Raw genomic sequence first — 40,563 nt, 5'->3', positions numbered from 1 at the left:
TTTGTCATTTGTCATTTGTCATTTGTCATTTGTCATTTGTCATTTGTCATTTGTATACAAAGGACGAGGGACAAATGACCACTGACAATCAACTGATTATCGACTAATCGCCCTTCTTTTAAGCTCAGGGTATTTGCGGGTTAGAAATTGCTAAAAAAGCTACTTTAGCTGCGGCTTGTTCTGCGGTTTTGATTGAGCGTCCTTTACCTTGTCCAAGCATCTTTCCGTGCAGCCACACTTCAGCCAGGAAACGTTCTTGATTGCGATGCGGTTGAGTGATTTCCACAACCCGATACTCTGGTAAAACTTTAAATTGCGCCTGAGTCCATTCTTGGAGAGCAGCTTTGTAATTAAGTCTGGCAGGATCGAGGCGAATCTCTGTGGCTAGTTGGTGGAAGTGAGGATCTAGCCAAGAGCGAATCAATTCCAGATTTTGAGTACTTAAGTAAAGCGCACCCAAAACTGCTTCAAAAGCATCTGCCAGTCGTGACTCTAGACCAACTTTATCGGCGGTAGCACTACCAGCGACTAGTAAGTATAACTCCAAACCATAAACTCTGGCCAATTGGGCGAGAATGCGATCGCTTACCAATACCGAACGAATTGCTGCAAAATCCCCTACTGGACAATCGGGATAATTTTCCCATAACACAACAGCCGACACCAGCCGCACCACTGCATCGCCAACAAACTCTAGCTGTTCATAATTTGCCGAATCAGAGACAGTGGGATGAGTTAGCGCTAAATCCAACAGTTCCCACTTTATAGGTGCTTCTAGCGACAAACCAAATTTTTGGACTAAACTTTCAAGTTGCCGTTGACGGCGTGGATAGGCAAGGGGCATTACATGATAAGGGGAAGGGGGCAGGGGGCAGGGGGCGGAGGGGCAGAGGAGGCAGGGGAGGCAGGGGAGGCAGGGGAAGGTAACTAGCTATCTATACTTATATATCTAAATCTCTTGGACTATTACTCTAACAACTTTTTGCTACTTCTCTCTATCTAGCTTCTCTTGGATAGCTTGACGGCAAAATTCAGGAGGATCGTCTTTAGCTTTTACCTCTTCCTTCATTTCTTTGGTGACACGCAAATGTAGATATTCAGTTAATGGTCGTTCTCTATCTGTGGTGAATGGCTTTAAGTTATCTGGATTACCTTTATTTTTAGACATTGTATAGAAATACAAATAAACTTATTCTCCACGTGTATATCAGTGGATAATCTTAAATCGATGGGCATCTTAGCCTGAGAAACTTGTTGCCCACCGATTCCCACTTTTACAAGAGGTAACTCTATTTTATGTTTACGCGCACAGAATTAGAAGTTAAAAGCTTGAGAGCGTTACGCGATTTATGTCTGATACAGTACGGCATCCAAGCAATAGGAAACCCTGCTGATAAAGCATCATACATTAATGCACTCCTAACTTTCCCTGTTATAGCCTGCAAGCAAGTATCGGAGAATAAAGGATTGAAGTCTCCTATGCTTTCTCAAGTAGAAACGCTAGAAGCGACACTAGAAGCTATGGGAACACCGACACCAGAGCAGTCAGCATTGCTCAAGGTGACGATGGAGGGAAGGAAGTTAGAGTACCCTGCACGTTACAGTCAAGAGAAACTGTTTGGACTCTATCGGGTTAAATGGCATTTGGATACAGCATTAGAGATATTGGGAATGCTTTAAATGCTTTAGATGATAAATTAGCGATGTCTACGACGAGCTTCTCTACGAGACGCTACGCGTAGCAAGATCCCAAAGGGTACGCTTACGCACAAAACCCGTACAAAAAATAATAGAGTACAAACCGTGAAAGGTTCATACTCCATTAAAGGGGAGAGAGCAGGACATAAGCCGGGTTCTGTTCTCTTGCGAGGGCAGTTATCTATCTGGGACGTTTGTTACCAAACGCCTCAAGCGGCTCTCATTGAGCGGAACTGGTAAAAGACCAACCGTAGTTCCTATCGCCTTGCTCCCAACCGGGGTTTACCGAGCCAGCACCTCTCGATACTGCTGGTGCGCTCTTACCGCACCTTTGCACCCTTACCAAATTTAGTTAGGAGTTATGAGTTAAGAGTTAAGAGTTAATAATTAATAATTCCTAACTCCTAACTCCTAACTTCTAATTCCTAACTTTTTTGGCGGTATCTTTCTGTGGCACTATCCTCACGATCGCTCGCACTGGACGTTATCCAGCAAGTTTGGTCTTTCGGGAGTCCGGACTTTCCTCAAACCAGTAACTATGACCGATCTGCAACCGCCTGCGCCTACTCTCTCCTTAAATCCAGTGTACCCGGTTAACACAAGGGGTTGACAGGTTATTACTTTTTTTTATTCCAGGGTAGAGCGTAAGTCCAAGGTAGTTTCCTGACTGTGAAAGGACAATTGATAATGCTAATGGGAGGAAAATCACGACCTGGAGCTAGACCTAGACGCACTTCAGATATCCTCAACACTAATTGCAGAGAAAAATCCAACTCTTTTTTTCTGTTAATAAAATCGTTGTACAACTTTTTTTGCCCTTTTTGTAGCCCATTGATATCAATTAATGGTTTTTTTGCTAAATAGGTTCCAGCTACTTGATCGCGCTGGAAAACATCTTCTGCTGTCACTGTTTCAGAAAGTGTTTTCTTGGGAGCAATCAGGCTAGGACTTTGGGGTACTGCTAAGTCGCGGGTTAAGTCTGGTGATTTCCGAATTACGCGGCGCGATTGCTTACTATGTTCAACAACTAAAGAACTATTGTCCCAGTCAACGTATACGGCAACATTATCTGATTTATTTTCAATGCTAATTCCTAAATCTTTCAAATCGTCAATTGGGTATGAAGATTTGAGTTTAAAGGAAATTCCAATTTTATCGTCGAGATTTTGTTCTTTGAGTTGTTCGTCAACAGTTCCTTTTTTAAACTCAAATTTAACTTGGTCATCGATGGATTCAATCATGCGATTGAAAACATAAGAGACACCGATAATATAAATCGTCAAAACTACTAAATTCTGGTCGCTACTCCTCATAACTCAAAAATCTTAACTCCCGGTGCTAATGAATATATATTTGACTCATCGCTAATCTACAATTTTTAATTGCGCTTGATTTCTACAGAATTTTGCAGCCACCCTCTTCGCCAAAAAAAGAATAGCAAACTAAATGCGATCGCTAACATCAATGCCCAGCAAAGTGGATAGCCCCAATACCAATTCAATTCAGGCATATTATATGGTGATTTCTCTGTATTGAAATTCATACCATATATTCCGGCCACAAAAGTCAGGGGAATAAAGATCGTTGAAACTATCGTTAGCACCTTCATGATTTCATTCATTTTATTACTTACTGCCGAAAGGTACACATCCATTAATCCAGATGATAGTTCTCGATAAGTTTCTACCATATCCATCACTTGCACTGTATGGTCATAACAATCTCGCAGGTAGATTCGTACTTCTTCAGAAATCAAATCGGGAGCATCTCGAATTAAGGAATTAATTGCATCTCGTTGGGGCCAGATAGCACGACGTAGTTGCAGTAATTCTCGTCTAATTTGATAAATATTTTGCAGTGTTTGGGGAGTAGGTTTAACTATTACTTCCTCCTCTAACTCTTCGATTCGCTCGCCATAAAGCTCTAGCACTGGGAAAAAGCCATCAATAATTGCATCTAATAAAGCATAAGCTAAATAATCTGCTCCCTGTTTACGGATGATACCTTTGTTTTTTTCAATTCGCGATCGCACCGCTTCAAAGCAATCATGTTCTGGTTCCTCTTGTACTGTCAGTAGATAATTTTTTCCTAATATCAAACTCACTTGTTCGCTATAAAAACCACATGTTCTTTCCTTTGGCACTACCATCCGGGCAATGAAAAGTAATTGATCTTCATAATCCTCTGTTTTGGGACGCTCCGGTACATTAACTACATCTTCTAAAACTAGAGGATGTAACTTAAAAACTTTACCCAATCGTTGTAATATGTCTTGACTACCTAAACCTTGTACATCTACCCAAGAAACCGATTCCGATTCCAGATAAGAGACACACTCCTCTGGAGTTTCTATTTGTTCGCGAATGAAATTGGTTTGGTTATAGTCAATCAAAAAAATTATTGGTGGTGGAGCATCTGCATCAATAAAAATGGTTCCAGGTATAGTCCCTGGTTGGTGATGGAACTCGTCTTCATATAGCTTGGTGAGTATTTTAGGAAGGCGACGTAATTTTCGTGCCATGCAATATTACCTAATAGTCATTTGTCATTGGTCATTGGTCATTTGTCATTTTTCATTAGTAAATAACAAAGGACATAAAAATAACTTACATAACTCAGACGTTATTTTGCAAAAATTAATATAAAGAGGTCATCACCCAGATTTTATCTGACGAATTACGAATTGGTATAACATATTGCCTTTGAATCAGCAATGCTACAAAAAACAGTTTGCCTTGGCAAGACAAACTGTTTAAAAAATATTTATCTGGGTCAGCAGAAATTAGAACATACCCATGCCGCCCATGCCACCCATACCGCCCATACCGCCCATACCGCCCATACCGCCCATATCAGGGGCAGGAGCAGCGGATTTCTTCTCTGGCTTTTCAACAACGATCGCTTCGGTGGTTAAGACCAAACCAGCAATGGAACCAGCGTTTTGCAAGGCTGAACGCACAACTTTGGCAGGGTCGATAATACCAGCAGCAATCAAGTCTTCAAATTCGCCAGTAGCGGCGTTGTAACCAATGTTGAAGTCGCTATCCCGGACTTTCGAGACAATTACAGAACCTTCAGCACCAGCGTTGTCTGCTATTTGGCGCAAGGGGGCTTCTAGCGCTCGTTCGACAATATCAGCCCCAATTCTTTCTTCGTCATTTTCTAGGGTGTTTTTAATCGCTTGTACTGCCTTAGCTAAGTGAATTAAGGTTGTTCCACCACCAGGAACAATACCTTCTTCCACAGCAGCTTTAGTAGCGTTGAGCGCATCCTCAATCCGCAGCTTACGGTCTTTGAGTTCGGTTTCGGTTGCCGCACCCACTTTAATCACTGCCACGCCGCCAGCGAGCTTGGCGATGCGTTCTTGCAGTTTTTCGCGATCGTACTCAGAATCAGTTTCTTCTAACTGTCTGCGAATTTGACCAATCCGCTTTTGTACCTCTGGCTTGGTGACACTACCAGCAACAATTGTGGTGTTTTCTTTGTCAATGGTGATTTTGCGGGCAGTTCCCAACGCTTCTAAAGCAGCCGTATCCAAGCTTAAACCGATTTCTTCAGAAATCAACTGTCCATCGGTGAGAATCGCAATATCTTCTAACAAAGCTTTGCGGCGATCGCCAAACCCAGGCGCTTTAATTCCAGCTACAGCTAGTACACCGCGCGCTTTGTTCACCACCAAAGTTGCCAAAGCATCACCTTCGACATCTTCAGCGATAATTAGCAAAGGCTGACCAGAACGGGCAACTTTTTCTAAAATTGGCACTAAATCTTGGATGCTGCTGATTTTTTTATCTGTCACCAAGATTCGGGCGTTTTCAAATTCGACGATTTGCCGTTCGTTGTTGGTGACGAAGTAGGGAGAAATATAACCCCTGTCAATCTGCATCCCCTCAACTACTTCTAGTTCAGTTGTCAGGGATTTAGATTCTTCAACGGTAATTACACCATCTTTGGTGACTTTTTCCATTGCTTGAGCTAACATTTGACCAACTTCTTCATCGTTACCAGCAGAAACAGTGGCAACTTGAGCGATCGCACTTCCTTCTACTGGCTTGGCTATTTTGGCAATTTCTTCTACCAATGCCTCAATAGTTTTGTCGATCCCGCGTCTCAAGCTCACAGGGTTACTACCTGCCGCAACGTTCTTCAAACCTTCTCTAATTAAGGCTTGTGCTAAAACTGTGGCGGTGGTTGTCCCATCTCCAGCGACATCTTTAGTTTTTGAGGCCACTTCCTGGATGAGTCTTGCACCAGTATTTTCCAAAGGATCTTCTAATTCAATTTCCTTGGCAACAGTGATACCATCGTTGACAATTTGAGGTGCGCCAAATTTTTTCTCTAAAAGGACATTGCGACCTTTGGGCCCCAAGGTGATTTTTACGGCATCGGCAAGGGCGTTAACACCCCTTTCTAGAGATCGCCGCGATTCCTCGTCAAATGCAATAATTTTCGCCATGTTTGATTTCTCCAGCGCTTCCATTAGACAATTTAGCACTCACAGCGCCAGAGTGCTAATCTCTCAAGCGGCTCAAGTTACAAATGGAAATAAAAAAATTGATTAATATACAGGTGATGCTCATATTAGATACTGGCAGTAATGCTTGAATTGGGAGATGAATCTAGACAACTCCCTTAAGTCCCTTGGTATTGCCGACCCTAGCGGCACCGGCTGGTTGGCAGTAGTATTTACGTTCCTCTTGGCTTGGCTTGTAACTTGGCGTTTAATTCCGACAGTACGCAAATTCGCCTTGCGGGTAGGTTGGGCTGACCAACCCAACGCACGGCGACTCAACCGAGAACCTTTACCCAATGCCGGGGGGCTGGCTATCTACGCGGGCGTGATTGCCGCGCTGGTATTAGCTAGCCTTTTACGACCGATCGAACTCCAAAACGTATTGGCTCAGGTGCTCACTATTCTGTTGGGGGGTTCGATATTAGTCCTGGTGGGCTTTATTGACGATCAGTTTGGCTTACCGCCCTCTGTGCGATTGTGGGCGCAAATTGTCACGGCACTTTTGCTGGTAGCTAATGGTATCAGTGTCAAAGTCCTGTTTGGCACTCCCATCGATTCACTTCTGTCCATGTTGCTAACAGTACTATGGGTAGTAGGGATTACCAACGCCATCAATTTGATGGATGGTATGGATGGCTTGGCAGGAGGAATTAGCTTTATCACCGCCATGAGTTTGTTGGGCGTTGCAGCTCAATTTAACAATCGTGCTGCGGCAATCTTAGTCCTCGCAGCTTTGGGAGGTGCTGCACTAGGATTTTTGCGCCATAATTTCCATCCATCACGAATTATTATGGGTGATGCCGGAGCATACTTTTTTGGTTATGTGTTGGCAGCAACTAGTATTTTAGGGAAACTGCAACAAAACACAATTTATGCGCTAATTCCCACGGTTTTATTTCTATTATTACCGGTGCTAGATACCACTCAAGTATTTGTGCGGCGGCTACTAGCAGGAAATAACCCTCTGAGTACTCCTGGCAAAGACCACCTGCACCACCGCTTACTTGCTTGGGGACTCTCCCAGCGCCATGCTGCGTTTACCCTTTGGTCAATTACCTTAGTTTTCAACTTGCTAGCGATGAGAATACAAGGTATGAGTTTGGCTGTGATGCTGACAACCGCCAGTAGTATTATCCTACTTTTGGGCTTTACAGTCTGGCAAAGGATACGCCAACAGCCTTAGTTGCTTGTAGGGTCGGCATTGCAGTGCTAGCCCTACTATGTTTATTCAATTCACCAAAAATTCAAGCTTGAGTTAAATTGTCTTGCAGCCAAACAACTAAATCTCCTTCTGTGGAAAAATCCAACAGTGCCTCGGCTAGATTTTCAAGCTGTTCGATAGATAACTGGCTGATGCGCTCTGACAATTGCGGATTCAAATTACCAATGCGTCGTCGTAACTGGCGCATGACTAGCTCTAGAGTTGTTTCCTGCTTGAGTTCCTCATAAAGTCTAGTCGTTTTGATATCAAAATCACCGAGTCCAAACATTTTTACCAACTCCTGACGACTGATACGCGGTAGTTTGTAAACTACAATTGTTTCTATTAAATCTATCACTTTTTTTTGAAGTGCTTTATCGCTCAGTTCCGAACGTGTCTTTGTAATCAAACTTTTGACTAATATGGGAGTTTGTTTTTTATTTACAACTACTAATTTGATAATACCAACTCCTAAGGAATATTCAGTTACTTCTCCAAGCTCGTTTAAATATAGCCTCGTTACAAGTTGGCTTTCGAGTAAGACTCGATACGGTTGGACTTGTGTTGGTTCAAGGCTGCGGCGAGGGAATATAACTACCGATCGCCAATCTGAAGTAGGTGCGTAAAGTCGTAAATACAGAAATATTTCTGAAAATAAACGAGCATAAAATTCATTATCTTTTTGAAATTGAACCTCTACAAAATAAATCGGCTGATGATTAGTGTCAGCAACAGGAAGAAAGACCCCATCAATGCGAAATGCTGTTTGCTTTAATTCTACTGAAGCGAAATTATATGCATTTGCTTCTGATGGTTGCAGATTAATTAATTCAAAAAAAGCACTGGGAAAAGTTTGAAATAAACGATAAAAAATAGAGTCTGTTTTCATAACTAATCTGTCAAATTTTATTTAATAAGTTCGTAGTTGGCGCTAAAGCGCCAACTACGAAAAATCGCTACCCTTCAACTATTTAGGCCATTACCATACCGCCATCGACGTTAAAGACTTGTCCAGTGATGTAGGCGGCGGCGGGATCGGCGGCGAGGAAGCGCACCATTCCTGCGACTTCTTCGGGTTGACCGAAGCGACCGAGTGGAATGTATTTCAGAATATCTTCGGGGTTGTTGAGATCGCTGGTCATGTCGGTGGTGATGAATCCAGGAGCGACGGCGTTAACGGTAATGCCACGAGTAGCGAGTTCTTTGGCAACGCTTTTGGTGAAACCGATTACACCTGCTTTGGCGGCGCTGTAGTTTGACTGACCTGGGTTGCCCATTTGCCCAGCCACAGAGGTAATGTTGATAATCCGCCCCGATCGCTGCTTCAGCATAATTTTACTGGCGGCGCGTGTACATAAGAAAACACCAGTGAGATTTAGGTCTATCACAGCTTGCCAATCTTCTGGCTTCAAACGCAAAAGCAGTGTGTCGCGGGTAATTCCTGCATTGTTGACCAAAATATCCACACGCTTAAACTTTTCTATGACGGTGTTAACGAGTGTATCTACTTGATCGCTTTTAGAAACGTCAGCTTGGATAGCGATCGCTTGACCTCCCGCATCAGTAATTTCTGTAACAACTGCCTCAGCAGCTGCACTAGAACTGGCATAATTGACAACTGCGATCGCTCCTTGTGAAGCTAATTCAATTGCGATCGCTCGGCCAATTCCTCTTGATGCACCTGTGACAATTGCGACTTTATCTTGTAATAGCGTCATTTAATGTTCCTCAATCTTAGAAATACCGCGCTAATTATCTTATGGCGATTTCGGGAACATCTGAATATTGTCTGGATAATATCTAACTCTTGCGGGGTGATAATCTTGCTGTCATGCTGCAAGTTAGATAGCTAATAGATAAAGTTATACAGGACTCATATTTGATTTCTGAAAAAACTCAGTACACCTTTATTTCTATCTTCCCAGTCCCCAGTCCCCGATCTTTACGAGTAATCAGGAATCAAATAGGATTGCTATACGTCGTATTTAGCTAGATATAGCTATGCTGAATCAGACGCGCTAAAACAAGATCCTCACCTTCATAAAAGTTATCGAGAAGCTGCGATTTGCAATTCTCACAAATCAAATAAGATTCCTATATAACTCGAATAACAATAATTAACGTTTTACTCTGATTAAATATCTATAGTTACTTCTCTGTAAATAGATGAATAACTATAACTAATATATTTGCCTGACTAGATAGACTAGAAAGTGTTGCATCTACAGCCTTCGTAGACATCACTCTTGTGAAAGGCTCTATAATGATTTGGTCGATCGTGATAGGTTGAAACACATATTTAATACAGATGCACAACCTAACATAATATACGGATTTTATTATAATTATTTAATATTTTTGGCTGGTTAATCATCCTCATATTAACTAATCTAATCTTTTACTAACAAAAACCCATGAATCTATACCGATTTTATTTTATAAGAACTACTATTGAAACAAACAATTGAAAATCGGTGTGTGTCACATGGCAACGAAAAAGCAATTTAACAGTTTTGAAGATATGCTGTCTGCTTCTGATGTACCTGTATTAGTAGATTTTTATGCTGACTGGTGCGGCCCCTGTCAGATGATGGTGCCAATTTTAGAGCAAGTCAATGCCCAACTTAAGGATCGCTTAAGGATTGTCAAAATCGACACGGAAAAATACACAGATTTGGCTACTGAGTATAAAATTGCTTCTCTTCCAACCCTAGTACTGTTTAAGCAGGGTCAGCCTGTGGAGCGGATAGAGGGAGTGATGCAAGCACCGCAATTGGTGCAATATCTACAAACAAAGATTTAAGCTTACACTTAGAATTTTGATTTTAGTTCTTAGAGGCGCGAAATATCGCGTCTCTTTCAATAGATAGATAATAATCTGCGCCCATATTAATCAAATCACTGTTTGGTTGAACTTCTAAAAGCCATAAGACTCCTATTTGATTGCGTGAAAAACCTCTGTATAACTAAGGCTGATTCCCTACTTCCTGCCTCTGGCGCTTACGCTGTACTTTGAGGATCGCGTAAGTAGGTTTAAAAATAAAATCGGATTGCGATAAAACCTTAAGTAAATATTAAGCATATTTACTTATATGTCTAGAGAAAGTAGTTTAGAAATTGAGAAGACTATATTGTATAGATATAACAAAGTATATTGACAAGTAAGACCATATATGAGTGGGAAGCAACAAAGACCTGACAAAGCCTATATTTGGGCGAATATTGATTTTGATAAGGTTAAAAATAGAATAGATGGGGTGACTTGCCAGATTGAGCGGGTTATACAAAAGCACCACCTTTCAAATCAAACTGCTAAATCAGGTAAAAGAAATAATTAGGTTATCTGTGGGGCGATATCGACGATGAGTTACACCTACACAGTTTATTTTTAATGTAGCCTGTACTTCGCCCATTCGGTAAGCTACTTCGACTGCGCTCAGTACAAGTCAGTCACCAACGTAGACATCAGATTAGTTTTGCACAACAAATTTTGGGCAATGGGACTATATTTTTGTCAAAAACCAAACAATATTATTCAATAAACATCCACCGAATTTCTACGTATTTATTAGTCATTATTTTATCTTCAACACTTTTTTTAAAGATGTGACTAATGGATAGCCAAAGCATCGGGGTGAGGTTCTTTATTGTTGATTTATGCTGCAAGAGGTCTACTGTGAATTTTGTTATCCAATCTCAAAATCCCCCAATTTCTTAGGGGATTTTGACTACTTAATCTCAATCTCTTAAAATGTAAAAGTAGTCCGAAGTACGCCTACAGTCGTAGTCTCATTATTGCTGTTACCTTCTGGGTTAAATAGAACAAACGCACCAGGGGTAATGCTGATATTATCGCTAACTTGAAGGCGGTAATAGGCTTCCAAATGGTAAGGAGTCGCCCGATTCTCGCCTGTGGGGGTAAGTTGAGCAGAACCACCAGTATCGCTACGGAAAAGCGGCTGACCAAAAAGAATCCCGGCTGTGTTTCCTGACTTGAATAAATCTTTAAAGTGAATTCCCGCCATCCAACTTGTAAAGGTGGTGGAAGCATCCACGCTATTTGAAGCAGCATCAACAAATATTGCTGCACCGTAGCCAGATAAGGCTATCTTGGGAGACAATCGCCATGTTACCGTACCGCCAACAGAGTTGAGTGTGAGCGGTGTTCCAACTGCAACTCCTGATAAAGCACCGATATCACTACTAACTAATCCTGTAGCCAAAATATTGATTTCGTGATAACTGTGGGCATAGTTTAAACCAATATCAAAAGCAGGACTTGGCTTGAAGGTTAACTGTGTGGCAATAATACTACTACCACTAAATAAACCTGCTCCCAAAGGTGTAGTAGAAACTCCTGGTACTGCTTCAGCCGCAGATTTTTCCGGTAAATTGGCATTTACACTGCCGTATAAAGCTCTTAAATCAAAATTTGGCGAAATGTTAAAAATAAATCCCGCTGCCGATGCTAAACCAGTACCCGAAGTTCCACCAGAAACCCGTAGTACAGGATTCAAGTTGCCAAAACGAGATATTGACTCTTGTCCTTCACCATAAAAAGGCGTAATTGTTGGGAAAGCATCTGATGTCTCTGCCGCAGTTCCCGCAAACAAGGTTAATTTATTAGCGACGGGAAAGACATACAGCAATTTGTAAACCTGAACGCTGTTTGCGCCAACGCCCGACAAAGTATTGACATTTAACCCCGGAAATTGCGGCTCAAAACTGGTACGAGCGCTACTTGCACTTAAAAGTGGCGAAGCTAATCCTAAACCTTGTTGCAGGCTACCCTCTCCAGTGGCTCCACCCAAAAAGTTATAAGCTTGCAATCCAGTAATTAATGAATCTTTACCAGTAAAGCTAGTGGTGAGATTTAACCGTACTCTATTGACTAGGATGATGTTCGGGTCACTATCATTAGGAGCGCCACCGCTAGCACCAACACCAGCAATAATTACCTCACCATTGAGTTTGGTCGTAGTAGAAAACTGATTTGCTTCTAGTTCTGCTGTGCGAGCTTCTACAGCATCTACTCGACCCCGCAATGTTGCCAATTCCGCCGCAAATTGTTCTTGTAGTTTCTGCAATGTGGCTAAATCTTCTTTTTTGACCAAATCACCAGTTGCAGTCGCAATCAGTTCATTTATTCGCTCTAAACAAGCATTTAAGCCAGCAGCAAATTCATAGCGAGTCATCGCCCGATTACCGCGATAGGTTTGATTGGGATAACCTGCGATACAACCATAGCGCTCGACTAAAGATTGGAGTGCCTGAAAAGCCCAATCATTCGGCTGTACATCAGACAATTGCGATACGGATGTTACTTGTGCAAGTTTGTATGAGGTTGGAGATGAACTTGCAGGTTGTGGTGTGATTGGCTGCCATAAGTTAACAGCAGAATCTATTCCTAAATCTTGAATTTTTTGCTGTTCATTGACTGAGGGTAAGTTTTTTTGGCTCTCATTAGCTATCAGCAATTTACTGGAGATATTATTTGCTAAATCGCTTTGATGAGAATAATTATTTTCATAGCTGCCGTCATTTTGATTAACAGCTACGTTTTTATCTGCAATTTTTAAACTAGGAAGGGCTTGCACAGGTGATAACCCGACAATTAAACATAAAAATCCCATCCCACTAGCAAAAGCTAGTAGATATTTTGCCATCATGACTCCCAACACCTATAAAATAGTGGAAAAATTCATTGCGATTTTAAAATGGATTGATAAGTAAATTTAAAGTAGATTTAGCAAGAGAGTCTTGTCAACTTTAAATTTTGGATATCAGGATTTTTTCTGAATTAACTTATCAAAACGTCAGCTTATATCGCAGGTATTAAATTCTAGTAAATACTATTTTCGGAAAGAATTAACAAAACATCATATTGATAGTTTCTATAATTACGATAGCAATCCCAAATGATTTTTGAACAACGCATTGCGTAAAATGCTTGATTCATAAGCCTTCTAAATTTTCTCTGTTCAAATATAAAAAATAATTGCTATATTGACAAAAGAATAATTTCCATAAGTCTGATTTGGTGATATATGAATATAGGTATTGAGCCGAGGATTTCGGCTCAATACCTAATAAAGAATAATTGACTCAAAAAAATCAAGAGGCTGCGATCGCTGCTAAATTTGGGTGTAGGCTAAGATTCGGCAAGAAAACAGCATATTGTAGTTCACGATTTCTCTGATTGAGATATTTCAAGTATTCAATCCCACCAATAGGCAACAACCACCGCATCACAATCTTGGTGAACATCCTCACCCCATAACGCCCCTTCCAATCTAGTTCTCAGTCGGCGCTTCAGGCGGAAACCATAATCTTCATTCGTGCCATCACTTACCTCTACTGAATCAGCTCGCCATTTTTTGCCCAAGTCTAAAAGCTCAGACACTTTTGTATCTTGGTTCTCTGTCAGAATGTACAGTGTATCGGCAGGATAGGCAATGAAATGGATGATGCTGGTTTCAGGCATGGGACGATAGTTTGCCATTGCAAGTAGGGTATCGACCATACCACCAAAGCTTAAACCGTTTTCATCTGGTGCAAAGATTGGTTTTGTGAATAGAAAGCTTGACCATAAATTTCTGTGGTTGGAAAGGTCAGTAATCACTTCTTTGCCATCAAACTCATTGAACCGACGCTGCCAAACCAAGCCAGCGAAGAGTTCTTGGGGAGAATAGGATTCCGCAATCGATTGGATTTTGCCTAAATCAAGCATCACATTTACGGTAAGTAATATTTTTAACAAAACATTTGTAACTACCCTTGCAGTTTATTTACCCAGTGCCTGCTATTCTTATAGTTACTTCGGTCTGTCATAGCAGATAGATTATCCTCGATAATGTTTTATTTGTAAGCGCTCATATACCATCGTGGTAATGTGGGTGCTTTTACTTTATCAACAAAGGCAAAAGGCAGAAGGAATATTGCCCTCTGCCTCCTGCCTCGTTCACGTGATGTCTGGTGTTTGGTACACTAAGCTGATAATGAAGCTTTGACTTGACCAAAACGGCGATCGCGATTTTGATAGCTCAACAAAGCTTGATGAAATGCTTCTCGATTAAAATCTGGCCAAAGAATATCGGTGAAATACATCTCTGTATAAGCCATTTGCCATAAGAGAAAATTACTCAATCGCATCTCACCACTGGTACGAATCAGTAAATCGGGTTCTGGAGTGTCTGCTGTGTAGAGATGTTGTTCTACAAGACTTTCATTCACTTCTTGGGCGCTAAGTTCGCCCTGTTGCACGAGTTGAGCTACTTGACGACAAACTCTGGTAATTTCGTTGCGGCTACCGTAATTGACTGCAATAGTAAAGTGGATTGCTTGATTGTTCAATGTCTCTGTCATTGAACGTTCCATTTCCATTTGTAGAGACTTGGGTAAAGCCGATAAATCTCCAATAAACGAGATACGTACTCCTTCTTGATGCATCTGAGCCAACTCGCGGCGTAGTAATCGCTCAAACAAATGCATTAGAAAATCCACTTCTTCAACAGGACGCTGCCAATTTTCTGTGGAGAAAGCGTAGGCTGTTAACGCTTTGATTCCCCAATCTTTGCAGCAACGCAATAGTTCTTTGAGCGTTCTTGCTCCTTGGCGATGTCCAGCAATGCGCGGTAATCCTCGACTGGTTGCCCATCGGCCGTTACCATCCATGATGACGGCGATATGTTGGGGGATTTTTTGGGGATTTAAATCTATGGGTAATTTTGATTTGTCATTTGTCATTTGTCACTTGTCCTTTGTCTTTTGTCATTTGTCTTTTGTTTTTACTAATGAGTAGTTTCAAATAAATTTTGTAAGTACTCTGGTGTGAGGGTGTTGTTCCAACTCCACAAGCGATGCATTGTGTAGGTGAAGGTAAATAGGAGAGTTATTTTGTTGGTTAATGACCAAGCATTCCAGTTGAGTGTACCCATCATCCGGCGAAGAGTACGCATGAGGTTGTTACGCTGATAGTTTGGCGATCGCGTTTTAATCAGGGTGCGTCCAATTCGCATCAACCCAGTATCAGGGAAAGCCCAGACTCCAAACCCCCAGAATTTGGTCATGTGGTTGATTTCATCCTGCGCTAGTTCCTCTAGAACATCTTGGAGTGCGCCTGTGGTATGAGCCATCAACCAAATATAAAGACAAGTTGCACCGTATTCTGTGGCAATGCGGTGTAAACCGTGGCGATATAAGTCTTCGTGAGGATCATCTGTAGGGAGATAGCTTCTAACAGTACGAAGTTTTGGGGTAATTTTCTCGCCTGTTAATTGGGTGTAGACTTTGATTAATGCGGGTGTGTGCTGACGTTCTTCCTTTTCCCACAAACCAAGTTCTAGCAATTCGCCATCTTTACCGACAGTTCCACCAACAAACCGAGCCATCTGAGGATGCAATTTTTCCAAATACTGCCGACTGGTTTGGGTATAACCGCGAATGGGTGCTTCTGTATCCATCGCACCGATCAATATAGATAAAAATACCTCTGCGTCTAAGCCGATAATTTGATTGCGGTTAATTGTCTGCCAGTCGATGTGTTTCCAGGGACGCGGTTGGGGATTGGCAAACTGTATCGGTAAATCTTGCAGACGCTCGTGTAGTTTTTCGACTGCAATATATTTGTCTATGAGGGAACGAATGCGCTGCTGTGTTCGCAAGTAATGAGGACTGAGATAGCTTTGACCTGCTAAATCTTCTGCAATTGGGCTGAGGGTATTAAGCATATTTTTATACTTAAATTTTTATCTCTATGCCCAATAGCCTAAGCGATCGCACTATCGTTTGTCAGTCGGCTGAAGTCGGCAATTTTATGCGATCGGGTTGCAAAAGTCGGAGGAAAAGTTGGTTAGGGAACTCCAAGAAATAAATTATCCAATCTTGTGAGGTAGTCCTCACAAGCGCATTTTTGGGTTGGCAGACTACTAGGCACTTCTCAAAGCCACAATCGGGTCGAGTTTAGCAGCGCGACGTGCAGGAACAACGCCAAAGAATAAACCAATACCTCCAGAGACACCAACAGCCATAGTAATGGCTACAGGAGAAAGACTCGCTTCTAAAGGAGTCAAGGCTCCCACTAATAGGATGCCACTGACACCAACCGCAGTCCCAACTAAGCCCCCAGCCGCAGAAACAATCACTGCCTCAATGATGAACTGTAGCAAAATATCTTGCTCAGTTGCCCCGATCGCTTTTCGCAATCCGATTTCTTGGGTGCGTTCGGTGACGGAGACGAGCATAATATTCATAATGCCAATGCCGCCAACAAACAAGGATATGCCGGCGATCGCAGCTAGCATAATTGTCAATGCACCTGTAATTTGACCGACAGTTTGCAAAGCATCTTTCTGGGTGCGAAGAGTAAAGTCATCTTCACCATTAATTTTGTGTCTTAGACGCAGCAAATTAGTAATTTGAAATTCTGCTGCATCCACACTATCGGAATCACGAGCGGCAGCAACGAGATAATCTAAGGCGATACCATAAGGAGAATTTTTGCCCACAAGTCGGTTTGCTGATGTGGTGATTGGTATTAAGGCAGCATCATCATAATCTGCTCCCACGCTGGAACCTTTTGCTGTTAACGTCCCAATTACTTGAAAGCTGGTATTTCCAACTCGCAATTGCTGTCCTACAGCGTTACTATTACCGAATAGTTTTTCTGCCAAATCTCCACCCAGCACAACGACTTGGTTACTTCGCTTGATGTCTATCTCAGAGAAAAACCTGCCTTTAGCAGTTTCAAAATCCCGCACTGATAAAAAGGAGGGAGTTGTGCCAATGATGTTGACATCGGTATTTCTGTTGCGGTATGTAATTACCTGTCTTCTGTTTAACTCTGGTGCAACTCCTACTACTGTTGGTACTTGAGAAGCGATCGCATCCGCATCTTGCAACACCAGAGTTTTTGGCACTTCAAAGGAGATTCGCTGAGTTTCTCGATTACCTGGCAGTACAAATAGCACATTTGGCCCTAGTGACTCCAGCTGTTTATTCACATACTTCTGCCCACCTTCGCCAATGCCAATCATCGCAATCACCGAGGCATTGCCAATAACTATACCCAGCATGGTGAGGGCACTACGCAGCTTATTCGATAGCAGAGTTTTCCCCGCCATATTCATGCTTTCAAGGAAATTCATATCTTATATAATTACGAATTACGAATTACGAATTACGAATTACGAATTATTCTGTTCTTTTGCCTTCTCAATTTTGTAATCTTTGGGTGGGTTAACAAAAATGCGATCGCCTGCTTTAACTCCCTCTAAAATCTGAGTTTGGTCTTGAATTTGTGCCCCGACTGTAACTTCGCGGAACTGGGGTTTATTTTTTGCATCGGGTACGAGTACGCCAGTTTTCCCCTTTTCGGTGACAATTGACACCGTTGGTAATACCAAGGCATTATTAACGCGATCGCCTAAAAAAGTCAGATCCACATTTAAGCCAGAACGCAGTTTATCTATGCCAGTATCGATAGCAACCCGCACCTGAAAGGATGTCACACCTTGTTCCACCACTGCTTCGGGAGCAATCAGACGTACATGACCTTTAAAAACTTGGTCGGGATAGGCATCAGCGACAATTTCCACCTGCTGTCCCTGTTTGATTCTGCCAAGATCGGCTTCGGGAACTTGAGCTAATATTTCTAAACCGCGTGCTACAGCAACAATTGAACTGGAAGTTGCCGATGCACTAGTAGATGCCGAAGTTGTGGGTGTAACAAATGCACCTGGTTCGGCATACTTTTGGGTAACAATTCCCGACAAAGGAGCGCGAATAATAGTATCTTCCAACTGCACTTGTACACCCTTTAACTGAGCCTCAGCAGATGCTACAGCGGCTTGACGCTGGACAATTTCTTCAGAACGGGTTCCATCTTCTAACAGTACCAATGCTGCCCGTGCTTCGTTAACAGCGGCTTGGCGTTGGTCGATTTCTTCAGTGCGAGTGCCAGTTTGGACTAACGAGAATCGTTTTTTAGCTTCTTCTAAATTGGCTCTAGCACTTTTGTCATCGCTGATGGCTTGATCGAGTAATTGTTTATTCTCTGCTCCCTGTTCGTATAGGTATTGATAACGCTTTACCTGTTCGCTGGTGTAATTCACCCTTGCTTGAGCCGCATCTACTTGGGATTGAGATTGAGCAATCTCTTGGGGACGATTACCAGCCTTAGCCGCAGCTAATTGGGCTTGAGCTTGTGCTAATCGGGCCCTTGCTTGAGCGATTTCTTGAGGACGACTACCAGCAAGGGCTTGGGCTAGCTGTGCTTGGCTTTGGGCTAAGTTAGCACGGTACTGGCTCCTTTGAGCCTCAATACCGGCACTATCCATGCGGGCGAGAATTTGCCCTTGTTGAATGCGATCGCCTTGTTCCACGTATAATTGCGACAGCACTCCCGGATTCTTCGGACTAATATTTACGCTCTGAACTGGCACGACTTTGCCACTAGCTGTAATCCGCAACGTCACGTTTTGGGCTGCAACTGGCACAGTTAGTTGAGCAATATCTTCTTTGTTTGTCCCTTGGTTTACCAAGGTGTAAGTTGTTATAGTACCCACAACCAAAGCACTCCCCGCTATCAGCCCAATCAGCCAGCGCGATGGATGCTTAACTTTGCCAATAACTGGAATTTCTATGTGCGTAGCCATATTATAGAAGCCTGTAAATCTTGCTGTATAAGAATATTTTTTAGTTAGAGGACAAGTGGAGAGTACGGAGTTGTTAAAGCTTTAGAATTAAATTTTTATGAGTTAACTAACAACTAGACGCATAATTAGCTTCACAGTTGCTTAATCTTACTTCATACTAGGCATTCGTATTTCTGTATGTCTTCACCTGAAAGGGTGACTTTAGCCACAGCATATTAGTGCAATTCTGAACTATTCGTGAGAAACAAGATTCCCGACTTTTTTGAGAAGGTGGAAATCTACGGCTGGCAATTCTCACAAATCAGATAGGATTGCTATAGTGCGATCGCGCTTTAATTGCTTTGTATCCTTTGCTTTTTCCCTACTCCCCATTCCCTACCGCAAAGCAGTTTGTAATTATTGCTGAAATTGGGTTAATAACCAAGCACCAACTTGGCTTTGATTTCTTTGACGAGTTCGCCCTAATGCATCGTTTAATAAAGAAATTGCTAATCCTGGTAATACCTGAGATTCTGTAATCCGCCTACTACCTTGGTTTTCAATAGCAAAAGCCATAACTTGGGCATTCTGGACATTTAAAATCCAGTATTCTTTCACTCCTAAATCTTCATATAAAAGTCGTTTTTCACCTCGATCGTCAGCAAGTGAGGTATTAGCCACTTCAATAACTAAATCTGGTGGTGAATATATATCTAAATTGATGATAGAAGTGCCGTAGGGAATGACATCGGCATTTTCACCAATATACTAAGACACATCAGGTTGAGCTTCCTTAAAGCCTGTTTTCCGATATGTACAATTATCCTTGGCATTTAGAGCAATGCCTTTAATGCTCGCAAATAAGTTAACAGCAAAGAGAATAATTGCATGGTCGCTGGCATGGTCATTCCCGATTGCGTAGATTTCAATCCTCATCTGTCCGTTGTGGTAGTAGCCCTTGGCTTTTTCGTAGGCAGGATTTTCAATTATTTGGATATATTCATCCCAAGTTGCTGTTATCCAGGTATCAGTTGCTAATTGGGTCTATAATTCGCTCATAATATTGCGAAAGAGGAACTTTAACAACGATCGTACAAGTTTCATTTTCCACCACTAAGCTGACAGCAAAGCTTTAACTGCATCATTGCTAACAATTTTTGTAGGGTGTGTTACGCCAGAGGCTAAAGCACCGATGGCCTACTTTAACAAAACCAGTCTTTAAGGCGGATGAACGAGTATCTGAGGTGGATGAACGGAGTTCTGAGGTGGATGAACGGAGTTCTGAGGCGGATGAACGAGTATCTGAGGTGGATGAACGGAGTTCTGAGGTGGATGAACGGAGTTCCGAGGTGGATGAACGGAGTTCCGAGGTGGATGAACGGAGTTCCGAGGTGGATTAACGGAGTTCTGAGGTGGATGAACGGAGTTCTGAGGTGGATGAACGGAGTTCTGAGGTGGATTAACGGAGTTCCGAGGTGGATTAACGGAGTTCTGAGGTGGATTAACGGAGTTCTGAGGTGGATGAATAAGTATATTTGTAATTTGTCTGGGCACAGCTTCTCATTCGCTCAAACCCATGTGCTTATATTGTAGGCTGTGTCTAACCTACAGTTGTAACTTGAGCAAGGGTTTTAGCTTTGCAGTCTAGAAATTTATTTCTGGACGGTTAAACAACGCAGATACTTAGCTCGACTTTATCCAAAATTAAGAACTTGCTTATCTTGATACGGCAAAAACCCTAGCTTTTTGGCAAAAACTTTTTCCATGTCACTGATTATCGGTTAAATCTAAAAAGTAAAACTACCGTCCCACAAAGGTTTCAGTGTCAGGTTTTGGGTTTCGTAAAAATGGATAAAGTCGAGCTTAGAGGATGTTTGAAAAGTTTTCTTCTCGGTAACAAAACGTTCTAGATCCCCCTAAATCCCCCGATAAATTGGGGGACTTTGATTCCGGTTCCCCCCTTAAAAAGCTACGGTGTACACACAAGTTATCGAATTACTACCAGTTCTCGAATTACCCCACCCTAACCCTCCCCTTGTAAAGGGGAGGGAACCGGATTTTTCTTGTTTCCCCCCTTTACAAGGGGGGACTAAGGGGGGTAATTCGACTTGTGTATACACGGTAGCCTTAAAAAGGGGGGCTAGGGGGGATCGGTTAGTGCCTAAAATCACAGCCAACCACTTTTCAAACAACCTCTTAAACTTACCTACTAGTTTGCAACTAGTAGCTCGGTGCAAAAATTTTCCGTCGCTTTTTCCTGTACTTGATTCACAATCATAGAAACAAACTCGTCAAGGTCGAATGGCTTAAGTAAATATTCTTCAAACTCTACATCTGGAATTTGATCGCAAGTACCTGTGGTAGATGTTGAAGTCACAATGATTGGGATATGCTTACCATTGTCTAGCTCTATAGCATCCAATCTATTTAGCAATGTATAAATACTTTCACCTAAAAACCTAATTTCACTGACAATAATGTTGGGTGTGAACCAACTCAGGGTTTCTAAAGCCTCTTCTATGGAACCAGCGGTAATCACATTTGCGCTGAGGTCTTCGAGTAAAAAAGCATACAAATCCCTACTATCGCGATCGTTGTCTACAACGAGTACTTGTACACCTTTGAGTATCCCAACTGCCAAGCAAAAGTCATTGATTAAATTCATAATAAGACCTGCGATTAGGGCTTTAAGGGCAAAGCTATTTGAAAAAACCGTAGTCTTAAGGGAACGAGACAACCGGATAGGTTAAAGAAAAAGTAGCAGAGAACCATTAAACGGTTAAAATTACTAGGTTCTATTCTTATACTATGAGCAGATATATTTGATTTACTAAATGAATTGATTAACTACGACATAAAACGTAGAAAAACTTTTCAAATAAGGGCACGGTATGTTCCCTCCGAAAATCTGTGGTTCAATTAACTGAAAATAGCCATAAAGGATTAATCAACAAAACTATTCCCATTCGCTATCCTCAACTTCCTTCTAAGTAGGACTTACGCAGAAGAGATCCCCCAACCCCCTTAAAAAGGGGGCTTTTAAGATTCCCTCCTTTTTAAGGGGAGCTAGGGGGGATCAAGCTTTCAAGTTTTCAGTGCGTAAGTCCTGCTAAGGTAATAATAAGGTGGCTTCAATTTCCTGCTTGGTAGCAGCCGTTACTTCACAATTGCTATGCACTCTTTGAGACGCTGCGCGAACGTAGGAGAGGGGCTGAGGGAGAGGTCAAAATAGCACTCGTCGAACTCACGTTATATTAGCCCTGCAATTAATTACAAGGCTAATATAGTAGAAGTTGTTAGTTATTTCACTTTTTTAAAACCACATTGAAAGAATTTAAATAGCCATTAATAGTTTTAGCTAATGTCTTCTGCTGTTTTTTGGTAGTGATTGCCATTACTTGATATAGTCTTCCTTCGGCAACATACATTCTACTTATAGTAATTTTCCCTCCAGAATTGATGTACTGAATTTCTTTGCCGGGATGATTATTGTAACTGCGAATGTTTCGTTGACTAATTAAATTACTTTTCGTAGTCTTTAAAGCCATATCCCGTGCATTATTAAGTACAGCTTGAGGATCGGCCATTTCACCGTAACTATAAGGAAAATCATTGTAAGCAACTATGTATGCTACTTGCTGTTTTGGTGGTTGAGCAATAAATATTTCTAAGGTAATTTCCCCCATGTAAGTTTTTTGGGATTCGGTATTTCTATTGGGGTTTCCCGGCATCAAAATTGTAAAACGTCCATCTGGAGCAGTGTATAACTTCCATTGTGGCTGCACGGGTTGAGAAACCTTTGGTTTGACAACAGCTACCGGAGATTTGGGTTGACGCGCTTCCACAAGAACAGAGCCACCACAAACAATGGTGGCGGCTATTAGTGGCAACAGACTTTTAACTGTCATATTTTTTGCCCTTTGAGATAGCGATCTCACTGATGATGCCAGCTGTTATAACCTAGCAGCACATAAAGCAGCACCAATTAGGCCGACTTGCGAGTTGAGGATAATATACACCGGGATCTCTTCGAGGAGGCGGCGCATCCTGCCTTTTTGGGTGAAATTTAATAAGAAACCGCTGTTTTGAATTAAAGGCAGAATTTTGGGCGCAATTCCACCAGCGATGTATAAGCCACCGTAAGGTAGAAGTTTCAGGGCGAGATTACCGGCTTCTGCACCGTAAGCTTCTACAAATAATTGCAAAGTTTGTTCCGAGAGGCGATCGCGTTTTTCTAGTGCAGCTGTACCAATGACAGCACCAGGATCGACACTTTTCTCTTCTTGTCCGGCTTCTTGTTCCCAAGTTCTAACGATTTGGGCAATATCTGGTGATTCTGTGGCAAATTTGCGATCGCGCAGAAATTGGTAAATTGCCACAATTCCCATTCCAGAAACCACGCGTTCCACAGAAACGCGCTGGATATCATGTTTACCTAGCAGGTATTTCAACAGTTGAAACTCGATCTCGTTCCGAGGAGCAAAGTCAGCGTGTCCACCTTCTGAAGAAAAAACTTGATAGTGGTTCCCCTGCTTAATTAAAAATCCTTGCCCTAAGCCAGTACCAGCACCAATAATTCCAATGGGGGTTTCGGGTTGAGGTTTGCCAACTTGTAATGTCAGCAAGTCTTCTTTTTGTAAACCTGAAATGCCATAGCCAACGGCGGCGAAGTCATTAATCAAAGAAATATGCGGGATACCCAATTCTTCTTGTAGACGTTCGGTATCCAGGAACCAAGCTAAATTGGTCAGTTTAGCAGTATTTTTGACAATGGGGCCGGCGATCGCAAAACAAGCCTTTTCTGGTGTAGGTGTATTAGCTTTGACCAAAAACTCCTGCACTATCGGTACTAAATCGGGAAAATCGGCACTGTGGTAACTTTCCTGATAAATAGTATGTAAAGCTGGTGAGTCTGATTTTTCAACCAATTGCAGAATAGTTTTCGTACCGCCGATGTCTCCTGCTAGTAATAAAGTCATAGAACTTATTCGGGGATTAATTACTTTATTTGTGGGATATACCCAACCTACCAGAAGCTATGAACACAAATATCTATCAGAGGTTTAGGCAAATCGAATCACTTCTTCTATGTGGGTTAAATGGGAAGTATCTCCCTTTAGTTCCAATAACCATTCTGGATCTTCGCGTACCACTTTTACCAACGAACATAAAGAAGCTTTAACTTCTGTTTTGGCAATTTCCCCCACTAGCCCCATTGCTCCCCCCAACACAGATGCCCCATGTGCGACTAGCAAGATATCCTCTGGAAAAAACTCAGTAGCTAAACATCTGGCAGTTTGCCCAGAACGTTCTCGCACTTTTTCATGAGTTTCAGGATATTTGGCGGCGATGCGCGAAGTATAGCTGGTGTCAATTCTGGGGAATAATTTTGCTAATGCTGGAGTTGAGAGTCTTTCGGGTTCTTCTGTCATCCAAACTGGATTTAGCCATTCACTCAAGCCTGTTTCGAGTTTAATCGGCAAGTCGAGCATTTCTGCAACTGCATTTGCCGTTTGTACGGTTCGCAGAAAAGGAGAAGCGAAAATATGGCCAATATTTTCTTTTTTCAATCGTTTAGCTAACTGCTGTGCCTGCACCATACCATCATTAGACAAGGGTGGATCGTAGCGTCGTTCAGCGGTAAGAAACCAATCGGGGTTTACGAAGTCGAGGCGGTTAGCGTGTCTTGCTATCCAGACTATTTGACTCATGGGTTTAATTATTCCGATGAATAGAATTCGCCGCTAAACAAATATATAGATATCTGCAAGGACGGCTGCAAATATTAATATAGGACAAAAATCGTAATAATATTTAATAATACTAATGATTAGGAAAACTTATCAGTATCAACTAGTTAAGATTATGTCATGAACTCAAATGTAAATATCAGATTGGGACGGTTCAAACCAAACTCCACACTCAATAACTGATAGTAGATGGCTGACGGTAATTGTTTTGAGTGTGCCGTAACGTTTGCGATAGTAACACTCAAAAAGTAAAGAAAATAAATGTGGTTCTTCATGGAAGTATCGGTAAAAAACAAACCCCTGCCAATCTATACCAAACTGTTCAGTGATTTTAGAAAATAGTTCATCAACATCATCACCATCTATTTTGAGGTCTTCCCGAAGCCATATATTAAGAGTAATATCTTTTGTTTGTACACCTAGTTCATTAGAAATAATTGCTGCAAGTTGGTTAAATCTATCTGTAAATGACATAAGCTTTTTAGGTGACAAACTCTAGTAGCAAGAATCCTATCAACAAGGAAATTATTACCAGGTAAATACTGGTCAAGTATCTATGAACTGGTAGCAAGATAGGGTTATTGTAGCCATCCAATTTTTGCAATAATCAGATTTAGTCGCAGATATTTTAACTTGTGAAATTAGGCCAGCGCTACTAACTGTTTATTTTCATCCAAGCTTTAGATGACTTAATTTTAGTCTTGCAAATGTTGGGTTTTGTTCCTCAACCCAACCTACTATTACGGCAAACTTAATTTATTGGATTGAGTAATTCTGTTAATGATTGGACTTTAGTTTCCGTAAGTTTTTGAAACCCAATATTTTAAACTTGCGGTGCAAGTAGGACGAGTTATTGGTTCTCTGTGGGTACTGATTGCCAAGCAAGGCGATGTTTCCAATGCGATGTAAAATTAAGTTGAACTGCTTGCTTAAAGTCCTCCAAAGCTGCTGAAAACGCTTTCTCTTTTTGCTCGCCTTGGTTGTTCAACTGTTTAGGGCATTGTGGATTCCATACATATTTTTGACAAGTTTGGTGGGCAATTTCTACATCACTGCCATTTTCAGGATTTTGAAAGACAGGATGATAATGTAACCTGTTGCAACAAACTTGCAACCACTCTTGCCACCCACAGCGCCACAAGCGCACTGTTGCATCAAGACTACCACTGACAATCAGTTTACCATCAGGGCTAAAAGCTACGGAATTTACCCAATACTCATGCCCGCGCCAAGGTTCACCAATAGGATTGCCGTTCATATCCCACAAGCGCACTGTAGTATCATTGCTGGCACTGATCATAAACTTGCCATCTGGGCTAAAGGCGACAGAATTGACCCAATTCTCATATTTGCGCTGCGATCGCCCGATGACCCGATCTTGTAGTATTCGATCTAGCTCCCACAAACGCACAGTGCGATCGCCACCACTGATAATCAGCTTGCCATCGGGACTAAAGGCTAGGGAATTAACCTGTCCTTCATGTCCGCGCCAAGGTTGAGTCATGGAGTTGCCATTAATATTCCACAAACGTATTGTGCGATCGCAGCTACCACTAATAATAAACTTGCCATCAGGGCTAAACGCTACAGAATTTACATGTCCTTCATGCCCGTGCCAAGGTTGACCGATGGGATTACCTTGGATGTCCCACAACCGCACTGTCGAATCACTGCTACCACTGACAATAAAGTTGCGATCGGGGCTAAAGGCGACGCAAATAATTTTCGCCTCATGTTTGTGCCAGGGTTGAGTGATGGTGTTACCTTGTAAATCCCACAAACACACCGTTCCGTCAAAACCAACACTGACAATAGAATCGCCATTTGGGCTAAAGGCGACGGAAATAACTCCTTCCTTGTGTCCGCGCCAAGGTTGAGTAATGGCGTTACCTTGTAAATCCCACAAACACACTGTTCCGTCAAAACCAACACTGACAATAGAATCGCCATTTGGGTTAAAGGTGACGGAAATAACTCCTTCCTCATGTCCCTGCCAGGGTTCAATAATGAGATTACCTTGTAGATCCCATAAACACAAAATTCCGTCAATACTGCCACTAACAATAAATTTGCTATCAGGACTAAAGGCTAGACAATTAACCTCTTGCTCGTGTCCCAAGAAAAATTCGGCAGTGGGATTGCTAATGATATTCCATAAGCATACAGTAGAATCACTACTGCCACTGGCAATAAACTTGCCATCAGGACTAAAAGCTACGCAATTCACCTCTTGCTCGTGTCCGCGCAAGTTATTTGCCTCTGTGGGTGTGTTCATTGCTTCCTTTAAGCTTCCCAAAACAGAAGCTAGAAGCTGGTTTGGGTATTTCTCTAGATTCTCACCCATTGTTTGAATTGCCAGCACCAAACCCTCTAGCGGTTGGACGGGAAGTAAATTCAAAACCCTGGCGGATTGCTCGCGCAGTTTTAATTCAGTCAGTGCAAGGTTTAACTTTTGAATCTCTTGTTCCTGGCGATCGTGCCATCCAACATTAGCATTAATAAATCGATTAGCTTGTTCGCTGAAATAACCAAAGGTTTGCTCTTTTAGTTCTTGATAAGTCTTTATCTTCAGAACCCCGTTTGCAATATCTTCTCTTTCCCACAATACATTCAGGGTGTATGCCAGAAGTGGTAAATAATCATTTTGTTGGTGAAAATCATGAATAATTTGCTCAACTAGTCCTTGTTCAAAGGTAACGCCAATTCTAGCAGCAGGTTCAGCGATCGCTAACTTTAATTCGCGATCGCTCATTCTAGTGAGTATACGACTATAGCGATCGTGAATATTTGCAAGTTGGGGATACTCACTAAATTTATCCAAAAAATCAGACCGCATTGTTAAAATAATTTTGACAGAGCTATCCTGCTGCTGAAACAATTGAAAGAGACTAGCAACAAATTTATCCCGTTCTGGCTTTTGAGTTTTCGTAAAAAGTTCTTCAAATTGGTCAATAAAAATCAGAACGCACTGATAATCTTGTTTGAGTAATGTAACAATCTTAATTAGAGTATTTTCTCTTATTTCTCTAGCAATATCCGCTAGTGGCGATTTTTTTCCATAGGTAAAAGCAAGACACTGATAAAGAGATTTAAAAGGATTCTCATCTGGGTGAAAATTTATATTAATTAATGAATTGTTATTATTTCCTAAATAAGGAATTAAACCTGCCCGAATCAATGAGGATTTGCCACTGTCTGACGCTCCTAAAAGCAAGAGTACATTATCTTTTTTTAAGCGATCGCCCAGATTAGCAATCCACTTTTCCCGACCAAAAAATTTGTCTTTATCTTTAATTTCAAAAGTTTTTAGTCCTAAGTAGGGAGAGTCTATTTGAAATGGACGACAATGAATGTCCTCAAAATTACTGTCAGAAAAAAAGTCGTATTCAGAAATACCTTGGAAATTACACCCAATATTTATATCGCTTTCAGAACTGTTAACCATTTATATCTCCTTACCTTTGGACACCTCTGGCTAAATCTTTACCTCAGTTATAGTTCCTTTGCTAATCTTTGTAAGTAACTCAACAAAATTAATTACACATTCTCTTGTAAAGCTTTCCCTGTCACCGCCCTATAGAATCAAAAGTCGAATTACCCCCCTTAATCCCCCCTTGTAAAGGGGGGAAAAATCTAGTTCCCTCCCCTTTACAAGGGGAGGGTTAGGGTGGGGTAAAACCCGGATTTGTCAATTATTTCCAACTTGTGTGTACACGGTAGCCTATAGGATAGAAGTTTTGTAAATCCCATCCGTGAAAGATTAAGGTTTTAAATAGATTTATTCAGCAAAATTACTTAAGTAACTTTCAAAAATATGTAGTAACTTTATCCTAAAACGCCATAAATGGCAAACGAGATGGAACTTTTTGATAACCTACACCTTGCTATGTTTAGCGGCAAAGGTGGAGTCGGAAAAACAACAATCTCCTGCACCTTTGCATATCGTTGGGCGCAGAAATTTGCCAATGAGCAAATTCTTTTAATCTCAACCGATCCGGCTCACTCTCTTGGAGATGTCTTACAAGTTAGCGTTGATGACATTCCTCGTCCCATAGCGGAACTACCAAATCTACGAGTAAGGGCGTTGGATGCAAAGCGTCTGCTACAAGAGTTTAAAGAACGTTATGGTCAGGTGTTAGAACTGTTAGTGGAACGGGGTAGTTTTGTTGAAGGAGAAGACTTGTCTCCAGTTTGGGATTTAAATTGGCCTGGACTGGACGAGTTGATGGGCTTGTTAGAGATCCAACGCCTTTTCAACGAACAGCAGGTAGATCGAGTAGTAGTAGATATGGCTCCTAGCGGTCATACTCTCAACTTGTTTGGATTGATGGATTTTTTAGACACTTTCCTCCACTCTCTGGAACTGTTTCAAGAAAAGCATCGGTTTATTAGTAAGACTTTTGCTGGAAGTTACACACCCGATCGCGCTGACGACTTTTTGCACACCCTGAAAGCTGAACTTTCCCAAGGTCGCCGTCTGCTTCAAGATCCTAAGCATACAGCTTGTTTGTTAGTTGCGATCGCCGAACCAATGAGTTGGTTGGAGTCAAAACGATTCCTAGAAGCCTTACAAACCATGCAGGTTCCTTGCGGAGGGTTGTTTGTTAACCAAGTTCTTGCCAGTGCAACTGACCCAGATCGTTACCAAGAACAACAACCCCTAATCGGCCAGTATACGGATCTTGCTAACGGAAAGCCGATTTTTATTGTGCCACAGCAAGATAAAGAGCCTTTAGGGATTCTAGCCCTCAGCCATCTGATCAACCAAATCCATGTTCCTCAGCTTGAACCGCTATCTCCTATCGATCTACTCCCAGTTCAATGGCCGGAAACAATTCCTCCTAGCTTTGGAGATTTTCTCACCAAAGGTCGTCGCCTGTTACTAATTGGCGGTAAGGGTGGAGTAGGCAAAACCACAGTAGCAGCTGCCATTGGTTGGGCTATGGCTCAACAACATCCCGATCGCAAAATCCGCATGGTTTCCATCGATCCTGCTCACTCCTTGGGTGATGCCTTTGGTTTGAGTTTAGGACACGAACCATATCAAATAACTGCCAATCTTCGAGGTCAGGAAGTGGATAGCGATCGCATTCTCGATCGATTCAGAGCCGACTACCTGTGGGAACTGGCCGAAATGATGAGTGGCGAAACCCAAACAAGCGAAACTATTGAAATGGCTTATGCTCCTGTTGCTTGGCGCAAAATTGTCGGTCAAGCTTTACCAGGGATTGATGAAATGCTTTCCCTGTTAACAGTAATGGAATTGCTAGAGCAACAAGAAGAAGACTTGATTATTTTAGACACTGCTCCTACAGGTCATCTTCTGCGTTTTCTAGAAATGCCAAATGCACTAGCAGACTGGCTAGCTTGGATTTTCAAACTCTGGATCAAGTATCAGAATGTCCTTGGTCGTACAGAATTTATGGGGCGTTTACGAACTTTGCGACAGCGCGTAGTCAAAGCCCAAAAAGTGCTAAAAGACCCACAACAAGCAGAGTTCATTGGGATTACACTTAACCAGACTAGTGTACTTGCCGAACAACAACGCCTATTCAAATCTATGCAAGAAATAGGTGTGAGCCAGAATTACCTTGTTCTCAACCGCTTTACTTCTACAGCAACCATTAATTGCGATTTTCCAGGTTTGACAATGGTTCGCTTACCAATGCTTCCTCGCTCAGTTCAACCTTTAGAACGCATCCAAGCAGCAGCCGGCTGTTTATTTTAACAGCTAATTAGACTAAATACTTTCATACCCAAAGAGAAATTTATTATGCACCGCACTCCAAAACGTGGACAAATTCAAGCCAAACTTAGCTCAATGCCACCTCAACGTTCTCAAGCAACAGTTTACTTAAATGCTTACAAAATAATGCTTGAAAAAGAGCGTTTAGAGCAGGAACTAAAGAAACTCGAAGCACGCCAATCTCAGATTCAGCAGCGTCTTGCTATTTTAAATGGTCAAATAATTGCTGAAGAGGACATTACCCATCAGCAAGTAAATACTGATTTGGAGGACAATACACCAAAATTCAACACCCTAACATTGGAATATTAATACAAGAATCACAGAAACTGATCTCTTGCACCTAACACTCACCAAATAAACAGTTGAACTAGGGAAGGCCGTAATATAATTTTCTAAAACTCGTTAGCAGATGTGTTAATGTGGGCATTCTCAAATTATAAGTCAGCGTTAGGCTACTGACTTATTACACACAAATTATCTATTGTTATGAATTACAAAATCCAAGACAACTGTATTATTAGCACAATAAACCAAATCTTTGACAAAGAAGGCCTAGAATACTATTTAAAAGTGTATCATTTTTACGACGAACAGCAGGAATATCAATCAATCCAACTTCACTTAAGCAGATGCAAACGGAAAATTAGAATAGGTCATGCCTACTGCACTTTCAATTCTCAAGAAGATATGGTTTTGTCAGACATCATTATTAGTAATGAATCAAAGTTTTTAAGTTTAAGTGATAAGTTATTCCAGCTAACACATTGGAATGAGCCAACTGACTATCGTAGGAAAGGTTTAGGAACTTATCTATTAAAGTATATTGTTGATTTAGCAAAAAGCAAAAAGGTTAAAAAAATTCATGGTTGTCTAACTTTTAAGGATATTGATGCTAATCCTAATTTAATTCATTGGTATCAAAAACATGGTTTTAAACTAGAATCCCCAATTCCTGAAGAAATTGAACATTATAAATATCAAGTTCGTCTCAATCTGGAATAATTCATCAATGAACAAACCTGGTTGATGTGCATATAGTAAGCCTGATCTACCGTTTGTGGCAACAACCCCTAGTGAGAAAATGGTTTTTCTTTGGGAATATTGATATATTCCTTATTTCCAAATATTAAATGTAAAAATATTTTGGAATGCACCAGAATGTGGAACACTGTCGGTTTTAAATTTTGAAAACTCCCTCAATTTTTGTCTAATTTATTATTGTCTTTAGTTATCCCAACGTTAATTCACCCGAATGTATATCAACGACTAACCGACGATTTGTTAACCATTGACGACCGAGCAAAACTTCTGTTAAATCTTTGCCAACATGTACAGGTATGTCAACCCCTTGGCCATCAAATAATACTTGACCAAGATAGATTTCAAATTTTACATCTCCCCGTGCAGTTCGCATTGTTTGCTCTCGTAAACGCTCCCAACCAAGTGCATCTATATCTTGCTCATTAATCGCTAACCAATACGAAAAACCTGTATCAAACATCGCCTCAACAGGTAATTCTAATCCATCTGATGTTACTAAATTAATTTCAAAAAGTAGTGCATCCTCATCACCAAAAAAACCGGAAATCGTCATATCGTGCCGCAAGCCCCAGACTCATGAATCCGAAAAGCATAGTGTATTTTGCCTGGATGCTGTTTGCGACACCGTAATGAAACTACTTCTAAATCTTTATCAACAAAATATTCTCCACTATCCGGTTCAACTGCAACAAACCAGTTGTAGTGAGTTTCAATTAATTCTGATTTGACTCGCTCAAAAATAGGTTTACAACGTTGGTAAAAAGCCTCGCGTTTGGCTTCATGTAGTGCTTTTTGTTCTTCATTCCACTGAATTTCAGGGAATATTCGTCCCCTGCGTGCGGTACGGGTGGGTTTGGTTTCAGTCATGGCTGATTATATTCGGAATCGCAATACTTATATTTTCTCTCATCCACACATCACAGATTAAATTCGATGAAAAAAGCCTCGCGTTCGGGGGTGTAGTTCCTCCTCTGCCTCCTGTCTTACTCCTGTGTCTCATCGCCTTCCTGCTTTTCTGCTTCCAGAATCGCTAATAAAAGAGCTTCTTCCTGAATTTCAAACTCTTCTTCAGCAATTTCTCCCATATCAAAAGCAAGTTGCAGTGCAAGAAGCTGCTTGCTGAGATTTTCTTTATCGTCAATTTCAGTACTCGCCTGTTCTAAAATTTTTTCCCCAAGCCACGTTACCCCCATTAATGGGCCAGTAATCGGTAATAGTAAGAAGCGCAGAACCATATTAATTTACACTTGTGTAGATTTGTTACAGCTGTCTCACAAGACCGTAATCTTGCTGATGACATTATATAAAACATTACTTAGTCTTATGTTGATGCCAAAATGTGTTGGATTTGAGTTCAGTTAAGGCTTATTGACATCTGTATTTTATATTCCCGATGTGCAAAAAATTACTTTTACATAAAATTATTACTTACGAGGTACTTAGAGCTTGACAACAGTATTAAATGCATCTCCCCAACGATTTGTCAATACCCCTGCTGTTCAACGTATCGCTCAACGTGCTTTGCGCTATCTACAGTCGGGTTTTTCAGTACATTTACGTGGTGCGGCCGGAGTCGGAAAAACTACTCTGGCAATGCATCTAGCTGATTTGCTCAACCAGCCTATCATCCTCTTATTTGGAGATGATGAGTTTAAAACCTCAGACTTGATTGGTAATCAATTAGGTTATACCCGCAAAAAGGTTGTTGATAATTTCATCCACAGCGTTGTGAAAGTTGAGGATGAACTTAGACAACATTGGGTTGATGCACGATTAACCCTAGCTTGTAAAGAAGGATTTACGCTGGTTTACGACGAATTCAATCGATCGCACCCGGAGGTAAATAACGTTTTACTCTCCGTACTTGAAGAGAGGTTGTTGGTATTGCCAACAAATCAACAGCGAGCCGAGTATATCCGGGTTCATCCTCAGTTTCGGGCAATTCTAACATCAAATCCTCAAGAGTATTGTGGAGTCCATGCAACTCAGGATGCTTTGATGGATCGTGTTATTACCATCGATATGCCTCCACCTGATGAACTGAGTCAGCAGGAAATTGTAGTTCATAAAACAGGTATAGATTCTGAGAAAGCAGAAGTAATTGTCCGCATAGTACGGACGTTTTGGAGTCGATCTAGCTCTGGACAGGGTGGTGGATTGCGTTCCTGTCTGATGATTGCCAAAATCTGCCACGAACACGAAATTTCCGTAAACCCTGGAGATCCTAGCTTCCAAGATATTTGTGCCGATATCCTGCTTTCTCGCACGAGTCAACCTCTCATGGAAGCAACTCGGCTACTAGAAGAGGTTTTAAGTGAATTGCATCATAGTACAAATACTCAATCTCAGCCGTCAAAGATAATACCAGACAGCCAAAATCAGATTGTATTGGAACAACGAGTACCTTACGAGCATGAAGTCTACAACTACCTGTGTAATTCTCCAGGAAGGCGTTTCTCTGAATTGGCAGTAGAGTTAGGGATCGATCGCAGTCAAATTGTAGCTGCACTCAAGTCTCTCAGGGAACAGGGAGTATTAGTACAAATGCAGGGCAATGCCGAGCCGCCGAACATCTCACAGACACTTGCTTTTGATTCTGGCCATTTAATAAACAAATGAGTACTAATACTAATCGGGGAGCTATCACCACATCAACTCAAGGTTCTACCTTGGCAGATATTCTAGAACGGGTTCTAGATAAAGGCATTGTGATAGCAGGAGATATTTCTGTTTCTGTCGGCTCCACAGAACTGCTCAACATCCGAATTCGTTTGTTGATTTCTTCTGTTGATAAAGCCAAAGAGATTGGAATTAACTGGTGGGAGAGCGACCCCTATCTTAATAGTCAAGCTCGTTCCTTATTAACAACTAATCAACAACTTCAAGAGCGTGTTGCCAGTCTAGAAACAGAACTGCGATCGCTCAAAGCACTCAATCCTATTAATCATCAGAATGCAGGCGATTAGCAAATCAAAAGGTTCCGATTCAGGTTTAGCACCGTTGTTACTGACGGTTGTTGAACTGATACGCCAACTCATGGAAGCTCAGGTGATTCGGCGAATGGATGCTGGCAACCTCAGCGATTCTGAACTAGATCGAGCTGCCGAAAGCCTGCAAAAGCTTGAACAGCAAGTTGTTCAGCTTTGCGAGATATTTGATATTGACCCAGCCGATCTAAATATTAACTTGGGTGAAATGGGAAATTTACTTCCCCAATCTGGAGGATATTACCCCGGTGAAACCTCTAGTCAACCCTCTATTCTAGAACTCCTCGATCGCCTATTAAATACGGGTGTTGTGGTTGAGGGTGACTTGGACTTAGGACTGGCTCAATTAAGCTTAGTTCATGCCAAGTTAAGATTAGTACTCACTTCTAAACCCCTTTCATAGGGTGTAGGGGGTAGGGTGTAGGGTGTAGGGAACCCAGGGTTAAAAGCGTGGGATTGAAAACTTGGACACCTTATACCTCGTGCCACTTTCATTCGGTATAATTCTTCTTTTTTGGTAAGCTCTAAACCCACTCATACAAGGATTTTCTAATCCCTACACCCAACACCCCACACCCCACACCCTGTTTTTGGTAACTTTTTTATCTATATTCTTCTTGGTAAGACATTCTTATGAGTTATGGCTTTTACATTTACGGAATTTTGACCTTGCCTGCTCCACAAAATTTAAATTTACAGGGCATAGATCGGCAACCTGTACAAATTAAAATTTTGGATGGTTTTGCAGTTATCTACTCCGAAGCACAGCAAGAGCGTTATTTGGCCAGCCGTCGTAACCTGCTAAGTCATGAGAAAGTCCTTGAGGACATCATGGAAGCAGGCGATCGCAATTTATTACCCATGCAATTTGGACTTTTGATTTCAAGCTGGGAAACAGTTTCAGAGCAATTAATTCGTCCTCATCAAGAAGAATTGACGCAATTGCTTGCGAAGTTATCGGGTTGTCGAGAAGTTAGTGTCAAAGTTTTTTGGGATACTGAGGCAGAAATTCAGGGATTGTTAGCAGAAAATCCAAATCTCAAAACTGAAAGGGATAAGCTAGTGGGTCAACCCTTGAGTATGGAGCAAGCGATCCAAATAGGGCAAGCCATCGAACGGGGAATGAGCGATCGCAAGCAAGGCATCATCGATATATTTCAAGGCACGCTCAACTCCATTGCTGTCGATATGGTGGAAAATACTCCCCAAATGGACACAATGATTTACAATGCAGCCTACCTAATTCCTTGGGAAGCAGAATCACAATTTAGCGAACACGTTGAAGCACTCGATCGTCAATTTGAAAACCGTTTGCGAATTCGCTACAACAATTTTACTGCCCCCTTTAATTTTGCTCGTCTTCGATTATTGATTTCCAAATGAATTAATTTTTTTCACTGTGAATAGCAGTAAAAATTGATAATGAAAAATTATTGAAACTTGTGAATTTTTCTATACATTTTATTTAAGTAAATCAATGGACAACATATTTAAAGGATTTGAACAGCTATTAGAAATTGCCAAAGCTTTAGAAGAAAAAGTAGAGAAAGGAGAGTTAAAAACTTCTATTGAAATTCGCTCTCATAATCTCAGCAGTATTCCCCGGCAAGGCAATATTCCGAGAAAAACTAGTTCCAGCCGAGTTCGATCCAATTCCACCGATGCAGCTACACCAATGGATAATGTTGATGATGTCACCCCCCCATCAGCTAACAAGAACTCAAAAGCTTCTTGGCAAGGTGTCGGCGGCTTGGCTGATGTTCTCAAGGAAATCAGAGAGTTAGTTGAAATTCCCCTTAAACGTCCAGATTTATTGGTTAAATTAGGGTTAGAGCCTCCGCGTGGGGTTTTGCTAGTTGGCCCGCCCGGTACCGGAAAAACTTTAACAGCCCGTGTTTTGGCAGAAGAGTTAGAGTTAAACTACATTGCCATCAATGGCCCAGAGGTGATGAGCAAGTATTACGGGGAAGCAGAAGCTCGTTTACGAAGTATTTTTGAGAAAGCAACTCGTTCTGCTCCCTGCCTAATATTTATTGATGAAATTGACAGCCTTGCCCCAGATCGCAGCCAAGTGGAAGGCGAAGTTGAAAAAAGACTAGTGGCGCAGTTGCTTGGGTTAATGGATGGATTTGCCAAAACGGAGGGCGTACTTGTATTAGCGGCAACAAATCGTCCCGATTATCTCGATCCGGCGCTTCGTCGTCCGGGACGCTTCGATCGCGAAGTTCAGTTTCGGGTTCCCGATCGCAATGGACGATTAGAAATACTGACGATTTTGACAAGTGCCATGCCCTTGGAGACTGCGGTTAATTTAGGAGCGATCGCTGATTTGGCTGTCGGTTTTGTCGGTGCCGATATCAAAGCTCTTTGTCAAAAAGCAGCCTACATTGCCCTACGTCGTCAAGTCCCCTCGCTCAACAGTCCCATTCCTGAGAACATGGCTGTTATGCAGCAGGATTTTCTAGAAGCAATTAAGGAGATAAAACCCTCAGTTCTCAGGGATGTAGCAGTTGAAGCACCAAGTGTCAGTTGGGATGACATTGGTGGTTTGGATGATGTTAAACAAAAACTTCAAGAATCTGTAGAGGGCGCACTCCTTTATCCCGAACTATACGAGCAAACCAAAGCCAAGCCTCCCCGTGGGATTCTGTTGTGGGGGCCGCCGGGAACGGGAAAAACATTACTGGCAAAAGCGATCGCTTCGCAAGCTAGAGCCAACTTTATTGCTGTGAATGGCCCTGAATTACTCAGCCGATGGGTAGGAGCCGCAGAACAAGCAGTTAGAGAACTCTTTCGCAAAGCTCGACAAGCAGCGCCTTGCGTTGTGTTTGTAGATGAAATTGATACCTTAGCACCAGCACGGGGAAGATTCACTGGTGATTCTGGAGTTAGCGATCGCGTTGTCGGTCAACTACTCACCGAACTGGATGGGTTGCATGAATGCCCTAAAGTACTGTTAGTAGGAGCAACCAATCGTCCAGAAACCCTCGATCCTGCTTTACTCAGAGCCGGAAGATTGGACTTACAAATCAAAATCGATCTCCCAGATCCAGCAAGCCGATTAGCAATTTTACGAGTTCACAATCTAGATCGTCCCCTGCTTGATGTCGATTTAGAAACCTGGGCGAGAGTTACCGAGGGTTGGAATGGGGCAGACTTGGCTTTGTTGAGCAATCAAGCTGCTTTAAGCGCCATTCGTCGATACCGCGCCCAAGGATTGAGCGACTCCAGCCTGATTCAGATTACAAATGATGATTTTCAAGTTACATACCAAATGCTTGCTAATCAGCATCAATCTGAATAGTCTCTGACTTGAAAAAACGCAGAAGTTCACAGAGGAAGCTACTTAAGGCAATGTGCAACTTATCCTTAGAACCCCTCTCCAAACCTCTCCGCCACAGGGAGAGAAACTTTGATTCTTGCTCCCCAACGCTAGTAGGGAAGGGGCTGGGGGTTAGGTTTGAGAGAACGTTGCACACAGCGATACTTACTCTTTGGAAACACCTTTGATGTAAAAAGAAGTGTCCCAGAGAACTTCATGTGTACAAACTTAATTACTTAATAAGTATCCCAAGTTTATGTCAGTATACGCCTATGCTCTTCTAGTACCCACCGCATCAGAGCTTGTTCTACCTTTAGGGATGGAAAGGAATACCGAACTCGTTTACTGTTCTGGTTTAGGTGCGATCGTAGAACCGGAAATCTCAGTAGAGGGAATACAAGCAACAGATGAGCGTTTACTTCAAGCTGTATTAATCCACGATCGCGTGATTCGAGAACTCTTTCAACAAACTCCCCTTCTTCCCTTACGCTTTGGCAGCGGTTTTACCTCGCAAGAAAAACTGCTGAATCATCTAGAACAGCACCAAGAGCAATATCTAGAAACCCTTACTCAGCTAGCAGACAAAGTTGAGTACACTTTAAAATTGACACCCAGTTCTTTGCTTGATGAGTCTGACACTATTGATGCTAGAGGAAAAGCCTATTTATTAGCGAAAAAACAACGCTACCAAACACAGCAAGCATTTCAAGCACAACAATCCGATCAGTGGGAACTCTTGAACCAGTCAATTCTCAAAACATATACAGATGTTATCTGTGAAACTCGACAGGCAGATGTGCGGCAAATCCACTTTTTGGCACAGCGCAACGATTCAACGCTCAGTACGCAGCAGCTTTCCCTCTGGCAGGTACAATGCTCGCACTGGCAATTGGCACTTAGTGAACCTCTGCCACCCTATCATTTTCTAAAAAATACTCTCAGATAAATTCATAAAAAATAATAATTATAACTTTCCCAGAAAAAATGAAGATGGGCTGATTATTTCTTTAATTTTTTTCTAAAAAAATATTGTTAACTTTTTAATATTTTTTTATTTTATTATATTTATCTCATATTTTTGGGAACACTAAACTCAGGAAGAATAAAACACATTGTGTAATTTTTACCTACTGCTCAATCAGAGCAAGATGAAACCAATAATCAGAGTTGTGAGAGTAAAAGAAAATGGCTGTTGAAAAAGTTAACTCATCTTCTAGTCTAGCTGAAGTTATTGACCGGATTTTGGACAAAGGAATTGTAGTTGATGCTTGGGTACGTGTTTCTTTAGTTGGTATTGAACTGCTATCAATCGAAGCTCGGATTGTAATTGCTTCAGTTGAAACTTACTTAAGATATGCTGAGGCAGTTGGTTTAACATCTCAGGCTGCTGTTCCATCTGCTGCTTAATAGCACATTATAAAAAGGGAGTCTTCATGGCTCCCATTTAATGTTTCTAGTTAACAAAATAGGAGAATTCAGCTGATGGCTCTCAAAAATTTGTGGGAACAAGAGCGATCGCAGCGATTGCAAATAACTGCTGAACGCCGTCAACAAGTTAACCAGTGGAAACAGCTAACTCAACAAGAATTGCAGTTGGAAGCAGATTTACTTCATCAAGAATTGAGCAGTTCTGTTACTAGTCTTCACCACAACAGAAAGTTACAACAGCAGCAATTTCAGCAAGAGATTGTAGAACGGCAATTAGAAATATTGCAAATAAAAACAGATGTCTGCCAACGCCAGCAAGAATACCGCCAACAGCGGACAGCAAAGGCTCAGACATTATTTCAAGATTTGCAAAATTTCCGAGCAATTTTACATAAAAGTGTTTGGGGCGACCGCACTCATGAACAAGTAGTTGCCCCGCCTTCTGCTAAAACAGAAAAATTAGTGGCAACGGTTCCAAAATGGTCAATCTCTCGTTCTGGAATTAAAGCCACTGGTTTTCGTCCTTCCGTCAATACCATGACTAGAAAAGTGCCTGAATCGAATGCAGATACTAAATCTAAAGTGCAGCAATATATTCAGCAAGCCCAAGGAGCTACTTTAATAGAAATTGAAGAAGTGATTGGCTTAACCAGGGTGCAAACGATAGATATCCTGCGCTCCTTGATCAAGCAAGGAGTACTAGAACAACGCGATCGCCAATACTTTATTCGGCAACAAGCAATTTCTTAACAAATTTGATTCCAGCTCATTTTTTGTAATTGCAGACTAGCGGCTCTTGCGATCGCTTGTGTCTTTTGCCTTCAGGAGGCATAGCACGCAATCGATAAACATTAAAGCTGGTATATGCTTTGTAGTATTCAAAATTTCCATCTTTTTTTAAGGTCTGTATTGACAAGCAATTGTCTCAGTATATGTAACGTTGCAAAACTAATATAGATAACTTATTTCTAATTAAAAAAAGAGCTTAAATCTTTGTTCGAGCTTCCAGCTTTGAACTTTCAAAATGTCCGGATTGGAAAGGGATATAACAAGCTGGGGTAGCTCGATCGAGGTTTTGAACTGTGCTATTGGCGATCGCAAAATGAGGTTAGTAAGCTGGATTGTTTGATAAATTCTAATCTAAATGCAAAACTCAAGATATACAAGGAGGTGCGATCCATTGTGAATCAATTGATCGAGCAACTTCAAACTAAATTATTCACAGGTAGGCTGAATCTTGA

Annotated in this window: 41 protein-coding genes and 1 other RNA gene (1 of these 42 cut by a window edge); 17 read left to right on the top strand and 25 right to left on the bottom strand. The window is 41.6% G+C overall.

What is annotated here, in order from left to right; all coding sequences use genetic code 11:
* Window positions 1-124: 124 nt before the first annotated feature.
* Window positions 125-844, bottom strand: a complete 720-nt coding sequence (gene rnc / locus RMZ95_RS21035; RefSeq protein ID WP_322686394.1) for a ribonuclease III — start codon at window positions 842-844, stop codon at window positions 125-127.
* Between the two features lie 141 nt (window positions 845-985).
* A complete protein-coding gene (locus RMZ95_RS21030; protein WP_099104126.1) occupies window positions 986-1,168 on the bottom strand; it encodes a hypothetical protein in 183 nt (60 codons plus the stop codon).
* 128 nt (window positions 1,169-1,296) lie between these two features.
* On the opposite strand from RMZ95_RS21030, the gene RMZ95_RS21025 reads away from it, so the two are divergent.
* On the top strand, window positions 1,297-1,680 hold the full coding sequence (locus tag RMZ95_RS21025) for a hypothetical protein (RefSeq protein ID WP_322686393.1): 384 nt from the start codon (window positions 1,297-1,299) through the stop codon (window positions 1,678-1,680).
* Window positions 1,681-1,828: 148 nt separating this feature from the next.
* On the opposite strand, the gene rnpB is transcribed toward RMZ95_RS21025, so the two are convergent.
* The 4 genes from rnpB to groL all read right to left on the bottom strand — a co-directional run bounded on the left by rnpB (window position 1,829) and on the right by groL (window position 6,154).
* Window positions 1,829-2,269, bottom strand: an RNA gene (gene rnpB / locus RMZ95_RS21020) — RNase P RNA component class A.
* A 46-nt stretch (window positions 2,270-2,315) separates the two neighbouring features.
* The gene (locus tag RMZ95_RS21015; RefSeq protein WP_322670351.1) at window positions 2,316-3,011 is read right to left on the bottom strand and encodes a hypothetical protein; all 696 of its coding nucleotides are present in this window, start codon (window positions 3,009-3,011) and stop codon (window positions 2,316-2,318) included.
* A gap of 65 nt (window positions 3,012-3,076) precedes the next feature.
* Window positions 3,077-4,219 carry a magnesium/cobalt transporter CorA gene (gene corA, locus RMZ95_RS21010; protein WP_322686392.1) on the bottom strand — a complete coding sequence of 381 codons (1,143 nt, stop codon included), beginning with the start codon at window positions 4,217-4,219 and terminating at the stop codon, window positions 3,077-3,079.
* Between the two features lie 261 nt (window positions 4,220-4,480).
* Complete coding sequence (gene groL / locus RMZ95_RS21005; protein WP_322670353.1) at window positions 4,481-6,154, bottom strand: chaperonin GroEL; 1,674 nt, start codon at window positions 6,152-6,154, stop codon at window positions 4,481-4,483.
* A gap of 157 nt (window positions 6,155-6,311) precedes the next feature.
* Between groL and RMZ95_RS21000 the strand changes: the two genes are divergently transcribed.
* Window positions 6,312-7,394: an MraY family glycosyltransferase gene (locus RMZ95_RS21000; protein WP_322670354.1), complete on the top strand. Its 1,083-nt coding sequence runs from the start codon at window positions 6,312-6,314 to the stop codon at window positions 7,392-7,394.
* Between the two features lie 61 nt (window positions 7,395-7,455).
* Here the strand turns inward: RMZ95_RS21000 and RMZ95_RS20995 are convergent, their stop codons facing one another.
* Both RMZ95_RS20995 and fabG read right to left on the bottom strand, forming a co-directional pair.
* Window positions 7,456-8,301 carry an Rpn family recombination-promoting nuclease/putative transposase gene (locus RMZ95_RS20995; RefSeq protein ID WP_322670355.1) on the bottom strand — a complete coding sequence of 282 codons (846 nt, stop codon included), beginning with the start codon at window positions 8,299-8,301 and terminating at the stop codon, window positions 7,456-7,458.
* Between the two features lie 82 nt (window positions 8,302-8,383).
* Window positions 8,384-9,130 (bottom strand): 3-oxoacyl-[acyl-carrier-protein] reductase, encoded by a 747-nt coding sequence (fabG, locus tag RMZ95_RS20990; protein ID WP_322686390.1) that lies wholly within the window; start codon window positions 9,128-9,130, stop codon window positions 8,384-8,386.
* 767 nt (window positions 9,131-9,897) lie between these two features.
* On the opposite strand from fabG, the gene trxA reads away from it, so the two are divergent.
* Both trxA and RMZ95_RS20980 read left to right on the top strand, forming a co-directional pair.
* Entirely contained in the window at window positions 9,898-10,215 is a 318-nt protein-coding gene (gene trxA, locus RMZ95_RS20985; RefSeq protein ID WP_322670357.1) for a thioredoxin, read from the top strand.
* Window positions 10,216-10,585: 370 nt separating this feature from the next.
* Window positions 10,586-10,750 carry a hypothetical protein gene (locus RMZ95_RS20980; RefSeq protein ID WP_322686389.1) on the top strand — a complete coding sequence of 55 codons (165 nt, stop codon included), beginning with the start codon at window positions 10,586-10,588 and terminating at the stop codon, window positions 10,748-10,750.
* A gap of 408 nt (window positions 10,751-11,158) precedes the next feature.
* On the opposite strand, the gene RMZ95_RS20975 is transcribed toward RMZ95_RS20980, so the two are convergent.
* The 8 genes from RMZ95_RS20975 to RMZ95_RS20940 form a co-directional block, all read right to left on the bottom strand.
* Window positions 11,159-13,078 (bottom strand): iron uptake porin, encoded by a 1,920-nt coding sequence (locus tag RMZ95_RS20975; RefSeq protein ID WP_322686623.1) that lies wholly within the window; start codon window positions 13,076-13,078, stop codon window positions 11,159-11,161.
* A 551-nt stretch (window positions 13,079-13,629) separates the two neighbouring features.
* A complete protein-coding gene (locus RMZ95_RS20970; RefSeq protein WP_322686388.1) occupies window positions 13,630-14,142 on the bottom strand; it encodes a hypothetical protein in 513 nt (170 codons plus the stop codon).
* A 257-nt stretch (window positions 14,143-14,399) separates the two neighbouring features.
* Complete coding sequence (locus RMZ95_RS20965) at window positions 14,400-15,158, bottom strand: isoprenyl transferase (protein WP_322686387.1); 759 nt, start codon at window positions 15,156-15,158, stop codon at window positions 14,400-14,402.
* Between the two features lie 44 nt (window positions 15,159-15,202).
* Window positions 15,203-16,141, bottom strand: a complete 939-nt coding sequence (locus tag RMZ95_RS20960) for a ferritin-like domain-containing protein (protein ID WP_322686386.1) — start codon at window positions 16,139-16,141, stop codon at window positions 15,203-15,205.
* Window positions 16,142-16,339: 198 nt separating this feature from the next.
* Window positions 16,340-17,557 carry an ABC transporter permease gene (locus RMZ95_RS20955; RefSeq protein WP_322686385.1) on the bottom strand — a complete coding sequence of 406 codons (1,218 nt, stop codon included), beginning with the start codon at window positions 17,555-17,557 and terminating at the stop codon, window positions 16,340-16,342.
* Between the two features lie 39 nt (window positions 17,558-17,596).
* Window positions 17,597-19,066, bottom strand: a complete 1,470-nt coding sequence (locus tag RMZ95_RS20950; RefSeq protein ID WP_322686384.1) for an efflux RND transporter periplasmic adaptor subunit — start codon at window positions 19,064-19,066, stop codon at window positions 17,597-17,599.
* Between the two features lie 396 nt (window positions 19,067-19,462).
* Window positions 19,463-19,756, bottom strand: a complete 294-nt coding sequence (locus RMZ95_RS20945) for a Uma2 family endonuclease (RefSeq protein WP_322686622.1) — start codon at window positions 19,754-19,756, stop codon at window positions 19,463-19,465.
* A 57-nt stretch (window positions 19,757-19,813) separates the two neighbouring features.
* Window positions 19,814-19,981 (bottom strand): hypothetical protein, encoded by a 168-nt coding sequence (locus RMZ95_RS20940; protein WP_322686383.1) that lies wholly within the window; start codon window positions 19,979-19,981, stop codon window positions 19,814-19,816.
* Between the two features lie 230 nt (window positions 19,982-20,211).
* Between RMZ95_RS20940 and RMZ95_RS20935 the strand changes: the two genes are divergently transcribed.
* On the top strand, window positions 20,212-20,445 hold the full coding sequence (locus RMZ95_RS20935; protein WP_322686382.1) for a hypothetical protein: 234 nt from the start codon (window positions 20,212-20,214) through the stop codon (window positions 20,443-20,445).
* Between the two features lie 809 nt (window positions 20,446-21,254).
* On the opposite strand, the gene RMZ95_RS20930 is transcribed toward RMZ95_RS20935, so the two are convergent.
* The 6 genes from RMZ95_RS20930 to RMZ95_RS20905 all read right to left on the bottom strand — a co-directional run bounded on the left by RMZ95_RS20930 (window position 21,255) and on the right by RMZ95_RS20905 (window position 28,240).
* Window positions 21,255-21,710, bottom strand: a complete 456-nt coding sequence (locus RMZ95_RS20930) for a two-component system response regulator (RefSeq protein ID WP_322683476.1) — start codon at window positions 21,708-21,710, stop codon at window positions 21,255-21,257.
* Window positions 21,711-22,350: 640 nt separating this feature from the next.
* Complete coding sequence (locus RMZ95_RS20925; protein WP_322675661.1) at window positions 22,351-22,953, bottom strand: hypothetical protein; 603 nt, start codon at window positions 22,951-22,953, stop codon at window positions 22,351-22,353.
* Between the two features lie 45 nt (window positions 22,954-22,998).
* Window positions 22,999-24,024, bottom strand: a complete 1,026-nt coding sequence (locus RMZ95_RS20920; RefSeq protein ID WP_322683475.1) for a glucokinase — start codon at window positions 24,022-24,024, stop codon at window positions 22,999-23,001.
* Window positions 24,025-24,108: 84 nt separating this feature from the next.
* A complete protein-coding gene (locus RMZ95_RS20915) occupies window positions 24,109-24,756 on the bottom strand; it encodes a histidine phosphatase family protein (RefSeq protein WP_322683474.1) in 648 nt (215 codons plus the stop codon).
* A 165-nt stretch (window positions 24,757-24,921) separates the two neighbouring features.
* Entirely contained in the window at window positions 24,922-25,269 is a 348-nt protein-coding gene (locus tag RMZ95_RS20910; protein WP_322683473.1) for a DUF1493 family protein, read from the bottom strand.
* A 376-nt stretch (window positions 25,270-25,645) separates the two neighbouring features.
* Window positions 25,646-28,240 carry an NACHT and WD repeat domain-containing protein gene (locus tag RMZ95_RS20905; RefSeq protein ID WP_409883328.1) on the bottom strand — a complete coding sequence of 865 codons (2,595 nt, stop codon included), beginning with the start codon at window positions 28,238-28,240 and terminating at the stop codon, window positions 25,646-25,648.
* Window positions 28,241-28,639: 399 nt separating this feature from the next.
* On the opposite strand from RMZ95_RS20905, the gene RMZ95_RS20900 reads away from it, so the two are divergent.
* The 3 genes from RMZ95_RS20900 to RMZ95_RS20890 all read left to right on the top strand — a co-directional run bounded on the left by RMZ95_RS20900 (window position 28,640) and on the right by RMZ95_RS20890 (window position 31,546).
* Window positions 28,640-30,523 (top strand): ArsA family ATPase, encoded by a 1,884-nt coding sequence (locus RMZ95_RS20900; RefSeq protein WP_322683471.1) that lies wholly within the window; start codon window positions 28,640-28,642, stop codon window positions 30,521-30,523.
* A 45-nt stretch (window positions 30,524-30,568) separates the two neighbouring features.
* Entirely contained in the window at window positions 30,569-30,853 is a 285-nt protein-coding gene (locus RMZ95_RS20895; RefSeq protein WP_322683470.1) for a hypothetical protein, read from the top strand.
* 177 nt (window positions 30,854-31,030) lie between these two features.
* Window positions 31,031-31,546 carry a GNAT family N-acetyltransferase gene (locus RMZ95_RS20890; RefSeq protein ID WP_322683469.1) on the top strand — a complete coding sequence of 172 codons (516 nt, stop codon included), beginning with the start codon at window positions 31,031-31,033 and terminating at the stop codon, window positions 31,544-31,546.
* Between the two features lie 226 nt (window positions 31,547-31,772).
* Here RMZ95_RS20890 and RMZ95_RS20885 read toward each other — a convergent pair whose 3' ends face one another.
* The 3 genes from RMZ95_RS20885 to RMZ95_RS20875 form a co-directional block, all read right to left on the bottom strand.
* Window positions 31,773-32,138 (bottom strand): retroviral-like aspartic protease family protein, encoded by a 366-nt coding sequence (locus tag RMZ95_RS20885; RefSeq protein WP_322683468.1) that lies wholly within the window; start codon window positions 32,136-32,138, stop codon window positions 31,773-31,775.
* Window positions 32,135-32,452, bottom strand: a complete 318-nt coding sequence (locus RMZ95_RS20880; protein WP_322683467.1) for a hypothetical protein — start codon at window positions 32,450-32,452, stop codon at window positions 32,135-32,137. The genes RMZ95_RS20885 and RMZ95_RS20880 overlap by 4 nt, the downstream gene beginning before the upstream one ends.
* 116 nt (window positions 32,453-32,568) lie before the next feature.
* Window positions 32,569-32,820, bottom strand: coding sequence for a gas vesicle protein GvpG (locus tag RMZ95_RS20875; RefSeq protein ID WP_322673887.1), 252 nt, complete (start codon window positions 32,818-32,820; stop codon window positions 32,569-32,571).
* Window positions 32,821-33,031: 211 nt separating this feature from the next.
* Here RMZ95_RS20875 and gvpN point away from each other — a divergent pair, with 211 nt between their 5' ends.
* The 9 genes from gvpN to RMZ95_RS20830 all read left to right on the top strand — a co-directional run.
* Window positions 33,032-34,204, top strand: a complete 1,173-nt coding sequence (gvpN, locus tag RMZ95_RS20870) for a gas vesicle protein GvpN (RefSeq protein WP_322683466.1) — start codon at window positions 33,032-33,034, stop codon at window positions 34,202-34,204.
* Window positions 34,201-34,551 (top strand): gas vesicle protein, encoded by a 351-nt coding sequence (locus RMZ95_RS20865; protein ID WP_322673885.1) that lies wholly within the window; start codon window positions 34,201-34,203, stop codon window positions 34,549-34,551. The genes gvpN and RMZ95_RS20865 overlap by 4 nt, the downstream gene beginning before the upstream one ends.
* Window positions 34,538-34,975: a gas vesicle protein K gene (locus RMZ95_RS20860; RefSeq protein ID WP_322673884.1), complete on the top strand. Its 438-nt coding sequence runs from the start codon at window positions 34,538-34,540 to the stop codon at window positions 34,973-34,975. The genes RMZ95_RS20865 and RMZ95_RS20860 overlap by 14 nt, the downstream gene beginning before the upstream one ends.
* A gap of 230 nt (window positions 34,976-35,205) precedes the next feature.
* Window positions 35,206-35,955, top strand: coding sequence for a GvpL/GvpF family gas vesicle protein (locus tag RMZ95_RS20855; RefSeq protein WP_322683465.1), 750 nt, complete (start codon window positions 35,206-35,208; stop codon window positions 35,953-35,955).
* A 94-nt stretch (window positions 35,956-36,049) separates the two neighbouring features.
* Window positions 36,050-37,876 (top strand): AAA family ATPase, encoded by a 1,827-nt coding sequence (locus tag RMZ95_RS20850; RefSeq protein WP_322683464.1) that lies wholly within the window; start codon window positions 36,050-36,052, stop codon window positions 37,874-37,876.
* Window positions 37,877-38,150: 274 nt separating this feature from the next.
* The gene (locus tag RMZ95_RS20845; protein ID WP_322683463.1) at window positions 38,151-38,840 is read left to right on the top strand and encodes a GvpL/GvpF family gas vesicle protein; all 690 of its coding nucleotides are present in this window, start codon (window positions 38,151-38,153) and stop codon (window positions 38,838-38,840) included.
* 239 nt (window positions 38,841-39,079) lie between these two features.
* Window positions 39,080-39,301, top strand: a complete 222-nt coding sequence (gene gvpA, locus RMZ95_RS20840) for a gas vesicle structural protein GvpA (protein ID WP_163931998.1) — start codon at window positions 39,080-39,082, stop codon at window positions 39,299-39,301.
* Window positions 39,302-39,376: 75 nt separating this feature from the next.
* The gene (locus RMZ95_RS20835) at window positions 39,377-40,072 is read left to right on the top strand and encodes a gas vesicle protein GvpC (protein ID WP_322673880.1); all 696 of its coding nucleotides are present in this window, start codon (window positions 39,377-39,379) and stop codon (window positions 40,070-40,072) included.
* Window positions 40,073-40,504: 432 nt separating this feature from the next.
* A protein-coding gene (locus RMZ95_RS20830; protein WP_322673879.1) for a response regulator crosses the window boundary here: on the top strand, window positions 40,505-40,563 show its beginning. The gene runs 1,351 nt beyond the window's last position; the window shows 59 of its 1,410 coding nt (coding positions 1-59); its start codon is at window positions 40,505-40,507; the stop codon falls past the right edge of the window.

The sequence above is a fragment of the Nostoc sp. DedQUE07 genome (assembly GCF_034530975.2).
GTDB lineage: Bacteria > Cyanobacteriota > Cyanobacteriia > Cyanobacteriales > Nostocaceae > Nostoc.
This window is presented reverse-complemented; position numbering and strand designations above follow the sequence as displayed.

Bases quoted from the DNA above. Each gene is read 5' to 3' on its own strand.
- rnc (WP_322686394.1), bottom strand. From the start codon at position 844: ATGCCCCTTGCCTATCCACGCCGTCAACGGCAACTTGAAAGTTTAGTC.
- RMZ95_RS21030 (WP_099104126.1), bottom strand. From the start codon at position 1,168: ATGTCTAAAAATAAAGGTAATCCAGATAACTTAAAGCCATTCACCACA.
- RMZ95_RS21025 (WP_322686393.1), top strand. From the start codon at position 1,297: ATGTTTACGCGCACAGAATTAGAAGTTAAAAGCTTGAGAGCGTTACGC.
- RMZ95_RS21015 (WP_322670351.1), bottom strand. From the start codon at position 3,011: ATGAGGAGTAGCGACCAGAATTTAGTAGTTTTGACGATTTATATTATC.
- corA (WP_322686392.1), bottom strand. From the start codon at position 4,219: ATGGCACGAAAATTACGTCGCCTTCCTAAAATACTCACCAAGCTATAT.
- groL (WP_322670353.1), bottom strand. From the start codon at position 6,154: ATGGCGAAAATTATTGCATTTGACGAGGAATCGCGGCGATCTCTAGAA.
- RMZ95_RS21000 (WP_322670354.1), top strand. From the start codon at position 6,312: ATGAATCTAGACAACTCCCTTAAGTCCCTTGGTATTGCCGACCCTAGC.
- RMZ95_RS20995 (WP_322670355.1), bottom strand. From the start codon at position 8,301: ATGAAAACAGACTCTATTTTTTATCGTTTATTTCAAACTTTTCCCAGT.
- fabG (WP_322686390.1), bottom strand. From the start codon at position 9,130: ATGACGCTATTACAAGATAAAGTCGCAATTGTCACAGGTGCATCAAGA.
- trxA (WP_322670357.1), top strand. From the start codon at position 9,898: ATGGCAACGAAAAAGCAATTTAACAGTTTTGAAGATATGCTGTCTGCT.
- RMZ95_RS20980 (WP_322686389.1), top strand. From the start codon at position 10,586: ATGAGTGGGAAGCAACAAAGACCTGACAAAGCCTATATTTGGGCGAAT.
- RMZ95_RS20975 (WP_322686623.1), bottom strand. From the start codon at position 13,078: ATGGCAAAATATCTACTAGCTTTTGCTAGTGGGATGGGATTTTTATGT.
- RMZ95_RS20970 (WP_322686388.1), bottom strand. From the start codon at position 14,142: ATGCTTGATTTAGGCAAAATCCAATCGATTGCGGAATCCTATTCTCCC.
- RMZ95_RS20965 (WP_322686387.1), bottom strand. From the start codon at position 15,158: ATGACAAATGACAAATCAAAATTACCCATAGATTTAAATCCCCAAAAA.
- RMZ95_RS20960 (WP_322686386.1), bottom strand. From the start codon at position 16,141: ATGCTTAATACCCTCAGCCCAATTGCAGAAGATTTAGCAGGTCAAAGC.
- RMZ95_RS20955 (WP_322686385.1), bottom strand. From the start codon at position 17,557: ATGAATTTCCTTGAAAGCATGAATATGGCGGGGAAAACTCTGCTATCG.
- RMZ95_RS20950 (WP_322686384.1), bottom strand. From the start codon at position 19,066: ATGGCTACGCACATAGAAATTCCAGTTATTGGCAAAGTTAAGCATCCA.
- RMZ95_RS20940 (WP_322686383.1), bottom strand. From the start codon at position 19,981: ATGAGGATTGAAATCTACGCAATCGGGAATGACCATGCCAGCGACCAT.
- RMZ95_RS20930 (WP_322683476.1), bottom strand. From the start codon at position 21,710: ATGAATTTAATCAATGACTTTTGCTTGGCAGTTGGGATACTCAAAGGT.
- RMZ95_RS20925 (WP_322675661.1), bottom strand. From the start codon at position 22,953: ATGACAGTTAAAAGTCTGTTGCCACTAATAGCCGCCACCATTGTTTGT.
- RMZ95_RS20920 (WP_322683475.1), bottom strand. From the start codon at position 24,024: ATGACTTTATTACTAGCAGGAGACATCGGCGGTACGAAAACTATTCTG.
- RMZ95_RS20915 (WP_322683474.1), bottom strand. From the start codon at position 24,756: ATGAGTCAAATAGTCTGGATAGCAAGACACGCTAACCGCCTCGACTTC.
- RMZ95_RS20910 (WP_322683473.1), bottom strand. From the start codon at position 25,269: ATGTCATTTACAGATAGATTTAACCAACTTGCAGCAATTATTTCTAAT.
- RMZ95_RS20905 (WP_409883328.1), bottom strand. From the start codon at position 28,240: ATGGTTAACAGTTCTGAAAGCGATATAAATATTGGGTGTAATTTCCAA.
- RMZ95_RS20900 (WP_322683471.1), top strand. From the start codon at position 28,640: ATGGCAAACGAGATGGAACTTTTTGATAACCTACACCTTGCTATGTTT.
- RMZ95_RS20895 (WP_322683470.1), top strand. From the start codon at position 30,569: ATGCACCGCACTCCAAAACGTGGACAAATTCAAGCCAAACTTAGCTCA.
- RMZ95_RS20890 (WP_322683469.1), top strand. From the start codon at position 31,031: ATGAATTACAAAATCCAAGACAACTGTATTATTAGCACAATAAACCAA.
- RMZ95_RS20885 (WP_322683468.1), bottom strand. From the start codon at position 32,138: ATGACGATTTCCGGTTTTTTTGGTGATGAGGATGCACTACTTTTTGAA.
- RMZ95_RS20880 (WP_322683467.1), bottom strand. From the start codon at position 32,452: ATGACTGAAACCAAACCCACCCGTACCGCACGCAGGGGACGAATATTC.
- RMZ95_RS20875 (WP_322673887.1), bottom strand. From the start codon at position 32,820: ATGGTTCTGCGCTTCTTACTATTACCGATTACTGGCCCATTAATGGGG.
- RMZ95_RS20865 (WP_322673885.1), top strand. From the start codon at position 34,201: ATGAGTACTAATACTAATCGGGGAGCTATCACCACATCAACTCAAGGT.
- RMZ95_RS20860 (WP_322673884.1), top strand. From the start codon at position 34,538: ATGCAGGCGATTAGCAAATCAAAAGGTTCCGATTCAGGTTTAGCACCG.
- RMZ95_RS20855 (WP_322683465.1), top strand. From the start codon at position 35,206: ATGAGTTATGGCTTTTACATTTACGGAATTTTGACCTTGCCTGCTCCA.
- RMZ95_RS20850 (WP_322683464.1), top strand. From the start codon at position 36,050: ATGGACAACATATTTAAAGGATTTGAACAGCTATTAGAAATTGCCAAA.
- RMZ95_RS20845 (WP_322683463.1), top strand. From the start codon at position 38,151: ATGTCAGTATACGCCTATGCTCTTCTAGTACCCACCGCATCAGAGCTT.
- gvpA (WP_163931998.1), top strand. From the start codon at position 39,080: ATGGCTGTTGAAAAAGTTAACTCATCTTCTAGTCTAGCTGAAGTTATT.
- RMZ95_RS20835 (WP_322673880.1), top strand. From the start codon at position 39,377: ATGGCTCTCAAAAATTTGTGGGAACAAGAGCGATCGCAGCGATTGCAA.